The organism is Planococcus sp. RAB007_Raresut, from assembly GCF_057369535.1.
The window spans coordinates 346,029-403,471 of sequence record NZ_JBXYIF010000003.1; the positions used below are offsets into that span (position 1 = coordinate 346,029).

Here is a 57,443-nt window from a genome sequence, read left to right on the forward strand (position 1 = left end):
AACTCGCGGTGCCGAGCCGAACGGAACTGCTGGACAGGATGATAAACCAGCAGAGCGGCATGTACCGTGTCATTACGAATCTGCTCGAAAGGGAAAAGACAGCTTTAAGAAAGCTGACGACTTCGATGCCTTTCGCATATCCCGACCGCTTATATCGTCCATTCATCGAAAGAGTGGAACGCGCGACCGATTCACTACAACGGGAAGTTTTCCAGCACCTTAACCGTTCGCGGGAGAGGTATATGACCCTCGACCGTCAACTGGCCAATAGGATCCCGACACAGCGAATTCGGCAATCTAAAGCGGATATCAGCCAATTGCAAAAGCGGCTGGAGCAATCTGCAGTCCAATCCATTAATACAGATAAATTAAAATTAAGTTCGGTTATACGGACACTTGATGCTTTGAGTCCTTTAAAACTCATGGAGCGGGGCTACACCATCCCCTATAAAGACGGCGATGTAGTGAAAAGCATCCACCAGGTAGAAGCCGGAGACCAACTTAAAGTGACCATGCAGGACGGTACTGTTGAAACAACGGTCACAAAAACCATTCCAACTACAAAAGGGGAGCATACTGATGGCTGAAAAGAAAATCATGTTCAATGATGCAATGCAGCAATTGGAGGAAATCGTCCGCCAGCTCGAGCAGGGGGATGTGCCTCTTGAAGAAGCATTAACGTTATATCAAAAAGGCATGGAACTATCCAAAGTGTGCCATGATAAACTGCAGAATGCGGAAGAACAATTAGTGACGATGATGAAAGACGGCAAGGAAACACCTGTCGACATCGGAAAGGACGGAATTGAAAAATGAAGTTAAATGAATTTCGCAGCTATTACGAGCCGTTAATCCAGCAGGAGTTGCTGAATCAGATTTCTTCATTGTCAATACCTTCTTCACTAAAGGAATCCATGAATTATTCCTTGCAGGCAGGCGGCAAGCGCATTCGTCCGATACTTCTGCTTGCTGTCATGCATGAACTTGGCCATAACCATCCCGATGCTCTGAAGGTTGCGGCTGCAATTGAAATGATCCATACCTATTCATTGATCCATGACGATTTGCCAAGTATGGATGACGACGATTTGAGAAGAGGCATGCCGACAAACCATAAAGTTTATGGGGAGGCAGTCGCCATCCTGGCGGGTGACGCTCTACTTACTTACAGCTTTGGTTTAATCGCGCGCTTAGAAAATGTCACGAGCGCTGATAAAGTGCAATTGATCGATCTTATGAGTGTGTCAGCCGGTGCGGAAGGCATGGTCGGCGGCCAGATCCTTGATATTGAAGGCGAAGAAAAGAAATTGGAATTACAGGAACTTGAGCAAGTGCATCGCTTGAAAACAGGTGCGCTGCTGACTTTCAGTATACTTGCCGGTGCGATTCTTTCGCAGGCGAAACCGGAAAGCATCATGTCTTTAACCCGTTTTGGAGAACATTTGGGACTTGCTTTCCAAATTCAGGACGATATTCTGGATGTGACGGGAACTTCGGAAGAACTCGGCAAGACTGCAGGGAAAGACGAAAACAGTGAAAAAAGCACATATCCGGGTATTTTGACTTTGCCGAGAGCAAAAGAAAAATTGGATTATCATGCTTCGGAAGCATTGGCTTCAATCGACGGCCTGAATGGGGAAATGGCGTTATTGAAAGAATTGACCGAGATGATTGTCAAAAGAAAAAACTGACAATAGTTGCTCCCGTTTGTACATTCGCTGACAATTGATATAATGTAGAGAGAAATAAAGACGGAAAAATTTTTAAAAAGGTGTGTGATGGAATGGATCTTCATACGATTACTAGTCCATCTTTCTTAAAACAGCTGGACAATGATCAGCTCGTTGTATTAAAAGAAGATATCAGACGATTTTTAATAGAGAATTTATCGAAAACCGGTGGCCATATCGGTCCCAATCTGGGTGTTGTCGAATTGACAATAGCGCTTCACCGCGTTTTTGACAGCCCATCCGACAAATTGATCTGGGATGTTGGACACCAGTCCTACGTCCATAAGATCCTTACCGGAAGAGCTTCGCAATTTGATACTTTGCGCCAGTTCAAAGGACTATGCGGTTTCCCTAAACGCAATGAAAGCGACCATGATGTCTGGGAAACGGGCCATAGTTCAACTTCTTTATCCGCCGCGATGGGGATGGCTGCTGCCCGCGATATCAAAGGGGCAAAAAATCATGTCATTCCGATTATCGGCGATGGCGCACTTACAGGTGGTATGGCCTTAGAAGCACTGAACCATATCGGCCACGCCAACACGGATATGGTTGTTATCTTAAATGACAACGAAATGTCAATTGCACCGAACGTTGGGGCATTGCATTCTGTGCTTGGCCGGATGCGCACTGCCGGAAAATACAATAAAGTCAAAGATGATCTTGAGTATCTTCTTAAAAAAGTGCCTGCTGTCGGCGGCAAACTTGCCACTACTGCAGAACGTGTAAAAGACAGCCTTAAATATCTTCTGGTGTCTGGCATGTTCTTTGAGGAGCTTGGATTCACTTACCTTGGACCAATTGACGGCCATGATCTGGAAGAATTGGAAGACAATCTCCAATATGCGAAAAAAGTCGGCGGACCTGTACTATTGCATGTCGTTACGAAAAAAGGTAAAGGCTTCTTGCCTGCAGAACAGGATAAAATCGGTACATGGCACGGAACTGGCCCTTATAAGATCGATACAGGAGATCTCGTAAAATCATCATCGAAAGCACCGTCATGGAGCGGTTTGATCGCTGAGACTGTCCGCAAGCTGGCTCGCACAGATGAACGTATTGTGGCAATTACGCCTGCGATGCCTGTAGGTTCCAAGCTTGAGGGCTTTGCTTCCGAATTTCCGAATCGTTTCTACGATGTAGGAATTGCTGAACAGCATGCCACTACTATGTCCGCTGGACTTGCTACACAGGACATGAAACCTTTCCTTGCAATCTATTCGACATTCCTTCAACGTGCCTATGACCAGGTCGTACATGATATTTGCCGCCAGAATCTGAATGTGTTCATCGGCATCGACCGCTCCGGTTTGGTTGGGGCAGACGGTGAAACGCATCAGGGTGTATTTGATGTCGCATTCCTCCGTAACTTGCCGAATATGGTTGTCATGATGCCTAAAGATGAAAACGAAGGGCAGCATATGGTTAAAACCGCTATCGACTATAACGGAGGTCCGATTGCATTGCGTTATCCGCGGGGCAACGGGCTAGGTGTAGAGATGGATGAGGAGCTGCAGGCATTGCCGATCGGCAGCTGGGAAGTGTTGAAAAAAGGCACAGATGCCGTTATCCTGACTTTCGGCACGACGATACCGATGGCGATGGATGCTGCAGAAAAACTTGCTGAAAAAGGCGTCAATGCTGAAGTTGTCAATGCACGGTTCATTAAACCGATGGATGAAGAAATGCTTCACTCCATCTTCAAACGCAATATTCCAGTGATGACTATTGAAGAAGCAATCCTGCAGGGCGGTTTCGGCAGCGCAGTTCTAGAGTTTGCCCATGATAACAACTATCATGACGCCACAATCGACCGTATGGGAATTCCGGATCAATTCATCGAACACGGCGATGTTGCCGAATTGATGGATGAAATCCATATGAACAGCGATCAAGTCGTGAGCACTATTCAAAATCTGATTCCTGAAAAATCACAGGCAGGCTTTAAGGCCCTATGAATAAAATAAAAAAAGAGCGTGTGGATGTTCTCCTTGTAGAAAGGGGAATATGTGAAACACGTGAGAAAGCCAAACGGGCCATCATGGCCGGAATTATCTATTCCGGTTCTGAACGGCTGAATAAACCCGGAGAAAAGATCTTTTCGGATGCTCCTTTGCAAATGAAGGGCAACGATTTGAAGTATGTAAGCCGTGGCGGTCTGAAGCTTGAAAAAGCATTGGCTGAGTTCGATCTTTCTGTTGAAGGCAAACTGATGCTTGATATCGGTTCTTCGACCGGCGGGTTTACGGATTGCGCTTTGCAGAATGGCGCTGCTCATTGTTACGCGCTTGATGTCGGCTATAATCAGCTTGCCTGGAAAATCAGGCAGGACGACCGCGTGACAGTTATGGAACGCACGAATTTCCGCCATTCCAAAGCTGAAGATTTCACAGCAGGACTGCCTGAATTCACCAGTATTGACGTCTCGTTTATTTCGCTTAAAATCATCCTGCCGGTATTGAAAACGATACTGGTGCCGGGTGGCGATGTGATAGCTCTTGTCAAACCCCAATTCGAAGCCGGTAGGGAAAATGTCGGAAAAAAAGGCATTGTCCGCGATCCCAAAATCCATAAGGATGTGCTGATGAAAGTCGGCGGGTTCTCATCGGAAGCCGGATTTCACATTCGGAATATGTCATATTCGCCCATTACAGGGGGAGAGGGCAATATTGAATTCCTTTTTCATCTGCAATCCGCTTTTGAGGGGGAAGAAATCTCTTCCATTTCTGAAGAGCTGATTGATCAGACTGTCAAATCAGCCCATGATAATTTCTAACAGGCAAACACATTCCTTCGGGCATGTGTTTTCTTGTTTTTAGAAAGATTTAAGGTTACGATATAAAAGAATTAGAATAATTATTCATTCAGGGGGCACATTATGAATAAAGGACAACGCCATATTAAAATCCGTGATCTCATCTCGAACCGCGAGATTGAAACGCAGGATGAATTGGTGGATATATTGAAAGCTGGCGGATATGAAGTCACACAAGCTACAGTTTCCAGGGATATAAAAGAATTGCATCTTGTCAAAGTGCCGTTGCAGGACGGGCGCTATAAATACAGTTTGCCTGCGGATCAGCGCTTTAATCCGATGCAGAAATTGCATCGCGCACTAACTGATGCTTTTGTCAGCATTGACGGTGCAAGCCATTTTCTCGTCATGAAAACCTTGCCTGGCAATGCCCACGCTATAGGTTCATTGATCGACCATCTGGACTGGCCAGAGATACTCGGAACAATATGCGGCGATGACACCTGTTTGATAATATGCAGAGATACAGAACATCGGGATATATTAAAACAGCGCTTGATTGAAATGCTTTGATGAAGAGGTGAAAGCTGATGCTTCGTGAATTGGATATTAAGAATTTTGCAATCATAGATAATTTGACAGTCAGTTTTACCGAAGGGCTTACCGTGTTGACTGGCGAAACTGGAGCAGGAAAGTCGATCATCATCGATGCGGTCAATCTTTTGGCTGGCGGCAGAGGAAGCCAGGAGTTTATCAGGCATGGGGCCAGTAAAGCTGAAATAGAAGGGCTTTTTTCAATTGAAGACCCGAAGCACCCCGTTTTTCGTAAAATGGACGAGCTGGGAATAGATTCTGCTGAAGGGGATGTGTTACTGCGCCGCGAATTAAATGACAAAGGGAAAAACGTCTGCCGAATTAATGGTAAACTGGTGACGATTTCTATCTTGCGTGAAGTCGGCGGTGCATTGATCGACATCCATGGCCAGCATGAAACCCAGGAGCTGATGGATGAAAAGCGGCATCTTCATTTACTGGATCAGTATGCCGGAAAGAGTCTTTTGAAAGCAAAAGCGAGTTATTCCAATACTTATGAAAAATACACGAAACTGAAACGTGAATTTTCTTCCTATAATGAGAATGAACAGCAAATTGCACAGCGAATTGATTTGCTGACTTTCCAGCTTCGTGAAATTGAAGCTGCTGAACTTACCGCCGGTGAAGAGGAAGAGCTCGCGCTTGAACGAAAAAAACTGCAGAACTTCAATAAGATTTATGAATCGGTTTCTGCAGCGCATGAAGCGATTCAAGGAGAATCCAAAGGTTTGGACTGGGTCGGTTCTGCCATGTCTGAATTAGAACATGCCGCGTCTGTAGATGAGACATATCAAAGCCACTCGGAAATGGTAAGTGGCGCATTCTATCAATTGCAGGATACAGCAACAGAGATTAAACGCATGCTGGACGACATGGAATTCGACCCTGCCAGACTCAATGAAATTGAACAGCGCCTAGCAGCCATTCAGTCACTTAAAAGAAAGTATGGAGCTTCAGTCGAAGATATCCTCATCTATCAGGAAACCCAGACAGACGAATTGGATAAATTGCTGAACCGTGACCAGCGGCTTCAGCTGGATCAACAGAAGCTGAAGGAATTGAAAGAAGACCTGAAAGTTGATGCGGAAGAGCTGACTTTGTTAAGGAAAAAAGCGGCCAGCCGCCTGAGCAAAGATATTATGGAGCAGCTGCGTGAATTGCATATGGGCAAAGCTTCGTTTGAAGTGGTCTTTGAACCATTCGCACCTGGCAAATTCGATCGAAATGGCGGAGATTCCATTGCTTTCCATATATCTACTAATATGGGGGAGCCTCTGAAGCCTTTGACAAAAGTGGCTTCAGGCGGTGAATTGTCACGGATGATGCTTGCTTTAAAAACAATCTTTTCGAAGCATCAAGGAATCACTTCCATTATTTTCGATGAAGTTGATACGGGAGTCAGTGGCCGGGTAGCACAAGCAATCGCAGAAAAAATTGCAGCGATATCCGTGCATTCCCAGGTATTGTGCATATCCCATCTGCCACAAGTTGCGGCTATGGCTGATCAGCATCTTTTCATAGAAAAACGGATTGAAAAGAAACGTACCATTACTGCAGTCCATGAATTGGATGGCCGTGAACGAACGGAAGAAATGAGCAGGATGCTTTCGGGAGCGGAAATTACAGAATTGACATTGCAGCATGCAGACGAATTGCTTAAGCTCGCCAAAGACCGCAAACTTGCGATGAGATAAACTCCAAAGAGCAGGTACAGGAGGACGTGGAATTATGGAAAAGATAAACGTCGCGATTGCCGATGATAATCGCCAATTAGCGGATATGATGGTGGAATATCTGAATTTACAGCCGAATATGGAAGTGGTGGCAGTCGTCCATAACGGAAAAGAATGCATAGAAATGCTGAAGAAGCAGCAAGTTGATATATTATTACTGGATAATATCATGCCTTTTCTGGACGGGATTGGTGTACTGGATGCCATTAAAGGTGATGAAGAGCTTAAAGATGTCCGTGTAATCATGCTGTCTGCATTTGGTCAGGATACCTTGATGAGCCAGGCTGCTCAAAACGGTGCTTCCTATTTCATCATGAAGCCGTTTGAACTCGATCGTCTGGCTTTGCAGATTGAACATATAATGGAAGAAAAGAATGCGGAGCCAGAGGTAAAAGACGATCCCGTTACTGCAGTTATCAAAGAGATCGGGATTCCGGCACACATCAATGGTTATATTTATTTAAAAGAAGCTGTAAATCTTGTGCTGGAAGACCCGAACATTATTCATAAAGTGACGAAATCATTGTATCCGGGAATCGCTGGAAGATTTGATACCACTTCCACACGCGTAGAACGCTCAATACGCCATGCGATAGAGCTTGTGTGGAATCGCGGAGATATTAAAACGATAGCCCAGACATTCGGCTACAGCGAAGACTATTTGAGGAATCGCCCGGCTAACTCGGAATTCATTGCCATGTTGCACGAAACAGTCCACCGGAACATGGAAAATGAAAATAAGAACGCTGAATAACAGGCATTATTCACCTATGAGGGCATCGGAACAGCAGTTTCCGGTGTCCTCATTTCCATTCGGATAACTGTACATCCTACAGCATCATGGTAAAATGGACACCGAATGGAAAATAACATCCCGCACCAGAAAAATTCTCAAGCAGAAAGCGTGGTAATCATGCAAAATATAGAAATATACAGCCATCGGGGCGCCTCATCTTCTGCGCTCGAGAATACATGGCCGGCATTTCGCAAGGCCTGTGAATTGAACGTGGGCATCGAGTTGGATGTTCAGATAACGAAAGATGGAGTAGTGCTGGTATTTCATGATGACAATCTAAAAAGACTGAGCGGCAAAAACCTGATGATTGAAGAGACGGATTATGAAAAAATAAAAGATCTGAAAATAGGGAAGCGGGGACGGCGGAGATTTTCAGCCGATCGCATTCCTTTAGCATATGAAGTTTTCCACTGGGCAAAGGAAAAGTCGATTCCGCTGAATATCGAGATGAAAGAATCTTTTGCTGTTCATCCAGAAGGACCTGAAATCCTGGCGGCTATGCTTGAAGGATTAAAAGATATTCACCTCTCTTCTTTCAACGCTGATATTCTAAAGGAAATGAAAAAATGCAAACCCGAAATCGAAACAGCTCTTGTTATCAAAAAAAACCTCAAGCTTCAATTATTGGACAAGCTGACCTGGGTTGACAGTATCCATCTGCATAAACGCCTATACTCAGAAGATTTATTAGTTCGTTTAAAAAAGATGCAGAAGACGATAAGAGTATATGGAATTGTTGGCACTGAAAAGATGGTAAAACAACCTTCGCAATATCTATCTGGCATCATCACGGATTATCCGGGAAAAATCAAAGAAAAAATGCGTCTGCCTGAGTGAGGCAGACGCATTTTTTATGGAATGAGTTTTCGTAGTTGTCCAGACTGCAGCGCCCAGCTCTGGCTTATGCCTTTTAGTGCTGAGCGGCCGTTTCCGCTTTTCGTTATTGTCTAGACTCCAACGGCCAACTCCTCGAGTCGTAAGCCCCTCTGGCTAGACGGCTGAAAACATGCCGTTACGCCAGCGTGTCTTACGCTTGTCGGAGCTGAGCGGCCGTTTCCGCTTTTCGTTACTGTCTAGACTCCAGCGGCCCTGCTCTTCGGGTCATAAGCCAGATTAGCTGCGTGGCAAAGATCGCCACTTCGCTAATCCGTCTTATGCCTTTCAGAGCATAACGGGCACTGTCGCTTTTCGTTACTTCTGAAATCTCTTTGATACTGTCCCTTTTTTGCGGTCCCGATTCAGCAGGAAGCCTGCAAAAAATCCGATACCGAGGACGGTGAAAAGCAGTCCCAGTGAAAATTGAAGCCAAAGAACAGGGTAAGGTTCCAACAATTTATTGAATACAGAATCTCTCATTAGTTTTATGCCATAGGCGGCCATAATTCCAGGTATTAAAAGAATGATGAATGCTATTAAACGTCCCATGTTTCCACTCCTTCTCTACCTATTGTTCCGATTTCCGTTAAAGTTGTCAAGAAATCCTGCCTGATGTACCCTTAAATAAGATTGCAATCTATTGCATAGACAGCAAAGGAGTTTGAATTATCTTGCAAAAAGTATTGATAATAGGCGGCGGTGCAGGCGGCTCGGCTTTGCTCGAAATGCTGCGTGATTCCGAAAATCTGGAAATGGCCGGCATCGCAGACATTAATCCTGCTGCTCCGGCATTGAATCTGGCAAAAGAATTGGGAATTATCGTCAGGGAAAGCTATACGGATTTTCATAGAAACGATTTTGATATTGTGATCAATGTATCAGGGAGCAATGACGTACAGCAGCAGCTGGAAAACTACTTTCCCTCAGGCACAGTCATTATTCCAGGAAGTATTGCGAACTTCATCGTAAAGCTGATAATCGAAAAAGAACATTTTATCAAAAAGCTAAGCGGTGAAAGCCACAAACAGAATATCATTTTCAATTCAATTGAAGAAGGAATGATTGGCATTGACCAAACCAGCCATATCATTTTTATGAATCGCTCCGCTTCAAGGATGCTTGAAAAAGATTCCCGGGAAGTCATCGGAAAACACATCCATGAATTGATTTCAACCAGTGAACTTCCGAGGATTTATGAAACGGGAAGGATTGAATTGAACAGGGAATTACAATTAAAGAATGGTTTGAAAATTGTCACTTCCCGTTTCCCCATGATTGATGAAAATGGGGAAATCATCGGGGCGTTCGCGGTGTTTCAAGATATTACCGAAGTGGTTTCATTGGCGGAAGAAATTACGGATCTGAAAGAAATCCAGACGATGCTTCAAGCGATTATCCAATCGAGTGACGATGCCATTTCAGTTGTGGATGAAAACGGTTATGGGCTTCTTGTCAATCCGGCCTATACGCGGATCACCGGTCTACAGATGGAAGACGTCATCGGACAGCCTGCTTCTGCGGATATTTCTGAAGGGGAAAGTATGCATTTGCGTGCGCTTCAGACGCGGAAACCGGTGCGTGGAGTCAATCTCAAAGTAGGGCCTGCAAACCGGGAAGTAATTGTTAATGTGGCTCCCATCATCGTTGATAACATTCTTAAAGGAAGTGTCGGCGTCATTCACGATACTACGGAAATCAGATCGCTTATGAAAGAGCTGGACCGTGCAAGAAGCATCATCCGGACGTTGGAATCCAAATATACTTTTGATGACATCATCGGTCTATCTCCTGAAATGCAATTGTCACTTCAACAGGCGAAACTGGCTGCGCAAACACCCGTTACGGTATTGCTGCGAGGCGAATCAGGAACAGGCAAGGAATTATTTGCCCATGCCATCCACAGTGCCAGTGACCGCAAGTACAATAAATTTGTGCGCGTAAACTGCGCGGCATTATCTGAGGAATTGCTGGAAAGTGAGCTTTTCGGCTACGAAGAAGGTGCTTTGCCGGGAGTCAAAAGCGGTGAAAAGAAAGGATTATTTGAAGAAGCTAATAATGGGAGTATTTTCATTGATGAAATCGGAGAATTGTCTCCGGCTATACAAAGCAAATTATTGAGAGTGCTTCAAGAACATGAAACGTTGAGAATAGGAGGCGGCACTCCTATTCCTGTTAACGTCAGGGTGATCGCATCCACCAATGCCAACATGGAAAAAGCATTGTTGGATGGAACTTTCAGGGAAGATCTCTATTATCGACTCAACCGGATGCCGATTCTCATTCCGCCTCTCCGGAGCAGGAAACAGGATATCCCGCGAATCGTTGACCGCCTGCTGATGAAATTGAACCAGGAGTATGGCAGAAACGTGGAAAGCATCACCGATAAAGCGCTGCAGCTTTTGCGTTTATACGACTGGCCAGGAAATGTAAGGGAGCTTGAGAACGTCATAAGCAGAGCGATGATCTTCATGAATATCAATGAAAAAGTCCTGACAGAAAAAAATATACCATTGAATATGATTAAAGCTTCAGAAGCGAAAAACGAAGTGGCGATTGAAAGCGGCAGCCCGCTTCAGGAACAGCTTGATACTGTTGAACGGGGAATTCTTCAGCGTGCTCTTGAACAAAATAAAGGGAATAAATCCAAGACCGCAAAAGCGCTGGATGTGTCGTTAAGAACCCTCTATTACAAGTTGGAAAAGTTCGGGTTGGATTGAAATTGCAGCTTTTTGCACGATTTTGCAAGAATTTGCAAAGAGATACGCTGTTTTCACTTGATAAAACGCTTACATCCCTTATATTACAGGCTTTTTTCTGTTTTAATTAAGAAGAATGAGGTGATAATCAATGACCACATTAAATGAAATAGTTGAACAAATCTCTACAGAAGTGAAACAAAATGATGTGGCGGTTGCCGCTGCAGCCGATATGGAAGTATTGGAAGCAGTTAGCATGGCAATCTCACGCAATATAGCCAGCTTTAGTCTATTTGATGAAGAAGCCAAACTAAAAAACATGATCAAAGAACATTTTCCTCATTTATTGAATCATCCGAAAGTCAGGCTGGTTAATGTAAAAGGAGCTGCGCAAGCAGCGAATGCCGCAGTGAAATCTGTTTTCGTCAAAGATTCTAATGTCTTGATGAAAGGGCATATTCCCACGGCAGTGCTTTTGAAAGCTGTATTGAACGATGAATATGGACTGCGGACAGGTAATATTCTGTCCCATGTCGCGGCGTTCGAAATTACAGGTTTTGATCGGCTTATTTTCGTAACGGATGCAGGCATGAATATTACGCCCGATCTCATGCAAAAAGCCCAGATTATCCGGAATGCAGTGCAAGTCGCGCGTTCCGTGGGTGTGGACAATCCTGTTGTAGCACCGCTTGCAGCAGTTGAAGTCGTAAACCCGGCAATGCAGGCAACACTTGATTCGGCTGCTTTGACCGCAATGAACAAAAGAGGGCAAATCACTGATTGCACAGTGGATGGGCCATTGGCTTTGGATAATGCAATTTCAACCATAGCCGCTGAACATAAGGGCATCTCAGGAACCACCGCTGGAAAAGCGGACATCTTAGTGGTACCGAACATAGAATCCGGTAATATCCTTTATAAATCTTTGGTCTATTTCGCGAAAGCGAAAGTCGGAGGAGTCATTGCGGGTGCTAAGGCGCCGATTGTGCTGACTTCCCGGGCAGACAGTGCCGAGAGTAAATTGTTTTCACTAGCATTGGCGATAAAATCATCAGCCATTGAATAAATCATTAGGAGGAATTTGAAATGGAAATATTCAAGAAAATGGAAGAACATGATTATGAGCAATTGGTATTTTGCCAGGACAAAAATTCCGGACTTAAAGCGATCATCTGCATCCACGACACTACATTAGGGCCTGCTTTAGGCGGCACACGCATGTGGAATTACGAAACAGAAGAAGAAGCGATCGAAGACGCAATCCGTCTTGGACGCGGAATGACATATAAAAACGCTGCAGCCGGCTTAAACTTGGGCGGCGGTAAAACAGTTATCATCGGCGATCCGTTGAAAGACAAAAATGAAGAAATGTTCCGTGCATTCGGACGTTTCATCCAAGGATTGAACGGCCGTTATATTACTGCAGAAGATGTTGGCACAACTGTGGCTGATATGGATCTGATCCACGAAGAAACAGATTTCGTAACAGGAATTTCTCCTGCTTTCGGTTCTTCAGGAAATCCTTCACCGGTTACAGCTTACGGCTGCTATATCGGTATGAAAGCTGCTGCTCTTGAAGCATTCGGCGATGATTCACTTGAAGGCAAAACCGTTACTGTCCAAGGTGTCGGCAACGTAGCTTATACATTGTGCGAATACCTGCACAAAGAAGGCGCGAACCTGATCGTTACAGACATTAATAAAGATGCAGTTCAACGTGCTGTAGATAATTTCGGTGCTACAGCTGTTGAACCGAACGATATCTATTCACAGGAAGCGGATATTTTCGCTCCATGTGCGATGGGCGCAATCATCAATGACGATACAATCCCACAATTAAAAGTGAAAGTTGTTGCTGGTTCAGCAAACAACCAATTGAAAGAAGAACGCCACGGCGACGAGCTTGAAGCTCGCGGCATCGTCTATGCTCCTGACTTCGTAATCAACTCAGGCGGCGTAATCAACGTAGCTGACGAACTATACGGATACAATAACGAACGTGCAATGAAGCGTGTGGAAACAATTTACGACAGCATTTCCCGCATCTTCGCAATTTCAAAACGTGATGGAATTCCTAGCTACCAAGCAGCAGACCGTATGGCTGAAGAGCGCATCGAACGCGTCCGCAAGTCACGCAGCCAATTCCTGCGCAATGAACATAACATCATCAGCAGACGCTAAACTGAAATGGAGGGATCGCTTTGCAGGAACAGCTTTATCGCATACTGGTCATCAACCCCGGCTCTACATCGACAAAGATAGGTGTTTTTGACAACGATATTCTGATCATGGAAAAAACGATCCGCCATTCAACAGAAGCGATCAATGAATTTCCATCGATCATCGATCAATATGCATTTCGGAAACAAACCATTCTGGAAGCATTGGATGAAGAAGGAATGAATATCTCGAAGTTATCTGCTGTCTGTGGCCGTGGTGGATTGCTGCGGCCAATAGAGGGCGGCACCTACTCAGTCAATGAAGCGATGCTGGCGGATCTCCGCAAAGGCGTTTCCGGTCAGCATGCTTCCAATCTTGGCGGCATCATTGCCAATGAAATTGCTGAGGGACTGAATATACCGGCATTTATCGTAGATCCTGTAGTTGTCGACGAACTGGATCCCATTGCACGGATTTCCGGTTTTTCTCTGATAGAGCGAAAATCGATCTTCCATGCATTGAACCAGAAAGCCGTTGCCAGACGATACGCCAAAGAGAAAGGCCGGCGTTATGAGGATCTTAGGCTTATCGTCACTCATATGGGTGGAGGTATAACTGTGGGCGTCCACAAAGAGGGCCGGGTAGTCGAGGTCAATAACGGTTTGCATGGGGATGGGCCGTTCAGCCCCGAACGGGCAGGGACAGTTCCTGCCGGTGATTTGGTCGAGCTATGTTTCTCCGGCCAGTATTACCGCCATGAAATTATGAAGCGCCTTGTCGGCCAGGGTGGACTGGTCAGTTATCTGGGCACAAATGATGCCGTGACTGTTGAAAAACGTATTCAAAAAGGTGATCAACAGGCAGAGATGGTTTATGATGCCATGGCTTATCAAGTAGCTAAGGAAATTGGCTCAGCGAGTGCTGTATTGCACGGAAAAGTTGATGCCATCATTCTCACCGGCGGTCTTGCTTATGGAAAGGGTTTTGTGAAAGCGATATCTGATCGGATCAACTGGATTGCGGATGTAGCTGTACATCCAGGCGAAAACGAATTACAGGCTCTTGCTGAAGGTGCGGTAAGAGTTTTGAATAAAGAAGAATCAGCTAAAATATATCCGGCTTTATAATAGAAGGAGGACACTTACATGGCACAGAATTATGATGTAGTCATCCTTGGCGGCGGAACCGGCGGTTATGTTGCCGCAATCCGCTCTGCACAATTAGGCTTGAAAACGGCAATCGTTGAAAAAGGCGACCTTGGCGGAACTTGCCTTCACAAAGGATGCATCCCAAGCAAAGCTTTGCTTCGAAGCGCGGAAGTTTACTCCACTGCAAAAAACCATGCCGCTGATTTCGGAGTGAATACTGGAGAAGTCAGCCTTGATTTTTCTAGAGTGCAGCAGCGCAAACAAGGGATTGTCGATCAATTGCACAATGGTGTAAAAGGATTGATGAAAAAAGGGAAGATTGATGTTTATGAGGGAATCGGCCGTATTTTAGGGCCTTCCATCTTTTCTCCGAATCCTGGTACAATTTCTGTCGAAATGAACAATGGCGAAGAAAACGAAATGCTGATTCCTAATAACGTCATCATCGCAACTGGTTCACGGCCGCGCAGCCTGCCGGGTCTTGAAATTGACGGTGACTTTGTAATGAGTTCAGATGAAGCCCTCACTATGACTGAGTTGCCTAAGTCAATACTGATTGTCGGTGGCGGTGTCATCGGAATAGAATGGGCATCCATGCTAAACGATTTCGGTGTAGAAGTGACGGTCATCGAGTATGCTGACCGCATCATTCCGACTGAGGACAAAGATATCTCAAAAGAGATGCTTAAATTATTGAAGAAAAAAGGCATCAATTTTGCCACAAACGCAAAAGTAATGGCTGATACCCTTGAAAAAGGTGATAACGGAGTTACTATCCAAGCTGAAATCAATGGTGAAAACCAGAGCTTCTCTGCTGAAAAAATGCTTGTGTCCGTTGGGCGCCAGGCAAATGTTGAAAATATCGGTATCGAAAATACGGACATCATTGTCGATAAAGGGTTTATTCAAGTGAAAAACACTTTCCAGACAAAAGAGTCCCATATTTACGCAATCGGTGATGTAATCGGCGGCCTGCAATTGGCGCATGTTGCATCTCACGAAGGCATTACCGCAATTGAGCATATTAAAGGCAATAATCCGCATGCCATTGACTATGATAAAGTTTCCCGCTGCATCTACTCGAATCCCGAAGCAGCGAGCGTTGGCATTACTGAAGAGCAGGCAAAGGAAAAAGGCCATGACGTTAAAGTCGGTAAATTTTCTTTCAAAGCTATCGGAAAAGCGCTTGTCTACGGTGAAAGTGACGGTTTTGTCAAAATCATCGCTGATAAAGAAACAAATGACGTCCTTGGCGTTCATATGATCGGACCGCACGTAACGGATATGATTTCTGAAGCAGGTCTTGCAATGGTACTCGATGCAACTCCATGGGAGATTGCAGACACGATACACCCTCACCCGACATTATCCGAGGTCATGGGTGAAGCTGCTCTTGCCGTTGACGGCAAAGCAATCCACAGTTAAAGGAGGAAAATTGAATGTCAGCTAAACACGAAGAAATTGGTTTGTCGAATGACGATGTACTGAAAATGTATGAAACGATGTTAATGGCTCGCCGTGTCGATGAGCGTATGTGGCTTTTGAACCGCGCTGGTAAAATTCCGTTCGTAATTTCGTGCCAGGGGCAGGAAGCTGCACAAGTGGGCGCAGCTTTCGCACTCGATAACGAAAAAGATTATATCGCTCCTTACTACCGGGATATGGGGGTTGTCCTGCATTTCGGCATGACGCCAAAAGATTTGATGCTTTCCGCATTTGCTAAAGCAGAAGACCCGAACTCCGGCGGCCGCCAAATGCCTGGACATTTTGGCCAGAAGAAAAACCGTATCCTGACAGGCTCTTCGCCAGTTACGACTCAGCTTCCTCATGCTGTAGGAGTTGCATTAGCCGGGAAAATGAAAAAACAGGATTTCATCACTTTCACTACACTTGGTGAAGGTTCATCCAACCAAGGAGATTTCCATGAGGGCATGAACTTTGCCGGTGTCCACAAATTGCCGGTCATCATTATGGTGGAAAACAACAAATACGCGATTTCCGTTCCTTTCGAACGCCAAATAGCCAGTAAAAATGTTTCAGACCGCGCAATCGGCTATGGTATGCCAGGTGTTACCATCGATGGCAATGACCCGATTGAAGTGTACAAACACGTTAAAGAAGCAGCTGACCGCGCTCGCCGCGGCGAGGGGCCAAGTCTGATCGAAACTGTTTCAGAACGTATGACTGCGCACTCATCGGATGATGATCACAGACAATACCGTTCTGCGGATGAACTGGCAGCACAAAAAGAGAAGGATCCAATTCTTTTATTCGGTGCATACCTGAAGGAAAATAACATCCTGAATGACGAGCTTGAAAAAGAAATCAACGAGCGCATTATGGTAGTTGTAAACGAAGCAACTGACTATGCTGAAAATGCACCGTATGCGGCACCTGAAGATGCATTGAAATATGTCTATGCAGAAAAAGGAGGGAACGAATAATGGCAGTAATGAATTATATTGACGCCATAACGCTCGCCATGAAAGAAGAGATGGAACGTGACGATAACGTTTTCGTTCTCGGAGAAGATGTCGGTAAAAAAGGCGGCGTTTTCAAAGCGACGGCCGGCCTATACGATCAATTCGGCGAAGACCGTGTCCTTGATACGCCACTTGCTGAATCCGCCATTGCCGGTGTTGGAATCGGTGCAGCCATGTATGGCCTCCGTCCGATTGCTGAAATGCAATTTGCCGATTTCATCATGCCTGCGGTAAACCAGATTATTTCTGAAGCTTCACGCATTCGTTACCGTTCCAACAACGACTGGTCATGCCCGATCGTGTTCCGCGCTCCATTCGGCGGCGGCGTTCACGGCGCGCTTTACCATTCACAATCTGTGGAAGCGGTATTCGCTAACCAGCCTGGCTTGAAAATTGTCATCCCATCAACACCTTACGATGCAAAAGGACTTTTAAAAGCGGCTATCCGCGATGAAGATCCGGTTATGTTCTTTGAGCATAAACGTGCTTATCGTCTCATTAAAGGCGAAGTGCCTGAAGACGACTACACAATCGAAATCGGGAAAGCGGACGTAAAACGTGAAGGCGAAGATATCACAGTCATCACTTACGGTTTAGCTGTCCACTTCGCATTGCAGGCTGCTGAACGTCTTGCAGAAGATGGCTATTCTGCACACATCCTTGACCTTCGCACAATTTATCCATTGGATAAAGAAGCTATCATTGAAGCTGCTAAGAAAACAGGGAAAGTGCTTCTTGTAACTGAAGACAATAAAGAAGGAAGCATCATCGGTGAAGTTGCGGCAATCATTGCTGAAAACTGCCTGTTCGACCTGGATGCTCCGATCATGCGCCTTGCGGGACCTGATGTTCCGGCAATGCCATACGCGCCGACCATGGAGAAATTCTTCATGATCAACCCGGATAAAGTAGAAAAAGCGATGCGTGATCTGGCTGAATACTAAGAAAAATTTTTTAATATATAGATTGAAGTAAAGAACCAGTATAATTATGCTGCGGCGGCGCTGAGAACGATCTCTAAAGATATGGAGCAAAACAGCGAAGACTCCCAGGCGACCAAGCGAAGTGCTGAGATCCACTCGGGCGAAGTGTAACGAGCACGAGTTAGCTCAGAGCAAGCAGCCAAGTGCGGCCAAAGTATTTCGGCCAGCGCTTTGCGACGAAGCTAGCGCAGCGATGCAGGAGCACGGTTTTTGGAAAGCGGAGCTGTTTTGCGGAATATCGACTGTATAGAATCATTAATTCAACATAGTTAGAAGAAAAAGGAGGAATCCCTTTGGCTATTGAAAATATTAAGATGCCTCAACTTGGCGAAAGTGTCACTGAAGGAACGATTGAAAAATGGCTCGTTGCTCCTGGCGACCACGTCAACAAGTATGATGCACTTGCTGAAGTGAATACTGATAAAGTAACTGCGGAAGTGCCTTCTTCATTTACAGGAACGATCAAGGAATTGGTTGCTTCTGAAGGCGATACCTTGTCTGTCGGTGAAATTGTCTGCACAATCGAAACTGAAGGCGGAGATTCTGCACCGGTGGAAGAAGCGAAACCGGCTGCAGATGAAAAAGCCAATGAGATGCCAGCTGCCGGTGCAAAACCGACAGAAGGCCTGAAAGGCGAAAAAGGTTCTTCACAACCTATTAAAGCAAGTGGTTCAAAAGCACGTTATTCACCTGCAGTCATGCGCTTGGCTCAAGAAAATGACATCGATTTGACTCAGGTTGAAGGTTCAGGCAATGAAGGGCGTATTACGCGCAAAGATATTATGGCTTTGATCGAAAGCGGCAATATTCCAAAAGCTGGTGATGCGCCAGCGCCTTCTTCACAACAAGCTGAAGAAACAACTCAAGAGCAGCCTGCAGCTTCTGCACCTGCACAGAAAGCTCCATCAGCACCGATCCAAAGTGCTCCTGGAGATGTTGAAATTCCGGTTACCGGCGTTCGCCGTGCAATCGCTGCAAACATGCTTAAGAGCAAGCACGAAGCTCCGCATGCATGGATGATGATAGAAGTCGATGTTACGAACCTGGTTCAATACCGCGACTCGATCAAAGGTGATTTCAAGAAAAAAGAAGGATTCAATATCACTTATTTCGCTTTCTTCGTAAAAGCGATCTCCCAGGCACTGAAAGAATTCCCGATGATGAATTCAATGTGGGCTGGAGATAAGATCATCCAGAAGAAAGATATCAATATTTCAATTGCTGTTGCATCCGATAACGCATTGTTCGTCCCGGTCATCAAAGACGCGGATGAAAAATCTGTTAAAGGCATCGGCAAGGAAATCAACGAGCTGGCTTTGAAAGCACGTTCCGGAAAACTCGGTTCAGCTGAAATGCAGGGCGGCACATTTACAGTCAATAACACAGGATCGTTCGGTTCTGTCCAGTCGATGGGGATTATCAACCATCCACAGGCAGCGATAGTCCAGGTGGAATCGATTGTTAAGCGTCCGATGATCATGGATAACGGCATGATCGCTGCCCGCGACATGGTTAACCTTTGTCTTTCTCTTGACCACCGTGTTCTTGACGGACTTGTATGCGGCCAATTCCTTGGACGTGTCAAAGAAATCCTTGAGAACATGTCAAAAGAAAATACTTCTGTTTATTAAGAAAAGCGAAAGCGCCCGTTCAGCTCTGAAAGGCATAAGACGAATCAGCGTAGCGGTCCTGACCGCGCAGCTGAGTTGACTTATGACCCGAAGAGTTGGGCCGCTGGAGTCTGGACAATCAGAAAAAGCTTGAAGTCTCCGGACTTCAAGCTTTTTTGGCTTTAATAGACTGGCGTTCTCAGGTAAAATGGAGAAGAGATAGATGAGGGAGGGAATATTTTGACGATCGATTCGATGAAACAAACAGAATTTCCGAAACGTACATACGAAGATTGGCTGCAAGCTGCTGAAAAAGCTATTGGCGGCAAGCCGGTCGATCCAACACTAAAAACCCAGACAATTGAAGGCGTTGAATTAGAACCCTTATATACGAAAGAAATGCTGGAAGCATTGGGAGAACTTCCTGCTTTTCAGCAGGAAGCCGTAAAAAGCGGTAAAAAAGAAGCTGGCTGGTTGATTGCCCAAGAAGTTCTATCGGACTCTCCGGAAGATTTCCTGTTGAAAACAAAGGAAGATCTTCTGAAAGGCAACGATATGGTGGTTTACACCAGTTCACAGGAATTCAATTGGACCGACCAGGAACTTAAACAATTGGCGGAACTCCTGATCAAACACCCTTTCTATTTTAAATTGACAAGTGAAGACACGGATATTTTGCGGGTCTTTGATTTTATTGGAGAAACACAGCACAGCCAATTAAGAGGTGTGATCTTTTCGGAAGAAGAAACTGCAGCCCCGGGAAATGTCAGAACGCGTCTGGTTGATACCATTCCGGTACACCATGCTGGCGGAACAATCATCCATGAATTGGGCGTTGCTCTGAGTATACTGGCTGAAACAATTAAAGACGGCAATTATAAGGAAGCGTCCGCAAAGACGTGGATCCGATTTGCAGTGGATACTCAATTCTTCCAGGAAATCGCTAAACTTCGCGCGTTCCGTGGACTTTGGAAAGCATTTAGTGAGGCGTACGGGGAAGAGGCAGGTAGTATGCCTATTTATACCGAAACCTCTGTCCGTTCCTATTCAAAACTTGATCCTTACGTCAATTTGCTGCGTGCCGGCAATTCCAGTTTTGCTGCAGTGCTGGGCGGTACGGATGCCCATACGGTGCACCCGCATGATTTTCTGACGGTGTCGCAGCCATCAAGCCGAAGAATTGCCCGCAATGTGCAATTGGTCATTAAAGAAGAAAGCCATGCTTCACGTGTACTTGATGCTTCGGCTGGGTCCTATTTTATCGAGCATCTGACAAATGAATATATAGAAGCATCGTGGAATTATTTTCTTGAAATCGAAGAAGCCGGCGGCTATTCTGAAGTGATCAAATCAGGTTGGCTGGCTGACGATATTCAAGGGAAATGGCTCGAACGGAAAAAGCTCGCAGCCGAACGCAAACTCTCTTTGATCGGCACTAATATATATGCAAATCCGCAGGAAGCCGTAAAAGATCATTCTATTGATACTAGCCATTTGGAGTATATTACTGCCAAACGCTTAGCGACACCGTTTGAAAAGATTCGTGCAAGAAGCCGGGAAATAGAGCTGAAAACGGCAATTATACATTTAGGTCCGTTAAAAGACGTCAAGGCTAAATCTGATTTCGTTGAAGGCGTTTTGGCTGTCGGCGGCATCGAACCCGAGATTAGTCCAGAAATTAATGATGCCGAGGCACTTAACAGCTATTTGGCTGAACATCAATTTGATTATGCAGTGCTTTGTGGAGTTCAGGAAAAATTGGAGACAATTATTCCTGCAGTCAGCAGCACTGCGGTACTTGATGTAGCCGGTAAATATCCAGCGGAACAGATGGACTCCTGGAAATCAGCTTCTTTGTCGGATGCAGTCTATTCAGGACAAAATATCGTTGAAAAGCTGGAACAGATTCTGAACTTAGGAAAGAAGGCGCTTTAATATGACCAAACCCGATTTTTCCAAAGTCAATATGAAAAAATTCACACATAATACTGCTGAAACCATAGCCGGTGAAGATTTCCTGACAAATGAAGGGATAGCCATTAAACCGGCGTATTCTTCAGAGGATACGTCCGGAATTGAAGATTCTTTGCCGGGATACGCACCTTATATCCGAGGGCCGTATCCAACCATGTATGCTTCAAGACCTTGGACAGTCCGCCAGTATGCTGGATTTTCAACAGCTGAAGAAAGCAACGCTTTTTACCGCCGCAATCTGGCGATGGGCCAAAAAGGGTTGTCTGTCGCATTCGACTTAGCTACCCACCGCGGCTATGATTCAGATCATCCCCGTGTAGTCGGGGATGTCGGTAAAGCCGGCGTGGCAATAGACAGTGTTGAAGATATGAAGATACTGTTCGATGGCATTCCGCTTGATAAAATGTCCGTCTCTATGACAATGAACGGTGCAGTTCTTCCAATCATGGCATTTTTCATCGTAGCGGCTGAAGAACAGGGAGTGACGCCAGACCAATTGGCTGGAACGATTCAAAATGATATTTTGAAAGAGTATATGGTGCGCAATACGTATATCTATCCGCCAGCCATGTCGATGAAAATCATTGCGGATATTTTCGAATACACATCAAAAAGCATGCCGAAATTCAATTCGATATCCATCTCGGGCTACCACATCCAGGAAGCGGGAGCTACGGCTGATATTGAACTTGCCTATACACTTGCTGATGGACTTGAATATGTACGGACCGGCTTGAAAGCGGGCATCGGAATCGATTCATTTGCTCCCCGATTGTCGTTCTTCTGGGGAATCGGCATGAATTATTTCATGGAAGTGGCTAAAATGCGCGCTGCCCGCGAAATCTGGGCTAAAATGATGAAATCGTTCGATCCGCAAAATCCGAAATCTTTGGCGCTGCGCACGCATTCCCAAACTTCAGGCTGGAGTCTGACTGAACAGGATCCTTTCAATAATGTCACACGCACATTGCTTGAAGCGAATGCTGCCGCTATGGGGCATACGCAATCACTCCATACAAACGCACTGGATGAAGCAATAGCATTGCCGACAGATTTTTCTGCCCGTATTGCCCGCAATACACAGCTGTTCTTACAGGAAGAAACGGGAATGACCAATGTCATCGATCCATGGGGCGGTTCTTTCTATGTCGAGAGCCTGACAAAACAATTGACCGACAAAGCATGGGAATTGATCGAAGAAGTTGAAGAGCTCGGCGGTATGGCAAAAGCGATCGAAACAGGGTTGCCGAAAATGCGGATTGAAGAAGCGGCAGCGAAAAAGCAGGCGCAGATCGATTCGGGCGAAGAATCCATTATCGGCGTCAACCGCTATCGTCTTGACCAAGAAGATCCGATTGATATTCTGAATATCGATAATACGATGGTGCGCAAGAAACAGATTGAACGCATCGAGATGGCGAAAGCGAAACGAGACAGTGATAAAGTGAAGCATGCACTCGACGAACTTACAGCTGCAGCTAAAGAAGGAAATGAAAATATACTTGAATGTGCTGTAAATGCTGCCCGTGAAAGAGCTACACTCGGTGAAATTTCAGATGCAATCGAACTCGCATCCGGCAGACATAAGGCGGTGATCCGTTCAGTGAGCGGTGTATACAGTTCAAACTTCTCCAATCAGCAGGAAATCGAAGTCGTTAAGGAAATGACGGAAGACTTTATTGAAAATGAAGGCCGCAGACCGCGTATCCTGGTCGCTAAAATGGGGCAGGACGGCCATGACCGTGGCGCGAAGATTATTGCCACCGCTTTCGCTGACCTGGGCTTTGATGTGGATATCGGACCGCTTTTCCAGACTCCTGCGGAAACTGCCCAGCAAGCGGCTGAAAATGATGTCCATGTAATCGGTGTAAGTTCTCTTGCAGCGGGACATCGCACATTAGTGCCCGATCTTGCAGCCGAACTGAAAAAATTGGGGCGTGAAGATATTCTGATTGTAGTAGGCGGCGTAATACCTGCACAGGATTATGAATTCCTGCGCAACAACGGTGCAAGCGCCATCTTCGGACCAGGTACGGTGATTCCTGTCGCTGCCCAAAAAGTTATTGAGGAAATCTATGTACGTCTCGGATATGAGGAAGTGGCGGACTGATGGAGCGCGACAACGGCTCTAGACGTGTCATGGACGGTGTGAATGCTGCGCATGACGGCATGGCGCCGGCGCCGCGGAAAAAATTCAAAAAACCTGAAAAGAAGAATTTAAACATTGAAGAAATAGCTGAAGGCGTCAAAAGCGGTTCCCGTTTGCATCTCGGTAAAGCCATCACTTTGCTTGAAAGTTCGAATCCATCCGATAAAAAAGATGGACAGGCCCTGTTGAACAGTCTTTTGCCTTTCACCGGCAACAGCCTTCGCATCGGTATAACAGGAGTGCCAGGTGCTGGTAAAAGCACATTCATCGAAACCTTCGGTGAAATGCTCACTAACCTGGGTTTCCGAGTAGCGGTGCTGGCCATCGACCCGAGTTCATCCGTTACTGGCGGCAGCATCCTGGGTGACAAAACCAGGATGGAGCAGCTGGCCAAAAACCCGAAAGCCTTTATTCGTCCATCACCGACAGCCGGAACGCTTGGCGGCGTCCATAAAAAAACCCGAGAGACGATGCTGGTTTGTGAAGCCGCCGGCTATGACGTCATTCTAGTGGAAACAGTAGGTGTCGGTCAGAGTGAAACCTTGGTGCGTGGAATGGTTGATCTGTTCCTGCTTCTTGTTCTGACTGGAGCAGGTGATGAACTGCAGGGAATGAAAAAAGGGATACTGGAGTTGGCGGATGCCATTTTGGTCCATAAAGCTGACAGCGGGAATCTGCTTTTGGCGGAAAAAACGGTGCGTGAATATAAAGGGATGCTACACTTCCTGCAGCCGGCGACCGAAAACTGGAAAACACGCGCTCTCGCTGTTTCTTCTATTGAAAATAACGGAATCCAGGATGTCTGGGAAATGGCGAAGGAATTCGAGTCAACTGCCAAAGATAACGGCATTTTCAATAAGCGCAGACAAACCCAGACCAAGGATTGGTTCCGTTCGATGATTACAGATGAATTGTATGGCAGGTTTTTCGAAGACCCGGCCAAGCGGCGGATGGTCAAAGAATTGGAACAGAAAATTCTGGATGAGCAGCTGACAGTCGCTCAGGCAATCCATGAATTGTTCGAGTAAGCTTTTTTGCAGAACACGCCAACACCTGCTATGATTATTACAGATAATAGAAGGAGTGATAGCTTTGAGTATGGATTTTAATTTCCTAATGAATGATATAGCAACACAAGCCCGCAAAGAACTTACCGACGGTGGCTATAAAGAATTGACAACGCCTGAAGAAGTTAACGAAGCATTGACTCAACAGGGTACAAGCCTTGTCATGATCAACTCGGTTTGCGGATGCGCAGGCGGCATCGCAAGACCTGCAGCGCTTCACGCGGTCCATTATGATAAACGTCCGGATAACCTCTATACAGTGTTTGCCGGCCAGGACAAAGAAGCAACTGCTCAGGCACGCGCAATCTTCGGCGACGATCACTTGCCGTCATCTCCATCTTTCGCTATCGTCAAAGACGGAAAAATGGTGGATGAAATTGGACGCCACGAAATTGAAGGCCATGATCCAATGTCAGTCATTACACATATTCAGGCATTGTTTGAAGAGCATTGCAACGAAATCTAAAAAGAAAATGCCCCTCAAAAAGGGGCGTTTTTTTATGTCGGAACAAGAGGAGGCGAAGAATCTGAAACTTAAAAGACTATCGATCGGCTACCGTACGTTGAAAACTGCTGTCGGTGTCATCCTCGCGATTTCATTGGCGCAATTGCTGCAGCTCGAATTTTTTGTTTCCGCGGGAATTCTGACAATCCTTTGCATTCAGCCAACAAAGAAGCGTTCCATCCGCGCCGCTCTTTCCAGATTTATAGCCAGTCTGATCGCCATCGTCTATGCCTTTGTGTTTCTGGAAGGAATCGCTTATCATCCCGTCGTAGTCGGCTTGATGATTCTGCTGTTCATACCTGTGCTTGTAAGCCTTCGCTTTGCGGATGGTTTCGTATCAAGTTCCGTCATCATTTTTCATATCTACAGTGCAGGCAACTTGACTGGAAGTTTGGTTTTAAATGAAATTCTTCTCATGGTAGTCGGTTTCGGTACAGCGCTATTAGTCAATATGTACATGCCAAGCATTGAAAAGAAACTCGACGATTATCGTTACCAAACAGAAGTGCTATATGCGAAAATCTTGCATGAAATGGCAGTCTATCTGAAAGACGGCAAAAGTGACTGGGATGGCAAAGAGCTGATGCAGACGGAAGAATTATTGAGGAAAGCTAAAGCTCTGGCTTATCAGGATGTAGAAAATCACGTTACACGGCTTGAAAATAAATATTACCGGTATTTTGATATGCGCCAGGACCAATTTGAAATCATCGAACGAATTCTGCCGAAAATATCAACTTTGCCTGTGCTTGTCAAACATGCGCAATTGATCGCGGATTTTCTGAATGATCTTGCGGACCATGTGCATGCCGGCAATACCGCTTATCATTATCTCGATAAACTGGAAGTGGTAAAGAAAGAATTTTCCCAGCTGCCGCTGCCGAAAAGCCACGAAGAATTCCAATCGATGGCCGCCTTATACCAGGTGATCGAAGAATTGGATTCCTATCTGGAAATAAAACAATCCTATAGAGGATTTACAAACAAGAAAACGGCCGAGGAGTGATCTCCCCGGCCGTTTTTGTGTTCAAGATTTATTAAAGTACAAAGCTTAATCCCATCATTAAGCTGGACAGAAGCATTAAGGCAACCATAGCGTAGACGATGACTTTGCGGAATGTTTGATTTCTCATTAGCAGATAATCTCCTTTATGTGCATTTGAACTTGTAGGTAGAATAACATAATTCTCTGTATTTTTGAAGAGGCAAGTGCTTTGCGCCAAATATTCTTCAACAACTAGAGTTTTTCCCTGTGAATCGGTACAATAAGAAGGAAGCAAAAAGAAGGTGGGATAAAAGATGAAGAAAGTTGATCATATCGGCATTGCCGTACGAAACCTGGATGACGTTCTTCCATATTACACGGAAACGCTCGGCTGTCCACTGTTAAAAATCGAGGAAGTCGAATCTGAACGTGTGCGTGTAGCATTTATCGATGCGGGCAATATCAAACTGGAATTGCTTGAACCGATGGATGACAGCAGCGCGATCCATAAATTCCTTGAGAAAAAAGGCGAGGGCATCCATCATATAGCTTTTGGTGTCGAAAATATCGAACAGCGCATGGAGGAGTTGAAGGAAAAAGGCGTCCGCTTATTGAATGAACAGCCAAAAAACGGAGCAGGCGGAGCTTTAGTCGCTTTCATGCATCCGAAATCATCAAACGGCGTACTTTATGAATTGTGTCAGAAACAGTAGATAAGGGGTGTTAGTCTAGTATGGATATCTATGAAAGAATAAATGAATTGTACGACCGCAAACGCAAAATTGAACTTGGCGGCGGGGAAGCAAGGATCGATAAGCAACATGAAAAAGGCAAATTGACCGCTCGTGAACGGATTGAATTACTGGTGGACGAAGATTCATTTGTTGAATTGAACCCATTTGTTGAACACCGTACAGTGGATTTCGATATGGCTGAAGGTCCTGGGGAAGGTGTTGTTACAGGATACGGTAAAGTTGATGGCCGTCCAATCTATCTGTTTTCACAGGATTTCACTGTTTTTGGCGGAGCGTTGGGTGAAATGCACGCGATGAAAATCGCTAATGTCATGGACCTGGCCGCAAAAAATGGCGCTCCGTTTATCGGCTTGAATGATTCCGGCGGAGCGCGTATTCAGGAAGGCGTACTGTCACTTGATGGTTACGGCCAGATATTCTATCGCAATTCCATCTATTCCGGAGTCATTCCGCAAATTTCCGTGATTTTAGGCCCTTCTGCCGGCGGTGCGGTTTATTCGCCTGCCATTACCGATTTTGTATTTATGGTCGATAAAACAAGCCAGATGTTCATTACGGGACCAAAAGTGATTGAAACCGTAACCGGCGAAAAAATTTCATCTGAGGATCTTGGAGGATCACGTGTACATACTGCCATCAGCGGCAACGCCCATTTCCGGTCCGATTCGGAAGAAGAAGTATTGAAAATGGTGCGCCGCTTGATTGCTTATTTGCCTCAAAATAATCAGGAACTGCCGCCACGTCTTGAAACAGGTGAAGATGACGATTACCGTCCGGATCTTGCTGACGTCGTTCCTTACGAAGCCATCCGTCCATATGACGTGCGCAAAGTAGTGGAACAAGTGGTTGATAAAGACAGCTTCATGGAAGTTCAGCCGGAATTTGCCCGCAATATCGTTATAGGCCTAGCGCGTATTAAAGGAGAAACAGTCGGGCTTGTCTGTAACCAGCCGAAAGTCATGGCCGGCGGGTTGGATATCGATTCTTCAGATAAAGCGGCTCGGTTTATCCGTTTCTGTGATTCATTCAATATACCGTTGATTACTTTTGAAGACGTTACCGGTTTTTTCCCGGGCATTAAGCAGGAACATGGCGGCATTATCCGTCATGGCGCTAAAATTCTGTATGCTTATTCAGAAGCGACAGTGCCAAAAATGACTGTTATTTTACGCAAAGCGTACGGCGGAGCCTATGTGGCGCTCAACTCCAAATCAATTGGCGCCGATTTGGTTTATTCATGGCCGAATGCTGAAATAGCGGTTATGGGGCCACAAGGAGCTGCAAATATCATCTTCGCCCGCGAAATCGCGGCAAGTGATGATCCGGAAGCAACGCGCGCTGCCAAAATCGAAGAATATCGTGTGAAGTTTGCTAATCCCTATGTAGCCGCTGCCCGCGGTATGGTGGACGATGTCATTGATCCGCGTGAAACGCGCATCAAGCTGATTCAGGCTTTGGAAATGATGCGCCATAAGAAAGATTCGCGTCCGGCGAAGAAACATGGCAATATGCCGCTTTAAGGAAAGGATGAGGACCAAATGCAAAAAGAAAGATTATTGAACGAATTTCTGGAATTGGTTCAAATCGATTCCGAAACGAAAAATGAAGGCCATATTGCTGAGGTATTGAAAGTGAAACTGGAAGCAATGGGATTCCATATTGCAGAAGATGACTCTTCACAGCGCAATGGCCACGGGGCAAATAACTTGGTCGCAACTCTTCGGGGGGCGGCATCAAATGTGCCTGCCATCTATTTCACAGTGCATATGGATACAGTAGTGCCGGGCAATGGCGTAAAACCGCAAATTCGTGACGGCTATGTTTATTCCGACGGCACCACAATTCTTGGCGCAGATGACAAAGCTGGGATTGCTGCATTATTTGAAATGATCCGTTCCATCCAGGAAGAGCAAATTGAACATGGCGATATCCAACTGGTCATCACAGCGGGAGAAGAAAGCGGTCTGGCGGGTGCCAAGGAATTCGACTCTTCTCTTCTGTTCGCAAAATTCGGCTACGCAGTCGACAGCGACGGCAAAGTCGGAGGCATCGTGACTTCAGCTCCGAACCAGGCGAAACTGTGGACTACAATCTATGGTAAAACGGCACATGCCGGTGTAGCGCCTGAAAAAGGCGTTTCAGCCATCAATATCGCGGCTAAAGCTATCTCTTCAATGAAGCTGGGCCGCATCGATTCTGAAACGACAGCCAATATCGGCCGTTTCGAAGGCGGTAAAGCAACTAACATCGTTTGTGAAGAAGTGAATATCCTGTCGGAAGCACGCTCGATCCGGGAAGATAAGCTCGCTGCACAAACTGCTCATATGGAAAGTGTCTTTGAAGACACAGCGGAAAGCTTCGGCTGCACGGCTAAAACTGAAGTGAAATTGATGTATCCGGGTTTCCATTTTGAAGAAGATGAACCAGTAGTAGAAATTGCGAAACGGGCAGCTGAGAAAATTGGACGCCCATCACCGGTTTTGACAAGCGGTGGCGGAAGTGACGCCAATATTTTCAATGGCTTCGGAATTCCGACGGTCAATCTTTGTGTCGGATACGAAGAAATTCATACTAAAAATGAACGGATGCCGATTGAAGAACTGGAAAAACTGGCAGAACTGCTGGTCGAAATCATCAAGGAAACTGCAAGGGTTTAATTGTATATAGATAGAAGGAAGAGAGAACAGGATGTATGTTCTCTCTTTTTTTGTTAAAATAAAAGAAAATCAATTGGAGCGATTGCAATGGCTGGCCGAGTTATATTTCATATCGATATGAATAGTTTCTATGCCTCTGTCGAGCAGTCGCATGATCCTACATTAAAAGGAAAAGCCCTCGCCATAGCGGGAAATCCGAAGGAAAGGCGCGGCATCATCGTCACATGTTCGTACGAGGCAAGGGCACACGGCATTTATACGACGATGCAGGTGCATGAAGCCAAACGCAAATTTCCGGAATTGATTCTATTGCCGCCTAATTTCGAACGTTACCGTACTGCTTCAAAAGCGATGTTTGATATCCTTCGTTCCTATACTCTTCAGGTTGAACCAGTTTCGATAGATGAAGCTTATCTTGATGTAACGGATTTGCTTGATGAACGCAGCGCGCCGGGGTTGGCGGAAGAACTGCAGCAGCGCATCAAAGCGGAACTTGATCTGCCCTGCTCAATTGGCATCGCCCCAAATAAATTCTTGGCAAAAACAGCCTCGGATATGAAAAAACCGATGGGCGTCACGATTCTGCGCAAAAGAGATATTCAAAAAATGCTTTGGCCGCTGCCTGTAATTGAAATGCATGGAATCGGGGACAGTACGGCCGAAAAATTGAAGCGGCTCAGAATTTTGACAATAGGGGATCTGGCCACGGCAAATCCAGGTCTGATCAAAGAAAAAATGGGGAAAAACGGCATCAGGCTGCAGGCTCGCGCCAATGGCATCGACAGCCGCGAAGTGGATCCGGATTCGATATATGACACGAAAAGTGTCGGAACTTCCACGACTTTGCCCATCGACGAAACAGATGAAGAAAACTTGAAAAAGATCTTTCGGCAGTTAAGTGATAAAGTGGCCAAACGGCTTGAAGCGAAAGAATTGGCGGGTCCGACCGTTAGTATCCAGACCCGCAGTTCCGAATGGCAAAACCGCACACGCAGTGTTACTTTAAAAAATACTGTCTGGAAAGCGGATGATATTTACCGTAATGCCTGGGTTCTGTTTACGAAACATTGGAACGGGGAGCCGTTGCGCCTTGTCGGCGTTACGGTGTCGAATGTAGTGGATAAAGGTGAGATGACCGAACAGTTATCGTTGTTCAACTTTCAGGAACATGTAAAAGATGAACCGATTCTTGATCTGATGTCTAAGCTGGAAAAGAAATTCGGGAAATCCGTTTTATCGAAAGGCACCAAACTGAAAAAAACCAACTACGATTCAAAAACCAGTTTCAGTAAAGATTTCCTTGACGATCACGATAGAAAGTAGGTTATGTATGCAATTATTATTTTTGGGAACTGGAGCAGGCATGCCGTCGAAACAACGCAATACTTCAGCATTGGCGCTGAAGCTCTTGGAGGAAAGAGGCGCTGTCTGGCTGTTCGATTGCGGGGAAGCGACGCAGCATCAAATTCTTCACACCACATTAAAACCCCGTAAGATAGAAAAGATTTTTATCACGCATCTTCATGGTGATCATATTTATGGATTGCCAGGTCTTCTTGGGTCCCGCTCGTTCCAAGGCGGCGATGAACCAGTGGAAATATATGGTCCCCCGGGGATAAAAGAGTTTGTGGAAAGTGTTCTCCGCATCAGCAGAACGCATCTCAATTACACGATTCTTTTCATCGAAAAATTGGAAGGGGTTATTTTCGAAGATGAATTAGTGAAGGTCACAACTGCAAAACTTGATCATGTGATACCTTCCTACGGATTCAGAATCGAACAAAAACCGCTGCCGCCGAAATTGGTGATTGACCGTGCCCGTGAAATGGGGGTGCCTAAAGGTCCGTTGCTGGCAAAACTGAAAAGTGGGGAAGATGTTACTTTGGATGACGGTTCCATCATAAAAAGTGTGGATGTCACAGAACCTGGGCAACAAGGCTTTATCATTACCATTCTTGGCGATACCCGTTTTTGCCAGTCTGCAATCGAACTCGGTCAAAATGCGGATGTGCTGGTCCATGAAGGGACTTTTGACTCCAGCACAGAAAAATTGGCTGGTGAGTATGGGCACTCAACGATCAAAGAAGCGGCAGAGACAGCGAAACAGGCAAGGGCTGCCACCTTGATCGTCAATCATATGAGCTCCCGATTCCTTCCGGAAGACGAAAAGCAGCTGGTGAAAGAAATGCGCAATGTACATGAACAATCCTATATTGCACATGATTTCGATGAATTTGAATGGAAGATCCATGAGCGGCGTTTGAAAAAACTATAAACGAAAAGTTTGAAGTCTTCTATGATTAGAGGACTTCTTTTTTTTTAAGGGAAGAGAAAAACACGAGAATAAATGTAAATACATAATAAACAATAAAGATTTGTAGGAATTATTACCAGTTCAAATAAAAATTAATTCATTATTTTGGATAATATGAATTATTTTCAGCTAAATAATAGAACAAACGTTCGCTTTGTGATAAAATAACCTTACAGCTGTATGAGGGCGGTTTGGCCATTCCCCAGGAAAGGGGGTGGTGATATGACGGTTTACGAATCATTCGGATTGGTCTTTACGAGCATCGGGCTGACGATCAGCGGCTTGAGCCTGATCATTTCAATGATTTTAGTCACAAATAAAAAAAAATAACCGTCCCATGTGGCGTGGAATGACGGTTATTTAATGCCTTGAATTCCAGCCAACCGCTCTAAAATCGCGGCATACAGCTGGCCGAATGCGAAAGCATTCGGTTTTTTGCGTTATATTAATTATACTAAATCTACTCTATTTTGCAACTGACTTACACCCATCCCCGTTTATAAGGCACAGGAGCTTCTATTTCAGCCCCAAGCTCCTTCGATGCGCGGTAAGGCCAATAAGGATCGCGGAGCAGTTCGCGGGCAAGGAATACCATATCCGCCCGGTCATTCTGAAGAATTTCTTCAGCTTGCAACGGACTGGTGATCAAACCGACTGCCCCAGTTGAAATAGCTGCCCCTTGCCTGATAGTCTCAGCAAATTTCACCTGATACCCAGGATAGACTGGAATTTGGGCCGGCACTAGAGCGCCGGAACTGACATCGATCAGATCGACACCTTGCTGTTTCATCCAGCTCGCCATTTCAAGATACAGTTCAGGGGTCATGCCGCCGTCTGTATAATCGTGGGCTGAAATTCGGACAAACAGTGGTTTGTGCCATACCTCATTGACGGCATCGATAATTTCCCTGAGAATCCGGTACCGGTTTTCCGCACTGCCTCCATATTCATCCCTCCGCTTATTAGTCAGTGGTGATAGAAACTCGTTAATCAGATAACCGTGGGCTGCGTGCAGTTCTATACAATCGAAACCGGCTTGATCTGAACGGATGGCTCCCAGTTTAAAAGCTTCAACGGTTTCTGCAATTTCCTGTTTTGTCATTTCGGCAGGAGTTTTGTAATTTTCATTAAAGGGAAGGGCAGAGGGGGCTTGAATTTCACCTTCGACTGTCGCTTTTCTCCCGGCATGCGCCAATTGGATGCCAGTCTTGGCGCCGGAAATTTTTATCAGGCGGACTAGTTCTGATAGTCCGTCAATATGTTCGTCATCCCATATACCGAGGTCGCGGGCAGAAATGCGGCCTTGCGGCTGTACTGCGGTTGCTTCAAGAATAATGAGCCCGGAGCCGCCGATAGCGCGTGTCGGGTAATGGATGCGATGCCAGTCCGTGACGCGGCCATCCTCTTTGTCGCTTTCATACATGCACATGGGTGCCATTACGATTCTGTTTTTAAAAGTCACATTTTTTATAGTCAATGGTTCAAAAAGTTTTGCCATGAATAATCCTCCTTCATACATAAACTTAGTATACCCGAAGAATTATTTGAATTCTTTTCCAAGCTCCCGGGAACGGGCAGCCGCAGCGCTGACACATTGTTCCACGATGTCCTTGAAATTGTTTTCGGCCAGCGAGTCAAGCCCTGCCGCCGTCGTGCCGTTCGGGCTGGTCACTTTCCGTCGCAATTCCGCAAAATCTTCCTGCTGCATCATCTCTGCAGCACCCAGGAAAGTCTGTCGAACCAATTTCTTTGAATCTGCTGCTGACAGTCCGTTTGCGACGCCAGCTTCACGCATGGCTTCCGCAAAATAATAAAGATATGCAGGTCCGCTTCCCGCTACGCCAGTCAGCGCGTGCAATTGCTCTTCTTCAACAACGGTGACGCTGCCGATTGATGATAGCAAATTACGAAGTTCATGCTGCTGTTCTTTCGTCACATATTTACTCCAAGCGACTCCGGTGGCGGACTTCCCGACCTGTGCAGAGGTATTTGGCATAGCACGTGCCACAGGGAAGTTGCCGACATGTCGCTGGATCGTGTCAATGGAGACCCCAGCAGCTACAGAAACAATCACGGTATTGCCTGTCAATTTCTTCTTGATGCCGCCAAGCGCAGCTGCAACATCTTTCGGCTTCATCGCCAAAAGAATAAAATTCGCATCTTTTAATTCTGTTTTATCTTCATCAACAATATTAACGCCGTATTCGTCATGAAGAAATTCCAGCCGCTCATAATCTGATCGGTTCATTACCGAAATTTCCTCGGGTTTCATTATCCGTTTATTGATCCACCCATGAATCATGGATTCAGCCATTGATCCGGCTCCTACACATACAATTTTCATCTTGCTCCACTTCCTTTTCTCAAAATAAAAAGCGCAATCATCCCTGTTCATCAAGGACGAAAACGCTGTGTTTCCGCGGTACCACCTAGCTTTGTCAATTAAGACACCACTCGATATCCTTAACGCGGATCTACGGCCGTGTTTCCACGGCAGCTCAAAAGCAGGTTCAAAAAGGGAGCGGGAGGTGCGCATTTCAGCTTCAGCGGCACTCTCTTTACACCATCACCTTTTTTACTGATCTTTATCATCGCTCACATATGTATATCAATTATACGGACACCTATTTTGAATGTCAAATAGCGATCCAGGGTGACGGAAAACACAATTAACGGTATGATAGGTGAATACTCATTCATTTTTAAGGGGAGATCTATTGTGAATATAAATGACCATCTACATAAAATTATTATACCGACGCCGTTTGCTGTCGGTGACGTAAATTCCTATCTATTGAAAGGAGATGCGTTGACTCTGGTCGATGCGGGCCCTAAAACGCCTGAAGCATGGGAAGCGCTTAAATTCGGTTTGAATGAAGCAGGCTTCCGTCCGGAAGATGTGGAACAAGTGGTTCTGACACATCACCACCCAGACCATGCAGGCTGGATCGATGGATTTGAAAATGCGAAATTGTTTGGTCATCCTTATAATGACCTTTGGCTTAGAAGAGATCAGGCATTTTTTGATTTTCACGATGCTTTCTATCTTGAACGACTAAAAGAAGAGGGCGTACCGGAAGATCAGCTTTTCTGGATCAAACGCATGAAGCGCCCGCTCAGCCTGATGGGCAGCCGGCCTCTTGATATGACAATCAACGAAGGCGACGTTTTGCCGGGCCATCCTGGCTGGGAAGTCATGGAAACATTAGGCCACGCGCAGAGCCATCTATCTTTCTGGAATAAAGAAAGTGGTGAAATGATTGGCGGAGACCATGTAATCGCAAAAGTTTCATCAAACCCTTTGATCGAACCGCCGCTTGATCCTTCGATGGGCAGACCTAAATCGCTGCTGCAATATAACGCTTCGTTGGCACGTCTATTAAAAATGCCTGTAGATGTGATATACAGCGGCCACGGGGAAGAAGTGCGAAACAGCCATGAATTGATCTCTGAACGTCTCGCGAAACAACATGAGCGGGCGATGAAAGTTTTGGGTATGATCGGTGACAGTGAAAAAACGGTTTACGATTTGACTGTAGAATTATTTCCGCGGGCATACGAGAAAGAGTTGGGGCTGACCCTGTCAGAAACAATCGGTCAAATCGATTATCTGCTGGAAGATGGACTGATTACAGAACGGATGGATGAGAAAGGAATCTTCCATTATAAAGAAACCTAAATTTACTGCTAATTGTTTTTATTGCAACTATTTGTTTCAGGGTGTAAAATAAACGCGTCAGTAACTAAGTTTTTGCCATCACGATTAACAGGAAAAGGAATGAATCAATTTGAAAAAATGGGGTTTATTATTAGCGGGAATGTTGTTCTTGTCAGCGTGTTCAGAAGAAGAAGCGAAACCTGCTGAAACTGAAGAAAAAGAAGAAGCGGCAGCAGAGCAGGAACAAGTTGAAATGACGGAAAGCGGGTTTATCACCCAGATCCGTAATGATAAAGTACTGGTCAATAATATTTATTTCGCTGTGGATGAAGAAGTGACAGTAGAGTCTGCAGATAGTTCTGAGAGCACTGAAGCTGTTTTGAGTGACATCCGTACTGGCATGAAAGTGGATATCGTTTATAACGGACCGCTTGAACAAGCCTTTCCGTTACAAGCTGAAGCTGCCAGCATCACAATTTTGAACGATGCTGAATCGGTTAAACAATCCGAGGCATTACAGGCCTACATCAATAAAGAGCAAGTTGCCAGCCTCCTTATTCTTGGACAGCCGATTGTAAGGGACAACGAAATCGGGTTCCTGTTCAACAATATGGATACAGGTAAAATGCAGGAAGTCCGCATCGACTTGGATACACATGAATATACAGAAGGCAACAAAGAAGAAGCGGAAACAGAAGACGCAAGCTAAAAGCAGTACGGTGGAACCGGATTCCACCGTACTTTTTTTGTGTACATTTTTAGACGTTACCACTTGCATGAAATTTTCATGCGTGTTATTGTATGTATATTAATTTTAATTAATGTATAAAAATACAAAGGTGGTTTTTCTATTGAATAAGAAAATTGTTCTTGCCTATTCAGGCGGACTTGATACATCGGTGGCCATTCCGTGGCTTAAATCAGAAGGCTACGATGTAGTGGCAGTATGCCTGGACATCGGAGAAGGCAAAGATCTTGAATTTATTAAACAAAAAGCGCTTCAGGTGGGAGCGGTTGAAAGTTATATGGTGGATGCGAGAGATGAATTCGCGGATAATTATGCATTAATATCCATGCAGGCTCATACGCTGTATGAAGGGAAATATCCGCTTGTATCGGCATTGTCTCGTCCATTGATATCGAAGAAGCTGGTTGAAATCGCTGAACAATGCGGCGCGACAGCAGTTGCACACGGCTGCACAGGAAAAGGAAATGACCAGGTGCGTTTCGAAGTATCAATCAAGTCCCTGAACCCGGCGCTTGAAGTTGTGGCTCCTGTCAGACAATGGGGCTGGTCGCGTGATGAAGAAATCGCTTATGCAAAGCAGCATGATGTGCCGATACCGGTGAATCTGGACAGCCCGTTTTCAATCGATATGAATCTATGGGGCCGTGCCAATGAATGCGGCATCCTTGAAGATCCCTGGGCGACACCGCCGGCAGATGCCTATGAATTGACGAACGCATTGGAAGACACGCCGGATACACCGGACATCGTCGAAATTGAATTCGTGAAAGGTGTACCGGTTAAACTCGACGGCATTGCCTATTCATTCAAGGAATTGATATTCGAATTAAATCATTTGGCAGGGAAGCATGGCGTCGGACGCATCGACCATGTGGAGAACCGTCTTGTCGGCATCAAATCCCGTGAAATTTATGAAGCACCAGCAGCCATGACATTGATTGCCGCGCATAAAGAGCTGGAAGATATCACTCTTGTAAAAGAAATGGCGCATTTCAAACCGGTCATCGAGAAGAAAATGACGGAACTAATTTATGAAGGCTTATGGTTCTCGCCGCTGCGCACAGCGCTTGAAGCATTCTTGAAAGAAACACAGGAATTCGTCAACGGCACAGTACGTGTCAAATTATTCAAAGGGCATTCAATTGTTGAAGGGCGCAAGTCTCCGAATTCATTGTACAGCGAGCAATTGGCGACATATTCTACCGACGACACATTCAATCACCAGTCAGCAGTCGGCTTTATTGAATTATGGGGCCTTCCGACAGTCGTCAATGCAATGGTCAATAAAAAACCAGTGCCTGTAACGGAACAGGTAAAAGAAGAGGTGAAATCATGACCAAGCTCTGGGGCGGCCGTTTTCAAAAATCGGCCGAACAATGGGTTGATGAGTTCGGCGCTTCGATCGGATTTGACCAAAAGCTGGTGATGGAAGATATCGAAGGGAGCAAGGCGCATGTCAAAATGCTTGGCACCTGCGGAATTCTGACGGATGATGAAACGTCATTGATCCTTTCCGGACTTGAAACGCTAAAACAAAAAGCGGATGCCGGCGAACTTGAATACAGTTCAGCCAATGAAGATATCCATTTGAACCTTGAAAAATTCCTGATTGATGAAATCGGGCCAGTCGGCGGCAAACTCCATACCGGAAGAAGCCGCAATGATCAAGTAGCGACCGATATGCATCTATACCTGAAGAATCGTGTAGGTGAAATAATCAGAGCAGTCGATAATTTCCAGCAGGCCATTTTGGAGCAGGCGGAAAGCCATGTTGAAACGATAGTCCCTGGCTACACACATTTACAGCGTGCGCAGCCGATATCGTTCGGCCATCATCTGATGACTTATTTCTGGATGCTGCAGCGCGACAAAGAGCGGTTGAAGGAATCCTTGAAACGAATTGATGTGTCGCCGCTTGGAGCGGGGGCAATGTCGGGCACGACCTTTCCGATTGATCGGGAACTGGCTGCGGAACATCTGGGTTTTGCGGACGTTTATGCAAACAGCATCGACGCGGTCAGTGATCGGGATTTCATCGTCGAGTTCCTGTCGAACGCTTCAATGATGATGATGCACATGTCCCGTTTCGCGGAAGAAATAATTCTTTGGTCAAGTGAGGAATTCCGATTTATCGAGCTGGATGATGCGTTCTCGACAGGTTCGAGCATTATGCCGCAGAAGAAAAATCCGGATATGGCTGAGTTGATCCGCGGCAAGACTGGACGCGTTTACGGCAATCTATTCGGTTTATTGACTACATTAAAAGGGCTGCCGCTGGCCTATAATAAAGATATGCAGGAAGATAAGGAAGGAATGTTTGATACAGTTCATACGCTTATGGGATCATTGCCGATATTTGAAGGAATGGTCCGCACCATGACCGTGCGTACGGATTCCATGGAAAAGGCAGTATCAGCAGATTTTTCCAATGCCACTGAACTGGCCGATTATCTTGCTGCGAAAGGAATGCCTTTCAGGGAAGCGCATGACGTCACGGGCAAATTGGTGTTTACATGCATTCAGCGCGGATATTATTTGAAAGATCTGCCGTTGGAAGACATGAAAGCAGCGAGCCCGTTGATCGGTGAAGACATTTATGAAACGCTCAAACCGCGCACGGCTGTTGAACGCCGAGATTCGTTGGGCGGAACTGGGTTTGGCCAGGTGCGCCGCCAATTGGAACTGGCAAAGACGCTGGTTAAGGTATAAAACAGACAGGAAACTCATAAGGAGCCAATGCAGAAAAATTTTGCATTGGCTTTTTTCTATTTGATCTCCACCGGAAGGCTGATTTATTTCATTTTACGAAATACTTCTCCTATTTTATCGAAACATTTGATAAACTTAAAAAGTTCGATACATACAATAAATTACAGCAAGGGGAAGACTGGAATGCGCGTATTTTTGGAGTTGAGCTGGTTTTTTAAAGAAAGGAAGAAACAATACGCCATCGGCATTTTTCTGTTGATGATTGTGGCGCTGCTCGGTGTACTGCCGCCGCGCATCATAGGGTTTGTGGTGGATGAAATCAGCAAAGGCACTTTGACACCCGCTTATCTGATGAAATGGCTGGGTATTCTTGCCGCATCTGCACTGATTATGTACGTGCTGCGCTATGCATGGCGCTTGATGATCTTCGGTTCATCGATTATTTTAGCGCGCAATCTGCGGCGGCAGCTGTTTCACCATTTCACACAAATGTCACCGTCTTTCTATCAGAAAAGACGTGTGGGCGACTTGATGGCACATGCCACCAATGATTTACAGGCTGTGCAGATGACGGCCGGCGCAGGAGTTTTGACGCTTTTTGACTCACTGGCAACTGGCGGATTCGTCATTGCGGCGATGGCCATCACCATTGATTGGAAGCTGACATTGATTGTCTTAATTCCTCTGCCATTGATGGCTTACCTGACAAATTATTACGGCAGGCTGATGCATCTTCGTTTCCACGATGCACAGGCGGCATTTTCGGGGTTGAATGACAAGACCCAGGAAAGTATCTCCGGAATGAAAGTGATCAAAACTTTTGGACAGGAAAAAGAGGACGTTGAAGATTTCCGCGCCCTTTCGAAACGGGTAGTGGATGAAAACATCCGTGTCGCCCGGGTCGATTCTTTATTCGATCCGACTATATCAGCTATTATTGGCATCTGTTATTTTCTAGCCATCGGATTTGGTTCTTATTTCGTGACGAATGGTGATATGACAATAGGAGATCTAATTGCTTTTACTGCATATCTGGGATTATTGGTATGGCCGATGCTTGCATTCGGATGGCTTTTCAATATTGTGGAGCGGGGCCGTGCTTCTTATGACCGGATTCGGAATCTGCTTGCGGAACCGGTGGACATAGATGACCGGAAAGGCGCACTCGATATCCATCCGGAAGGGGATATCGTTTTCGACCTCGAAGAATTCAAATTTACAGATGATGACCGGGCGGCGCTTCGGGATGTCCGCTTTAAGTTGAAGCGTGGAGAAACGCTGGGCATTGTCGGCAAAACCGGATCCGGCAAATCGGCTATTCTGCGGCTGTTGCTGAGGGAATTTGAAAATTACAGCGGCGAAATTCTTTTCGGCGGACGCTCCATCAACGATTATAAGAAGAAAAAGCTGAGAGAGGCGATCGGTTATGTTCCTCAGGATCATTTCCTGTTCTCGACAACGGTCGCTGGCAATATCGCATTCGCGAGACCTGAAGCGACTGAAGAGGAAATCCATCAGGCGGCACAGCTGGCTCATATCCATCAAGACATTTTAAACTTTACAGAAGGCTATAATACTGTAGTCGGCGAACGGGGTGTGTCGTTATCGGGCGGACAGAAACAGCGGATTTCGATTGCGCGTGCTTTGATGATGGGGCCGGAATTACTCATTCTGGATGATTCATTGTCAGCGGTAGACGCTAAAACGGAAGAAGCGATTCTGGAATCACTGAAACGGACGCGTACTGGCGAAACGACAATCATTACCTCCCACCGGCTAAGTGCCATTCAGCACGCTCATCAAATAGTAGTCATGGAAGCCGGCACAGTGGCGGAAATCGGTTCCCATGATGAATTGATGGAGAAAAAAGGGATTTATTTTGAAATGTATGAGCTGCAGCAACTTGAGGCACTCGTCGAGCAGGGAGGCGAGACGCAATGAATGAAAAACAAAAAGAATTGACCGGCAGAGATCAATGGGTGGTATTCAAACGCCTGCTCGTTTATTTGATTCCCCATAAAAAAATGCTGTCCGTTGCCATGTTGCTGCTGGTATTGACAGTACTTGGCGATGTGCTTGGACCGTTGATCATCAAAACCTTCATCGATGGCTATTTGACTCCGGGCAATTTCCCGACAGGTCCGGTAACCGGCTTGGCGCTTGGTTATTTATTCATCCAGGTTTCAAATGTCATCATCAGTTATTTTCAATTGCTGAAATTCCAGGAGGCGGCGCTTAAAATCATTCAGCAAATGCGCATCGACGTCTTTACAAAAGTGCAGAGCCTCGGGATGCGTTATTTCGATAAGACACCAGCGGGGGGCATTGTTTCCCGGGTCACGAATGATACAGAAGCGATAAAAGAAATGTTCGTTACCGTACTCATTGGCTTTATTCAGAGCATATTCCTGATTATCGGTGTATACATTGCCATGTTCTTCCTGAATGTGCGACTGGCATTGATCACGTTGATCCTGTTGCCGATCCTATTTTGGATCATGTACATCTACCGGAAATACAGCTCGATTTTCTACCAGGATCTGCGTGAGCGGCTCGGTCAGCTGAACGCTAAAATTTCCGAGTCGGTGCAGGGAATGGGCATGATCCAGGCTTTCAGCCAGGAACGCCGGATGCAGGATGAATTCAATGAAATCAATGAAAAACACTGGAATGCCGGAAAACGAAATATTAAAATTGACGGCTTGTTGCTGCGGCCAGCGATTGACCTGGTTTATACACTGGCGTTGATTATGCTGCTCAGTTATTTCGGCATCACATCATTCAATTCAACCATTGAAGTCGGGGTCATTTATGCATTTGTCACCTATATAGACCGATTCTTTGAACCGATCAATCAAGTCATGCAGCGTTTGTCGATTTTCCAGCAGGCGATTGTAGCTGCGTCTCGTGTCTTCGATTTATTAGATGAAAAGGACGAAGCACCAGCTCAAAAAGAGGCGGCAGCTGAGATTACAGAAGGCCGCATCGAATTCAGGAATGTCAGCTTTTCCTATGACGGCCAGGCGGAAGTTTTGAAGAATATCTCGTTTACAGCCGAACCCGGGAAGACTGTCGCTCTTGTGGGGCATACGGGAAGCGGAAAAAGTTCAATCATCAATTTATTGATGCGATTTTATGAATATGAAAAAGGGGACATCCTGATAGACGGCGTCAACGTGAAGAATTACCGTTCAAGCGAACTGCGCAGAAAAATGGGACTCGTCCTGCAAGATCCGTTTTTATTTTATGGAACGATTGAAAGCAATATACGGCTCTATAATCCGGATATGCCGTTTTCTGAAATCCGTGCAGCTACTGAATTTGTGCAAGCCGATAAATTCATTGCACAATTGCCGGATGGCTATGACCATAAAGTGACGGAGAGAGGTTCCACATTCTCGAGCGGCCAGCGCCAGCTGCTGGCTTTTGCCAGAACAATGGCAGCTGATCCGAAGATTCTTGTGCTGGATGAAGCAACAGCCAATATTGATACGGAAACGGAAGTCGCCATTCAGACGAGCCTTGAAAGGATGCGGAAGGGCAGGACCACTATTGCAATCGCTCATAGACTAAGCACAATTCAGGATGCGGAACTGATTCTCGTTATGCATCAGGGGGAAATTGTCGAACGCGGAACCCACCAGCAGCTGTTGGCAGCGCGGGGACTCTATCATAAAATGTACCTGCTTCAAAACGGCATTGTGGAAAACGTCAGTAAGTAAAAAGCGAATACGATCATTGGAGGATCCCATGAAGAAAATCATTCCGGTTGTATTGCTGATTGTCTTTATATTTTGCGGAACGGCTCAGGCTTTGTCCTGGGCATATCCTTTTGTGGTTTGGGACGGAAGACTTTATGAAGTATTAGAAGCAGAGCAGGTGCCTGCAAGTGATATTGCTGAACCAATAGGCAGAGTGGCGACAATGGCGGATGATATGTCAGGCGCATACAACGGCAACGCTTCGAATTATTACCCAAGCGGCACTGTCTATTATGCTATTAACGGAAAAGATCTTGCGAAAACAATCGCAGTGGAAGTGGAAAATGAATATTTAGAAGCCGTCTACCGGCAAAAACCGGAGTTTCACTTTATGAATCTTTTATTGGATTATCGTATTTTAATGATTCTTGTCCTCGTGATTATGGCATGCGTTATCTATATTGCCAGGCATAAAACAAGAGGAAATTAAAGAAACTGGAGTTACGGACAGGAGAGAAAGAATTTCATCTTTCTCTCCTGTTTTTTCTATATAATAGAAGAAACTTTTAATAAATAATTGATTCTGTTGTATAACCGTTGTTCCGCTAAGCTCATTCACAAAGAGTTCACAGGCAAAAGGGCAGTTTTCTGTGGACAAATTTGATAAGATGGGAAGAGCATAATGAAGGAGTGGAAACAGTGGCAAGTGACATTAACCTTTTCCTGGCCTTTGGGGCAGGATTCCTCAGCTTCATTTCACCATGCACATTGCCTTTATATCCGGCATTTTTATCCTATATTACCGGCATGTCGCTTGATGAAATCAAAAACGACAAGAAAGTCATGCAGCGCAGGGGCATGTTCCATACGCTTTTCTTCCTGCTTGGATTTTCAACGATTTTTATCGCACTCGGCTTCAGCACATCGTTCTTCTATGAATGGTTTATCCGCTATGATGAATTGATCCGCCAAGTTGGCGCCATTTTCATCGTTATATTCGGTCTAATGATCGTCGGCGTATTCCAGCCGAAATTCCTGATGGCAGATAAGAAGTTTTCATTTAAGAACCGTCCATCCGGTTTTCTCGGAACTTTTATCATCGGTTTGGCGTTTGCCGCTGGCTGGACACCTTGTACGGGACCGATAACGGCAGCCATTTACACGTTGGCCGCAGCAAATCCAGGTTCAGGTGTCTGGTATATGCTTGCATATGTTCTCGGTTTTGCGATTCCGTTCTTCGTTCTTTCGTTCTTCGTAACCCGCCTCGGCTGGCTGCGCAAGCACAATAACACGATTATGAAAGTCGGCGGATTCATCATGATTGCAGTCGGAATTTTGCTGTTCTTTGATGGAATGACTTACCTAATCCGTATTTTGAGCCCAATTTTCGGGGATTTCCAGGGCTTCTAATTGATCTTAAAGCAGGTGAAAACAATGAAAACCATCAATTACATGAATGAATACCGGCAATTAGTCAGCAGTAAAGAATCTTTTTTGTTGTTTGTCAAAACCGATAATTGTTCTGTCTGTGAAGGGCTGCGTCCGAAAATTAATGAGTTTAAGGAGGGATTGAATGTTTGAACAGATCCCTCCGGTAGTTTACTTGGCGATTACAACCGTTGGAGCGGTCTTTATGGGGATTTTTGCAATCTTTGTAAGGTCTCGCTCAGCCAAGAAACCGGCTTCCGTGAAAAAAATTCTATTGCCGCCGTTATTTATGTCTACAGGTGCATTGATGTTCATCTTTCCTTTCTTCCGGGTAGCGCCACCGCAAATTGCTGAAGCGCTGGCCGCCGGCATCCTTTTTTCGGTGGTTTTAATTTGGACATCGAAATTTGAAGAAAGAGAAGGAGAAATCTATTTAAAGCAATCGAAAGCATTTATCTTCATTTTAATCGGATTATTGCTGGTCCGTTTGCTTGCTAAAGTGATTCTCAGCTCCACCATTGATATCGGTGAATTGGCCGGCATGTTCTGGATCCTGGCATTCGGGATGATTATTCCTTGGCGTGTGGCTATGTATCTGCAATTTAAAAAACTGGCAGAAAAAAATAAAAGCGCAGTACCCGGTTGATGGGTACTGCGTTTTTGTTTATCACTTTTCCTTATTGCTCAAAATAATGTTCATACGGTGCGACATCGATATTGAGCTCGTCCAACTTTTTACGCAAAAATTTATGGTCGCGTTTTGGCGTCGCCTGGATATAGCCTCTGATAATATGTTCATGCTCCATTTTTGAAACTTTTTCTTCCAACAGGATCTGTCCGATTCTGCCTGCTATTTTTTGTTTGGCAACTGGCCGAAACAAGTCGGGTACAGGCTGTACCAATTCATTCAATAATTCTTTTTCACGGTCTCCCCATAAATGGATGGTTTTGCCGACATAATATTCTTCCCAATTCAAATCCGACAGTCCGTCTTTTTTTGGAATGGATTTCAGGAACTTCCTGAACATAAAATACCCGCCAATCGCGAATAAACCGACAAGGACCACTACCCAAAACAGGATGAACCATAAAAACCAACCTTCTAATGCCACGATATTCACCTCATACCTTCCGATATCTCCATTATAAGAGCTAAATAAAAAAAATTCATTAAAAATGTATCCCTTTTTATCCTAACTGTCTATATAGCGGGTGAGAGGAGGTGAGACAAAATGGCAAACAGCGACTTCAAAAAGGCGAGCATCCGCCTGACATTCGATAATGGTTTTGATGCACTCGGCAAACCGAGGAAGAAAGTGAAAGCGTACCACAATGTATCAGATACGGCATCAGCAACCGGAATTTTCGAATCAGCCCGTGTACTGACGGAATTCGGAAGCAAACCGCTGATGGATTTGGAAAAGCAGTCTAACCTTTCGATCTACGCATAATTACACTAGGGGGGAATAGGAAATGGCAAAAACATTGGAATTGATTTTTGAAACAGGCGCCGGCAAAGATGTGGTGCTTTCTGTTGAAGAACCGAGAGAAGACCTGACGGCTCTGGAACTCGCGGCTGGCATGCAGACGATCATCACGCAAAACATCTTTGAGGTTGAAGGCTCGCCATTTGCAATCGCCAAAGGTGCACGGGTAGTTGAACGAAACATCGTCGACTACGAAGTATAAGAACTGGAGCCCTCCTGAAATGGAGGGCTTTTTAACTTATAGCTGAAAGAGAGGAGGAGAAAGAATGGAAGATTGGATGCGATTGATCCAGGAAGTGGGCTTTCCGATTTTTGTATCGTTTTATCTGATGCACCGGGTGGAAACCAAACTTGTGGCGATACATGAAGCATTGATCGCCATCAGGCTATGATTTCACAAATTCGTGACAAAGGCTGCTTGATGTGAGTTGTCTAGACCGCGTTCTTCATTTAAGATGAAGGCAGTATGTATTGTGGAGGCGGCACGATGAAGAAAATAATGGCATTTGCGGTAATCAGTTTTGTGTTGCTGCTGGCAGCTTGCGGCAATTCCGCAATCGAAGATTTTGAGCACACCGACCAGCGAGGAGAACAAGTCACACTTGAGAGCCTTAAAGGAACCCCTTGGCTGTCCACTTTTGTTTTTACAAATTGTACGACGGTATGTCCGCCTATGACTTTCAATATGGCAAGCATCCAGGAAGAATTGGCGGCACAGGGAATAGATGAATATAAAATTATTGCTTTTTCAGTAGATCCTGCCATAGATAAACCTGATGTGCTGGCAGATTATCTCAATAAATTCAATGTGCCGGATGAATCGAAATGGCATCTTTTGACCGGTTATTCGCAAGACTATATCGCTGAATATGCCAAAGATAACTTTCAGTCTTTTGTAAAAAATGACCCTTCAAGTGATCAGGTTGTGCATGGCACCAGTTTTTATTTAATGGACAAAAACGGCGAGGTGGCGCATAACTACGACGGTTATGGAGATGTTCCTGTCGAAGAAATTGTTGGGGATTTAAAAGAGTTATTGGATGAAAGCGAATAAAATAAAAGGCTCATTCCTACTATGGAATGAGTCTTTTATGCGTATTAAAGCTGTTGTTTCTTTAATAGATCCCGAATTTCGACAAGCAATTCTTCTTTTTTGTCCAGTTCAGGTACAACTTCCTCATCCGGCATTTCTTCCTTGCGACGGAATTTCATGAACAGGCGGATGACCATAAAAATAGAAAAAGAAATAATTAAGAAATCCAGCACCGACTGTAAAAAAGCACCGTATTTCAGCGTTGCATCGCCGACTTGATATACAGCTTCCGCAATGCTGAACCCACCCAGCAGCAATCCCACTGCAGGCATGATCAAATCCTCCACCAGCGATGTCACGATCTTACCGAATGCAGCGCCGATCACAACAGCGATCGCTAAATCCAATACATTGCCTTTTAAAGCAAATGCTTTAAAATCATTCCACATTTGATTCACCTCCGTATATTACTTTACATTTAGAAATCGGGAAAAGATAGTACTTGTGGCGACAGAACTAAGGAGCTTTTTATGCTAAACTAGAGAAAATAAGCAGTTGGGCGTGAAGAAATGAAAAAGAAAAAAAGAAAACTGAAAAAAGGCGGCATGCTGAAGATTCTCTTTCTGATCACTTTATTGCCGGCACTTTTGGTCAGTTTTACATTATTCGTCATCGTGTATTATTTTTTTAATCCTGATACGGTAATGACAGCCCTTAAGGAGACTCCAAATATATTCAGGGAAATGCAAGTTCCAGAAGAATATATCCCATTGTATAAAGAAACAGCTGAAGAATACGGAATTCCTTGGACCTTGCTGGCAGCGCATCATCGTGTTGAAACAAGATTTTCCACTATGGATCCTTTATTGTCGCCGGTTGGTGCCGAAGGGCATATGCAGTTCATGCCATGCACTTTCGTGGGATGGAGCCATCCAACCTGTTCAGGACTGGGGCAGGGGGAAATACCAGAGGATGAGAAAACGGATCCTGAGGTTATAAAATCATTTGGAGGTTATGGGATTGACGGCAACGAAGACGGAGTGGCAGATCCTTATGACCTGACGGATGCCCTTTATAGCGCAGCGAATTATTTGTCTAAAAACGGGGCAGCAGACGGTGAATTGGAAAAAGCGATTTTCCAATATAACCACAGCGATGAATATGTAGAAGAGATTTTGTATTATTACAATTTGTATAATGAAGAATTTGCTGAATAGAAAAAGAGCGGACAAGTTGTCCGCTCTTTTTTTTCTTATTTAATTATGCGCGATTGCGTCTGTTTTTGCCCATTGAACCAAGAATCAGGCTCAATACGAATACTAGAACCAAAGCACCGATCAATGCAGGAATGATGTAAACATCCCAGATTTCAGGTCCCCAGTCTCCAAGCAACAGGCTGCCTAGCCATGCGCCGATAATACCTGCGATAATGTTGCCGATGATACCACCTGGAATATCTTTACCTAAAATAAGTCCTGCTAGCCAACCGATGATACCGCCCATGATTAGAAATAAAATGAATCCCATCGTGTTCCAACTCCTTTTTTAGTAGTTATGATTGCTACACTACTGATATAACCTCATTCGGGAATTTTAAAACATCGACTAGGAAAATTTTATAAAACCTGTGCGCCTAAGGTATTGGCAAAATGCCGCAAAGCCCAGTTATGGCCCTCTTGGTCAAAGCTTGCTACCGCGTCTTGATAGATTGAAATCGCAAAGCCTTTATTATATGCATCGACTGCCGTGTGGAGGACGCAAATATCAGTACACACGCCGACAATGTGAATTTCTTCAATTTTTCTTTCACGCAGCAGGATCTCAAGATTGGTTCCCGCAAAGGCACTGTAACGAGTTTTATCCATCCAAAGTATTTTATCTTTGTTCGCTTCATACAGCGAGCTCAATTGCCCATAAAGATTTCTGCCTTCTGTTCCTCTTATATTATGGGGAGGGAATAGTTTATGCTCGGGATGCAGTGTATCGTCTTCTTCATGCAAGTCCACTGGAAAAACGATAAAATCATCGTTCTCCAAAAATTTTTCGGTTAACGCGCATATAGCGTTTTCAATTAACTGACCAGGCTTGCCGCAAGTCAATTTTCCGTCATCAGCCACAAAGTCGACTGTGTAATCCACAACCAGCAACGCTTTTTTCATCCTGATTCCTCCAGTCTCTATTTTCTTCTATCTAACCATAATGAAATGAAATTAGAAAGAGCAAGGCTATTGATAATAGACAGAATATTCGATATAATAAAGAGAAAAGAAAGGGTGAAACCGCATGCAATATGAAAACGTCGAACGTTTGAATAGGCAAGGGATGTGGTTTGTTGTCATCCACACGATCATCGTCTTCAACTTGGCGCTGAATTTCGGGTTCTTTTCTTAAGCAGACAGGCAGGTTAAGCAAAAGTGTCATTCACAAGTGAAGAAGCCGGCGAAGGAATATCCTTTGCCGGCTTCTTCATTTTTGCTGTGTAATATTATTTCTTTAATCGTTGCAGGGAATCTTTTAGAATACGGGACGCTGAATCGAGAGATACTCCCAAAATTCCCTGGATTTCTTCCAGGTTTTTTTGTTCTGCCGAGTAAAGATAATGGACATAGGCAAACCGGATATCCCCCGAACGCATTGGCATGCCGATAAAGGAGGACAGGGCTTCTGTGTAATCGGAAAGTGAACCCATCTGGAACATTGTGTATTCATTATTTACCTTGGATGAAAGAAGGTAAGGAGTTCCTCGGAAAATCGCGCGCTCAATTCCCTCGAGAAGAACAGCAATTTCTTTTCCGGTAAAGTCGATTCGGCTCATATAACCATCTTTCTTTTCGAAGGCAAGAGTCAGTTTATGGCCTTTGTCTTCAAAATGGCTGATGTCTATCCCAGCCATATCTCGAAGCCGAAGCCCTCGAAGGTAGAGGATGTAAAGAATTTTTGCGTTCAACGAAAGTTGTTCGGTATCGAGCACTGCATCTTTTTTCGCCAGCAGCTGCGCATAATCGAGGTGAATATCCGGCGGAGTCAGATCGAGTTTCTCCGAGTATTTGAATTTTGGCATAAAATCAACCGGAATCCGGCCGATTCGCCACATATAATCGAACCATTGGCGGATAAAAATGATTTTTCTATTTAATGTACTGTCCTTGATGCCGGTTTTTCGCTGTTCATGGAGAAAATTTTGTATGTCAACCGGCCGTATTTCATGTGGTTCCACCGATTTTTTATAAGATCTGGCAAGGAAAGCGAGAAGGGAATGGATCAATTGGACTTCGTGGACTACCGTATTCGGGCTGATGCCGTTTTCCAAACGATATTTTTCATAACCATAAGGCATGCTGCTCACCTCTGCATCTTTTATTTACTGAAAATTATACCATATTTAGAAGCGAAGGGAACGTGCTTTCCCGTAGGGGCAAAGGAAGGGGAGATTTGAGATTAGAGTAGATATTAGTGCAGGAACTTATTTAAATAATATTTTCCCTTGAATACTTTGATACATAAGGGTTTATCATAAAATTCAAAAGAAGTCGACAAGAAAATTAAATTCGCTCATAATTAACATTGAAAAGATGTAAGAAAAGATTGAGTTGACCGTCAATTAATAGGGTATGCAATGAGTAGGGCTGGCTATAAAAGCTGAAAGGGGAGAAAAAATGTATAAAGAGGAGAATGAGGCAATTCGCAGACGCATTTTTAATGTGATGGAAGGCCTTTCTGACGAGAAATTGAATGAGAAGCCGGCTGAAGGCAAATGGTCTCCTATGCAGATACTGGATCATCTTCAATTAATGGAAAATGTCATTGCTAAAAATATATCAAAAGAGCTGGAACGGGACGCCAGCAAAAAAGCTGTTAAAAAGCCCATTCAACTGACAGTCAGCAGGGCGATAAAAGTAGATGCACCGTCCTTTACAGTCCCATCGGAAGATTATATCAGACTTGATGAAATGAAAGAGAAATTAAGGGCATCACGGGAACGATTAAATAATGTGTATGACAATGCTTCTAAAGATTCATTAAAATCGAAGTCTTTGCCACATCCAGTGTTTGGAAACGTTCCGCTTGAACAATGGTTTCCATTTGTTGGCCTGCATGAGAAAAGACATTTTAAACAGCTTGAAAACACCTTAAGAGAAATTGATGAGAAACAAAAACAGTAATTAGAAAAACTTATCACATTCCATAATTTTAATGTAATTTACTTATGCATCGGTTTTCGTTATGATGGAAGAGGAGAAAAGAAGCTATTTAAAGCCTTTTCAGAGAATCAAAGGAGGAACACGACATGGCAAAAAGCAGTTTGCACAACAGCCGCACTTCTTTTGAGCTAAACGGCAAAACGTATAATTATTACCGTCTGGCTGCACTTGAAGAAGCAGGAATCGCGAAAGTATCACGCCTTCCTTACTCAGTAAAAGTTCTATTGGAATCCGTATTGCGTCAGCATGACGGATATGTGATCAAAGATGAGCACGTTGAAGAATTGGCGAAATGGGGCAAGAATGCCAATAAAGAAGCGGAAGTTCCATTCAAACCTTCCCGCGTAATTTTGCAGGATTTCACGGGTGTGCCGGTAGTAGTCGACTTGGCAGCATTGCGCTCAGCAATGTCTAAACTTGGTGGAGATCCAGATAAGATCAACCCTGAAATTCCGGTTGACCTTGTAATTGACCACTCTGTACAAGTAGATAACTACGGTTCCCAAGATGCGCTTCGCATCAACATGGAATTGGAATTCGACCGCAACGCGGAGCGTTACCAATTCCTTAACTGGGCTCAAAAAGCTTATGACAACTATCGTGCGGTTCCACCTGCTACAGGTATCGTTCACCAAGTTAACCTTGAGTACTTGGCGAATGTTGTCCATGCAGTTGAAAACGCTGATGGAACATTCGAAGCTTTCCCTGATACATTGGTGGGAACTGATTCCCACACGACAATGATCAACGGAATCGGCGTTCTTGGATGGGGAGTTGGCGGCATCGAGGCGGAAGCCGGTATGCTTGGACAACCATCTTATTTCCCAATTCCTGAAGTTATCGGTGTGAAAATGACTGGAGAATTGCCAAACGGTGCAACTGCTACTGACTTGGCGCTTAAAGTCACTGAAACATTGCGTAAAAAAGGTGTTGTAGGTAAATTCGTCGAGTTCTTCGGCACAGGTGTAACAACATTGCCGCTTGCTGACCGTGCGACAATTGCTAACATGGCTCCTGAATACGGCGCAACTTGCGGTTTCTTCCCAGTTGATGAAGAAGCATTGAACTATATGCGTCTGACTGCCCGTACAGAAGAGCAAATTGCAATCACTAAAGAATACTTAAAAGCGAACGACATGTTCTTCACTGTTGAAAACGAAGATCCGATCTACACGGACCTTGTTGAAATCAACCTTTCTGAAATCGAACCAAACCTTGCAGGACCAAAACGTCCACAAGATTTGATTCCGTTGTCTGCTATGAAAACTGAATTCAATAAAGCTGTAACAGCGCCTGAAGGGCCGCATGGCTTTGCGCTTGATGAAGCTGAAATCGCTAAAACAGCAACTGTAAACTTCAAAGACGGACGCTCCGTTGAAATGAAGACTGGTTCTTTGGCAATTGCAGCAATTACATCTTGTACAAATACATCAAACCCATACGTAATGCTTGGCGCGGGACTTGTAGCGAAAAAAGCCGTTGAAAGAGGCTTGACTCCTCCTGCTTACGTTAAAACTTCCCTTGCACCAGGTTCAAAAGTAGTTACTGGGTACTTGCAGGATTCTGGTTTATTGGATTACATGAACCAAATCGGCTTCAACCTTGTAGGTTACGGCTGTACAACATGTATCGGTAACTCAGGCCCGTTGCTTCCTGAAATCGAAGATGCGATTTTGGACAATGACTTGCTTGTTTCTTCAGTACTTTCCGGTAACCGTAACTTTGAAGGGCGCATCCACCCATTGGTAAAAGCGAACTACCTTGCATCACCAATGCTGGTAGTAGCTTATGCTCTTGCTGGAACAGTGGATATCGATTTCGAAGTTGATCCAATCGGACAGGACCAAGATGGAAATGATGTCTTCTTTAAAGATATCTGGCCATCAACAAGTGAAATCAAGGAAGCTGTTCACAACACAGTTACACCTGAATTGTTCCGTAAAGAATATGAGCATGTATTCAGCGAGAACGAAGCATGGAACGCAATCGAAACAAACGACGATGCACTTTATGATTTCGATGACAATTCAACTTATATCCAAAACCCGCCGTTCTTTGAAAACATGTCAACAGAACCGGCGCCAATCCAGCCATTGGCTGACTTGCGCGTAGTTGCAAAATTTGCTGACTCGATTACAACTGACCACATCTCACCAGCCGGTGCGATCGGTAAAGATACTCCTGCGGGCAAATACTTGCGTGAAAACGGCGTGGAACCACGCAACTTCAACTCTTATGGTTCTCGACGCGGCAACCATGAAGTTATGATGCGCGGAACATTCGCCAACATCCGTATCCGTAACCAGGTAGCTCCAGGAACAACTGGCGGTTACACTACTTACTGGCCAACGGGTGAAACGATGGCTATCTATGATGCAGCCATGAAATACCAGGAACAAGGCACTGGCCTTGCTATCTTGACAGGCAAAGACTACGGCATGGGCTCTTCTCGTGACTGGGCAGCAAAAGGTACCTTCCTATTGGGCATCAAAACTGTCATCGCGGAAAGCTACGAGCGTATTCACCGTTCGAACCTTGTCATGATGGGCGTTCTGCCGCTTCAATTCTTGAACGGCCAAAACGCAGAATCACTGGGTCTTACTGGCCGCGAGTCAATCTCAGTAAACTTGACGGATGATGTTAAACCACGCGACATCCTTAAAGTTACTGCAACTGCTGAAGACGGCAAAGTGACAGAGTTCGATGTCCTTGCACGCTTCGATTCTGAAGTTGAAGTTGATTACTACCGTCACGGCGGTATCCTGCAAATGGTGCTTCGCAACAAATTGTTGGAAGTATAGAAAAGCGGAAACGGCCGTTGGAGTCTTGACATCAACAAAACAGAATAATATCTAAAGGCTGCCCTCGGGCAGCCTTTTCTCTTAGAATTTTAAAAGCAGTTTCTGTATACTGACATAGAGGTGAAAGTGAAATGCATATCAGTGAAAAAGAAATAGAAATCCGCTATGCGGAAACAGACCAGATGGGTGTCGTTTATCATGCGAACTATATTATCTGGCTCGAGATTGGCCGCACAAAGCTGATTGAAGATGTAGGTTTTACATACGCGGAAATGGAAAAACAGGGCTATCTGTCACCAGTGACCGACATTTCAATCCAGTATAAGGCAGCGATGCGCTACGGCCAGAAAGCGACTGTCCGAACATGGGTTGAAGAACACGGCCGCCTGCGAACCACATATGGCTACGAAATCCTGCACGAAGACGGCACACTTGCAGCTAAAGCAACATCTGAACATGTAGTCGTAAAGAAAGATACTTTCCGTCCCGTTTCTTTGCAGAAAATCTATCCTGAATGGCATGAAAAATACGAAGAAATAAAAAAGAGGGAAGAACATGGCGTTCGGAATTAAGAGAGCTGAACTAGAACGCTGGAAACGGGAAGTGGAAACGGGAGATATTGCTTTTTTGACCCATTACTGGGTTGATGAACGATTTCCCGGCTGCAGCACAGTGACAAAAGTCGGCTGCAGCGATCTGGAAAAGTTGGAATTATGGGGAAAAAAATATGGACTGCAGCCGGAATGGCTGGATCTTCGCGGAAATTATCCGCATTTCGATCTTTTTGGAGACCGTCAAAAATCAATTTTGAAAGCGGAAAATCTTCTGGAGCAAGTGGAACGCTTGGAGAAAAAATAGAAAAGCCGGAAAGGAAGAATGAATCTTCCTTTCCGGCTTTCTGTATTTTATTCGTATGAGTAATCCAATTCCTGAAGTTCGTCATTGACGCTTACAGTTAAATCGTGGCCATCGAAATACCAGAGATCGTTCTGTTCGATAAAATAAGTCACACCGTCTTTTTCAATTTCAGCAGCAGTCTCATTGGGCTGATCTTTTGTTACGCCTAGTGAAAAGCCTGGCTGAAGTCCGGAGCCTCCGTATCTTACAAAAAATCGAACGCTCTCTCCGGATGCGACTTCCATTTCAACGTGGAACCATTTAAAAGCATCTTCACTTATTTTAATTTCCATGAAGCTCACGTCCTTTCAGGTTTCGGGTTACATAAACTTAATCTTAGGTTCTGTACCCGAACGAATGCGCGCGATGTTGGCGCGGTGGCGATAGAAGATGAACGCCGCCAATACCAAAATCACGGCGAGGAAAGGATAATCTCCTGTGTTAACAGCATAAATGATGGCGTAAATTACAGCAACTACAGCGAGTATCATGGATGACAATGAAACCATTTTCGTGATTTTCAGTGCAATCAACAGAACGGCTACAGCAACTAAGAACAACGGCCATTGGTAGCCAAGCAGAATGCCGCCGGAAGTTGCCACTGCTTTTCCGCCTTTGAATTTAGCGAATACAGGGTACATATGTCCCACAACCGCAATCAGACCGAACACCAGAGGATGGATATTCGTATCGATATACATCGGAATAAGCGTTGCCGCAGTCCCTTTCAAAATATCAAGAATGGTGACAATCAGACCCGCCGTAGTTCCGAGAACCCTGAAGGTATTGGTAGCGCCGAGGTTGCCGCTGCCTTTTGTACGGACATCAGTATTGTAGAAAATTTTGCCGATCCACAAAGCGGAAGGGATCGAACCAAGTAAATAGGCCAATAAAACGGGTAGCAATATTTCCATTGTAGACTCCTTTTAATCTCTCTATTTAGTATTATCAGTTTAACACGCTAAAAGATCTTATAACAATAATTGCAGGATTTTTATGAAACAGCGAGAATATCATGTATGATAGAATAAAAAGGATAGGTGATTCTCTTGAATAATCCAAGCAGAGAAGAAATCAAAGAAGTACTGGATAATGCCAAAACCATCGCTGTAGTCGGATTAAGTCCAAATCCGAACAGAACTTCCTATATGGTTTCAGAAGCGATGCAAAAAGCTGGATATCGGATTATTCCGGTCAACCCGGTTGCCGATGAAGTGCTGGGTGAGAAAAGTTACGCGTCCATTAAAGACATACCGGAACCGGTGGACATCGTCAATGTTTTCAGACGCAGTGAGTTTCTTACAGATCTGGCAGAGGAATTTGTCGAGATTGATTGCCCTGTTTTTTGGACGCAGTTGAACGTAGTTGATGACGATGTATTCAAACGGTTAACAGAAGAAGGCTACACGGTCATCATGGACCGCTGCATCAAAGTCGAACACGCCATCCTTAAATAAGCGATTAGAGGAAAAGGGCGCCTGGCGCTCTTTTTCTATGGTTATTGACAGATGCCGAACTTATCGATACGATTAAAAGATAGAGATATGCGAACAGATGTTTGTTGGAGGGAATTAGATGGCTAAAACGAAGAATACGGCATATAACGAAGAAGCGATCCAGGTACTCGAAGGCTTGGATGCCGTCAGAAAACGGCCTGGTATGTATATCGGTTCGACGGATACACGAGGCCTTCACCATTTGGTCTATGAAATAGTCGATAACTCGGTCGATGAAGCTTTGGCTGGTTTTGGTGACAAAATCAGCGTCACTATACACGAAGATAACAGTATCAGCGTCCGCGATTATGGCCGCGGTATGCCCACTGGCATGCACCGCAGCGGGAAACCGACGCCTGAAGTCATTTTGACTGTTCTTCATGCTGGGGGTAAATTCGGACAAGGCGGTTATAAAACAAGCGGCGGTCTGCATGGTGTAGGTGCTTCAGTTGTGAACGCCTTATCCGAATACCTGGAAGTCACCATTTACAGAGACGGCAAGAAATACCGTCAGCGCTTTGAAAACGGTGGAAAGCCTGCAACGACACTTGAAGAGATTGGATCCACAAAAGAAAGCGGCACGAATATTCATTTCCGTCCTGATCCCTCGATTTTTTCAGCCACTAAATATAATTATGAAACCTTGAGTGAACGCTTGCGTGAATCCGCGTTTCTGTTAAAAGGCCTGAGAATCGAATTGACCGATAAACGGAGCGAAGAAGAACAGCGCGAAGAGTTTTTCTTTGAAACGGGCATCGAGGCATTCGTGGAATATTTAAATGAAGAAAAAGATACGTTGCATAAAGTTGCCTATATCGAAGGCAAACAGGAAGAGCTGGAAGTCGAGTTTTCATTCCAGTTCAATGATGGATATTCGGAGACGATCCTGTCCTTCGTCAATAACGTCCGCACCCGTGACGGCGGTACACATGAAACCGGCGCAAAAGCGGCGATGACCCGTGTATTCAATGACTATGCCCGGAAAATCAACCTGTTGAAAGATAAGGATAAAAATCTTGAAGGTTCCGATATCCGAGAAGGGATAGCGGCGATTGTTTCTGTTCGGATTCCTGAAGCCTTATTGCAATTTGAGGGACAGACAAAGAGCAAGCTGGGTACCAGTGAAGCACGAAGTATCGTGGATGCTGTCGTATCCCAGAAGTTGATGTACTTCCTGGAAGAGAATGCGGACCTCAGTGCATCGCTGGTTCGTAAAGCGATCCGCGCGTCACAGGCCCGTTTAGCTGCACGTAAAGCGCGTGAAGATGCGCGAAACGGCAAAAAGCGCAAGAAATCGGATATGCTGCTGTCCG

At 45.0% G+C, this 57,443-nt stretch carries 59 protein-coding genes and 1 other annotated feature (2 of these 60 cut by a window edge); of the genes, 48 read left to right on the forward strand and 11 right to left on the reverse strand.

Going from position 1 to position 57,443, the window contains the following annotated elements; genetic code table 11:
- From xseA to AC2Q9J_RS08355, 9 genes are all read left to right on the forward strand, one after another.
- Window positions 1-587: the final stretch of an exodeoxyribonuclease VII large subunit gene (xseA, locus tag AC2Q9J_RS08315; RefSeq protein WP_499038898.1), read on the forward strand. It extends 775 nt beyond the left edge of the window; 587 of the gene's 1,362 nt are visible here — the last part of the coding sequence; its start codon lies off the left edge, out of view; its stop codon occupies window positions 585-587.
- A complete protein-coding gene (locus AC2Q9J_RS08320) occupies window positions 580-816 on the forward strand; it encodes an exodeoxyribonuclease VII small subunit (RefSeq protein ID WP_499038900.1) in 237 nt (78 codons plus the stop codon). Before xseA ends, AC2Q9J_RS08320 begins: the two co-directional genes overlap by 8 nt.
- Window positions 813-1,691, forward strand: coding sequence for a polyprenyl synthetase family protein (locus tag AC2Q9J_RS08325; protein ID WP_499038902.1), 879 nt, complete (start codon window positions 813-815; stop codon window positions 1,689-1,691). The genes AC2Q9J_RS08320 and AC2Q9J_RS08325 overlap by 4 nt, the downstream gene beginning before the upstream one ends.
- A gap of 92 nt (window positions 1,692-1,783) precedes the next feature.
- A complete protein-coding gene (gene dxs / locus AC2Q9J_RS08330; protein WP_499038903.1) occupies window positions 1,784-3,688 on the forward strand; it encodes a 1-deoxy-D-xylulose-5-phosphate synthase in 1,905 nt (634 codons plus the stop codon).
- Window positions 3,685-4,506, forward strand: coding sequence for a TlyA family RNA methyltransferase (locus AC2Q9J_RS08335; protein ID WP_499038905.1), 822 nt, complete (start codon window positions 3,685-3,687; stop codon window positions 4,504-4,506). The genes dxs and AC2Q9J_RS08335 overlap by 4 nt, the downstream gene beginning before the upstream one ends.
- A 102-nt stretch (window positions 4,507-4,608) precedes the next feature.
- Complete coding sequence (ahrC, locus tag AC2Q9J_RS08340; RefSeq protein WP_084246040.1) at window positions 4,609-5,058, forward strand: transcriptional regulator AhrC/ArgR; 450 nt, start codon at window positions 4,609-4,611, stop codon at window positions 5,056-5,058.
- Window positions 5,059-5,075: 17 nt separating this feature from the next.
- Window positions 5,076-6,773: a DNA repair protein RecN gene (gene recN / locus AC2Q9J_RS08345; protein WP_499038908.1), complete on the forward strand. Its 1,698-nt coding sequence runs from the start codon at window positions 5,076-5,078 to the stop codon at window positions 6,771-6,773.
- A 34-nt stretch (window positions 6,774-6,807) separates the two neighbouring features.
- Window positions 6,808-7,566 (forward strand): sporulation transcription factor Spo0A, encoded by a 759-nt coding sequence (gene spo0A, locus AC2Q9J_RS08350; RefSeq protein WP_499038910.1) that lies wholly within the window; start codon window positions 6,808-6,810, stop codon window positions 7,564-7,566.
- A gap of 159 nt (window positions 7,567-7,725) precedes the next feature.
- Entirely contained in the window at window positions 7,726-8,445 is a 720-nt protein-coding gene (locus AC2Q9J_RS08355; protein WP_499038912.1) for a glycerophosphodiester phosphodiesterase, read from the forward strand.
- Window positions 8,446-8,799: 354 nt separating this feature from the next.
- On the opposite strand, the gene AC2Q9J_RS08360 is transcribed toward AC2Q9J_RS08355, so the two are convergent.
- Complete coding sequence (locus tag AC2Q9J_RS08360) at window positions 8,800-9,033, reverse strand: DUF2627 domain-containing protein (RefSeq protein WP_210018927.1); 234 nt, start codon at window positions 9,031-9,033, stop codon at window positions 8,800-8,802.
- A 122-nt stretch (window positions 9,034-9,155) separates the two neighbouring features.
- On the opposite strand from AC2Q9J_RS08360, the gene AC2Q9J_RS08365 reads away from it, so the two are divergent.
- The 13 genes from AC2Q9J_RS08365 to AC2Q9J_RS08425 all read left to right on the forward strand — a co-directional run bounded on the left by AC2Q9J_RS08365 (window position 9,156) and on the right by AC2Q9J_RS08425 (window position 26,265).
- A complete protein-coding gene (locus AC2Q9J_RS08365) occupies window positions 9,156-11,201 on the forward strand; it encodes a sigma-54 interaction domain-containing protein (RefSeq protein ID WP_499038913.1) in 2,046 nt (681 codons plus the stop codon).
- 130 nt (window positions 11,202-11,331) lie between these two features.
- Window positions 11,332-12,246, forward strand: coding sequence for a phosphate butyryltransferase (gene yqiS / locus AC2Q9J_RS08370; RefSeq protein WP_499038915.1), 915 nt, complete (start codon window positions 11,332-11,334; stop codon window positions 12,244-12,246).
- Window positions 12,247-12,266: 20 nt separating this feature from the next.
- On the forward strand, window positions 12,267-13,361 hold the full coding sequence (locus AC2Q9J_RS08375) for a Leu/Phe/Val dehydrogenase (RefSeq protein ID WP_112223874.1): 1,095 nt from the start codon (window positions 12,267-12,269) through the stop codon (window positions 13,359-13,361).
- Between the two features lie 20 nt (window positions 13,362-13,381).
- Window positions 13,382-14,467: a butyrate kinase gene (buk, locus tag AC2Q9J_RS08380; RefSeq protein WP_499038918.1), complete on the forward strand. Its 1,086-nt coding sequence runs from the start codon at window positions 13,382-13,384 to the stop codon at window positions 14,465-14,467.
- An 18-nt stretch (window positions 14,468-14,485) separates the two neighbouring features.
- Window positions 14,486-15,913 carry a dihydrolipoyl dehydrogenase gene (lpdA, locus tag AC2Q9J_RS08385; RefSeq protein ID WP_499038919.1) on the forward strand — a complete coding sequence of 476 codons (1,428 nt, stop codon included), beginning with the start codon at window positions 14,486-14,488 and terminating at the stop codon, window positions 15,911-15,913.
- Window positions 15,914-15,927: 14 nt separating this feature from the next.
- Entirely contained in the window at window positions 15,928-16,932 is a 1,005-nt protein-coding gene (locus AC2Q9J_RS08390) for a thiamine pyrophosphate-dependent dehydrogenase E1 component subunit alpha (protein ID WP_499038921.1), read from the forward strand.
- Entirely contained in the window at window positions 16,932-17,915 is a 984-nt protein-coding gene (locus tag AC2Q9J_RS08395) for an alpha-ketoacid dehydrogenase subunit beta (protein WP_499038923.1), read from the forward strand. The genes AC2Q9J_RS08390 and AC2Q9J_RS08395 overlap by 1 nt, the downstream gene beginning before the upstream one ends.
- A gap of 332 nt (window positions 17,916-18,247) precedes the next feature.
- A complete protein-coding gene (locus AC2Q9J_RS08400; protein WP_499038924.1) occupies window positions 18,248-19,585 on the forward strand; it encodes a dihydrolipoamide acetyltransferase family protein in 1,338 nt (445 codons plus the stop codon).
- 219 nt (window positions 19,586-19,804) lie between these two features.
- Window positions 19,805-21,499: a methylmalonyl-CoA mutase family protein gene (locus tag AC2Q9J_RS08405; protein ID WP_499038926.1), complete on the forward strand. Its 1,695-nt coding sequence runs from the start codon at window positions 19,805-19,807 to the stop codon at window positions 21,497-21,499.
- Window position 21,500: 1 nt separating this feature from the next.
- Entirely contained in the window at window positions 21,501-23,648 is a 2,148-nt protein-coding gene (gene scpA, locus AC2Q9J_RS08410) for a methylmalonyl-CoA mutase (RefSeq protein WP_499038928.1), read from the forward strand.
- Entirely contained in the window at window positions 23,648-24,715 is a 1,068-nt protein-coding gene (gene meaB, locus AC2Q9J_RS08415) for a methylmalonyl Co-A mutase-associated GTPase MeaB (RefSeq protein ID WP_499038930.1), read from the forward strand. Before scpA ends, meaB begins: the two co-directional genes overlap by 1 nt.
- Window positions 24,716-24,779: 64 nt before the next feature.
- Window positions 24,780-25,220 (forward strand): BrxA/BrxB family bacilliredoxin, encoded by a 441-nt coding sequence (locus AC2Q9J_RS08420; protein ID WP_499038931.1) that lies wholly within the window; start codon window positions 24,780-24,782, stop codon window positions 25,218-25,220.
- 34 nt (window positions 25,221-25,254) lie between these two features.
- Window positions 25,255-26,265, forward strand: a complete 1,011-nt coding sequence (locus tag AC2Q9J_RS08425) for an aromatic acid exporter family protein (RefSeq protein WP_499038933.1) — start codon at window positions 25,255-25,257, stop codon at window positions 26,263-26,265.
- 31 nt (window positions 26,266-26,296) lie between these two features.
- On the opposite strand, the gene prli42 is transcribed toward AC2Q9J_RS08425, so the two are convergent.
- Complete coding sequence (gene prli42 / locus AC2Q9J_RS08430) at window positions 26,297-26,392, reverse strand: stressosome-associated protein Prli42 (RefSeq protein ID WP_158241215.1); 96 nt, start codon at window positions 26,390-26,392, stop codon at window positions 26,297-26,299.
- A gap of 166 nt (window positions 26,393-26,558) precedes the next feature.
- On the opposite strand from prli42, the gene mce reads away from it, so the two are divergent.
- The 5 genes from mce to rnz all read left to right on the forward strand — a co-directional run bounded on the left by mce (window position 26,559) and on the right by rnz (window position 31,931).
- On the forward strand, window positions 26,559-26,957 hold the full coding sequence (gene mce / locus AC2Q9J_RS08435) for a methylmalonyl-CoA epimerase (RefSeq protein WP_499038935.1): 399 nt from the start codon (window positions 26,559-26,561) through the stop codon (window positions 26,955-26,957).
- A 20-nt stretch (window positions 26,958-26,977) separates the two neighbouring features.
- Window positions 26,978-28,519, forward strand: coding sequence for an acyl-CoA carboxylase subunit beta (locus tag AC2Q9J_RS08440; protein ID WP_499038937.1), 1,542 nt, complete (start codon window positions 26,978-26,980; stop codon window positions 28,517-28,519).
- An 18-nt stretch (window positions 28,520-28,537) separates the two neighbouring features.
- Window positions 28,538-29,656 carry a M20/M25/M40 family metallo-hydrolase gene (locus AC2Q9J_RS08445; RefSeq protein ID WP_499038939.1) on the forward strand — a complete coding sequence of 373 codons (1,119 nt, stop codon included), beginning with the start codon at window positions 28,538-28,540 and terminating at the stop codon, window positions 29,654-29,656.
- A gap of 87 nt (window positions 29,657-29,743) precedes the next feature.
- A complete protein-coding gene (locus AC2Q9J_RS08450; protein ID WP_499038941.1) occupies window positions 29,744-30,979 on the forward strand; it encodes a DNA polymerase IV in 1,236 nt (411 codons plus the stop codon).
- 7 nt (window positions 30,980-30,986) lie between these two features.
- Complete coding sequence (gene rnz, locus AC2Q9J_RS08455) at window positions 30,987-31,931, forward strand: ribonuclease Z (protein WP_499038942.1); 945 nt, start codon at window positions 30,987-30,989, stop codon at window positions 31,929-31,931.
- 520 nt (window positions 31,932-32,451) lie between these two features.
- Here rnz and namA read toward each other — a convergent pair.
- Together namA and proC are read right to left on the reverse strand one after the other, a co-directional pair.
- Complete coding sequence (namA, locus tag AC2Q9J_RS08460) at window positions 32,452-33,468, reverse strand: NADPH dehydrogenase NamA (RefSeq protein WP_499038944.1); 1,017 nt, start codon at window positions 33,466-33,468, stop codon at window positions 32,452-32,454.
- Between the two features lie 42 nt (window positions 33,469-33,510).
- Window positions 33,511-34,314, reverse strand: a complete 804-nt coding sequence (gene proC, locus AC2Q9J_RS08465) for a pyrroline-5-carboxylate reductase (protein WP_499038946.1) — start codon at window positions 34,312-34,314, stop codon at window positions 33,511-33,513.
- 49 nt (window positions 34,315-34,363) lie between these two features.
- Window positions 34,364-34,571, reverse strand: a binding site (T-box leader).
- 76 nt (window positions 34,572-34,647) lie between these two features.
- Between proC and AC2Q9J_RS08470 the strand changes: the two genes are divergently transcribed.
- The 10 genes from AC2Q9J_RS08470 to AC2Q9J_RS08515 all read left to right on the forward strand — a co-directional run bounded on the left by AC2Q9J_RS08470 (window position 34,648) and on the right by AC2Q9J_RS08515 (window position 44,860).
- Window positions 34,648-35,649 carry an MBL fold metallo-hydrolase gene (locus tag AC2Q9J_RS08470; RefSeq protein WP_499039134.1) on the forward strand — a complete coding sequence of 334 codons (1,002 nt, stop codon included), beginning with the start codon at window positions 34,648-34,650 and terminating at the stop codon, window positions 35,647-35,649.
- Between the two features lie 109 nt (window positions 35,650-35,758).
- Window positions 35,759-36,337 carry a DUF3221 domain-containing protein gene (locus AC2Q9J_RS08475; RefSeq protein WP_499038947.1) on the forward strand — a complete coding sequence of 193 codons (579 nt, stop codon included), beginning with the start codon at window positions 35,759-35,761 and terminating at the stop codon, window positions 36,335-36,337.
- Between the two features lie 112 nt (window positions 36,338-36,449).
- Complete coding sequence (locus AC2Q9J_RS08480; protein ID WP_499038949.1) at window positions 36,450-37,712, forward strand: argininosuccinate synthase; 1,263 nt, start codon at window positions 36,450-36,452, stop codon at window positions 37,710-37,712.
- Entirely contained in the window at window positions 37,709-39,085 is a 1,377-nt protein-coding gene (argH, locus tag AC2Q9J_RS08485) for an argininosuccinate lyase (RefSeq protein WP_499038950.1), read from the forward strand. The genes AC2Q9J_RS08480 and argH overlap by 4 nt, the downstream gene beginning before the upstream one ends.
- Before the next feature lie 183 nt (window positions 39,086-39,268).
- Complete coding sequence (locus tag AC2Q9J_RS08490) at window positions 39,269-41,026, forward strand: ABC transporter transmembrane domain-containing protein (protein WP_499038951.1); 1,758 nt, start codon at window positions 39,269-39,271, stop codon at window positions 41,024-41,026.
- Complete coding sequence (locus tag AC2Q9J_RS08495) at window positions 41,023-42,807, forward strand: ABC transporter ATP-binding protein (protein ID WP_499038953.1); 1,785 nt, start codon at window positions 41,023-41,025, stop codon at window positions 42,805-42,807. Before AC2Q9J_RS08490 ends, AC2Q9J_RS08495 begins: the two co-directional genes overlap by 4 nt.
- A 28-nt stretch (window positions 42,808-42,835) precedes the next feature.
- Window positions 42,836-43,276 carry a hypothetical protein gene (locus AC2Q9J_RS08500; RefSeq protein WP_499038954.1) on the forward strand — a complete coding sequence of 147 codons (441 nt, stop codon included), beginning with the start codon at window positions 42,836-42,838 and terminating at the stop codon, window positions 43,274-43,276.
- A gap of 209 nt (window positions 43,277-43,485) precedes the next feature.
- Complete coding sequence (locus AC2Q9J_RS08505) at window positions 43,486-44,196, forward strand: cytochrome c biogenesis CcdA family protein (RefSeq protein WP_499038956.1); 711 nt, start codon at window positions 43,486-43,488, stop codon at window positions 44,194-44,196.
- A 24-nt stretch (window positions 44,197-44,220) separates the two neighbouring features.
- Window positions 44,221-44,367 (forward strand): hypothetical protein, encoded by a 147-nt coding sequence (locus AC2Q9J_RS08510; protein ID WP_499038957.1) that lies wholly within the window; start codon window positions 44,221-44,223, stop codon window positions 44,365-44,367.
- Complete coding sequence (locus AC2Q9J_RS08515; RefSeq protein WP_499038959.1) at window positions 44,360-44,860, forward strand: CcdC family protein; 501 nt, start codon at window positions 44,360-44,362, stop codon at window positions 44,858-44,860. Before AC2Q9J_RS08510 ends, AC2Q9J_RS08515 begins: the two co-directional genes overlap by 8 nt.
- A 31-nt stretch (window positions 44,861-44,891) precedes the next feature.
- On the opposite strand, the gene AC2Q9J_RS08520 is transcribed toward AC2Q9J_RS08515, so the two are convergent.
- Complete coding sequence (locus AC2Q9J_RS08520; RefSeq protein WP_499038961.1) at window positions 44,892-45,326, reverse strand: DUF2621 family protein; 435 nt, start codon at window positions 45,324-45,326, stop codon at window positions 44,892-44,894.
- 120 nt (window positions 45,327-45,446) lie between these two features.
- On the opposite strand from AC2Q9J_RS08520, the gene AC2Q9J_RS08525 reads away from it, so the two are divergent.
- The 4 genes from AC2Q9J_RS08525 to AC2Q9J_RS08540 all read left to right on the forward strand — a co-directional run bounded on the left by AC2Q9J_RS08525 (window position 45,447) and on the right by AC2Q9J_RS08540 (window position 46,755).
- Complete coding sequence (locus tag AC2Q9J_RS08525; protein ID WP_499038962.1) at window positions 45,447-45,665, forward strand: DUF1659 domain-containing protein; 219 nt, start codon at window positions 45,447-45,449, stop codon at window positions 45,663-45,665.
- Window positions 45,666-45,687: 22 nt separating this feature from the next.
- On the forward strand, window positions 45,688-45,903 hold the full coding sequence (locus tag AC2Q9J_RS08530) for a DUF2922 domain-containing protein (protein ID WP_499038964.1): 216 nt from the start codon (window positions 45,688-45,690) through the stop codon (window positions 45,901-45,903).
- 64 nt (window positions 45,904-45,967) lie between these two features.
- On the forward strand, window positions 45,968-46,093 hold the full coding sequence (locus tag AC2Q9J_RS08535; protein ID WP_084245964.1) for a YvrJ family protein: 126 nt from the start codon (window positions 45,968-45,970) through the stop codon (window positions 46,091-46,093).
- 95 nt (window positions 46,094-46,188) lie between these two features.
- A complete protein-coding gene (locus tag AC2Q9J_RS08540) occupies window positions 46,189-46,755 on the forward strand; it encodes an SCO family protein (protein ID WP_499038965.1) in 567 nt (188 codons plus the stop codon).
- Window positions 46,756-46,799: 44 nt separating this feature from the next.
- On the opposite strand, the gene mscL is transcribed toward AC2Q9J_RS08540, so the two are convergent.
- Window positions 46,800-47,183, reverse strand: coding sequence for a large conductance mechanosensitive channel protein MscL (gene mscL / locus AC2Q9J_RS08545; RefSeq protein ID WP_499038967.1), 384 nt, complete (start codon window positions 47,181-47,183; stop codon window positions 46,800-46,802).
- 120 nt (window positions 47,184-47,303) lie between these two features.
- Between mscL and AC2Q9J_RS08550 the strand changes: the two genes are divergently transcribed.
- Window positions 47,304-47,951, forward strand: a complete 648-nt coding sequence (locus tag AC2Q9J_RS08550; protein WP_499038969.1) for a lytic transglycosylase domain-containing protein — start codon at window positions 47,304-47,306, stop codon at window positions 47,949-47,951.
- A 43-nt stretch (window positions 47,952-47,994) separates the two neighbouring features.
- Here AC2Q9J_RS08550 and AC2Q9J_RS08555 read toward each other — a convergent pair whose 3' ends face one another.
- From AC2Q9J_RS08555 to AC2Q9J_RS08565, 3 genes are all read right to left on the reverse strand, one after another.
- Window positions 47,995-48,261, reverse strand: a complete 267-nt coding sequence (locus tag AC2Q9J_RS08555) for a GlsB/YeaQ/YmgE family stress response membrane protein (RefSeq protein ID WP_499038970.1) — start codon at window positions 48,259-48,261, stop codon at window positions 47,995-47,997.
- Between the two features lie 89 nt (window positions 48,262-48,350).
- Window positions 48,351-48,893, reverse strand: coding sequence for a cysteine hydrolase family protein (locus AC2Q9J_RS08560; protein WP_499038972.1), 543 nt, complete (start codon window positions 48,891-48,893; stop codon window positions 48,351-48,353).
- 326 nt (window positions 48,894-49,219) lie between these two features.
- A complete protein-coding gene (locus AC2Q9J_RS08565) occupies window positions 49,220-50,071 on the reverse strand; it encodes a site-specific integrase (RefSeq protein ID WP_499038974.1) in 852 nt (283 codons plus the stop codon).
- A 319-nt stretch (window positions 50,072-50,390) separates the two neighbouring features.
- Between AC2Q9J_RS08565 and AC2Q9J_RS08570 the strand changes: the two genes are divergently transcribed.
- The 4 genes from AC2Q9J_RS08570 (at window position 50,391) to AC2Q9J_RS08585 (ending at window position 54,595) form a co-directional block, all read left to right on the forward strand.
- Window positions 50,391-50,897, forward strand: coding sequence for a DinB family protein (locus tag AC2Q9J_RS08570; RefSeq protein WP_499038976.1), 507 nt, complete (start codon window positions 50,391-50,393; stop codon window positions 50,895-50,897).
- Window positions 50,898-51,022: 125 nt separating this feature from the next.
- On the forward strand, window positions 51,023-53,737 hold the full coding sequence (gene acnA / locus AC2Q9J_RS08575; protein WP_499038978.1) for an aconitate hydratase AcnA: 2,715 nt from the start codon (window positions 51,023-51,025) through the stop codon (window positions 53,735-53,737).
- Between the two features lie 131 nt (window positions 53,738-53,868).
- A complete protein-coding gene (locus AC2Q9J_RS08580; RefSeq protein WP_499038979.1) occupies window positions 53,869-54,309 on the forward strand; it encodes an acyl-CoA thioesterase in 441 nt (146 codons plus the stop codon).
- Window positions 54,293-54,595, forward strand: a complete 303-nt coding sequence (locus AC2Q9J_RS08585) for a hypothetical protein (protein ID WP_499038981.1) — start codon at window positions 54,293-54,295, stop codon at window positions 54,593-54,595. Before AC2Q9J_RS08580 ends, AC2Q9J_RS08585 begins: the two co-directional genes overlap by 17 nt.
- Before the next feature lie 47 nt (window positions 54,596-54,642).
- On the opposite strand, the gene AC2Q9J_RS08590 is transcribed toward AC2Q9J_RS08585, so the two are convergent.
- Window positions 54,643-54,927, reverse strand: a complete 285-nt coding sequence (locus AC2Q9J_RS08590; RefSeq protein WP_499038983.1) for a HesB/YadR/YfhF family protein — start codon at window positions 54,925-54,927, stop codon at window positions 54,643-54,645.
- A 27-nt stretch (window positions 54,928-54,954) separates the two neighbouring features.
- Window positions 54,955-55,548 carry a glycerol-3-phosphate 1-O-acyltransferase PlsY gene (plsY, locus tag AC2Q9J_RS08595; RefSeq protein ID WP_499038985.1) on the reverse strand — a complete coding sequence of 198 codons (594 nt, stop codon included), beginning with the start codon at window positions 55,546-55,548 and terminating at the stop codon, window positions 54,955-54,957.
- Window positions 55,549-55,683: 135 nt separating this feature from the next.
- Here plsY and AC2Q9J_RS08600 point away from each other — a divergent pair, with 135 nt between their 5' ends.
- Together AC2Q9J_RS08600 and parE are read left to right on the forward strand one after the other, a co-directional pair.
- On the forward strand, window positions 55,684-56,091 hold the full coding sequence (locus AC2Q9J_RS08600) for a CoA-binding protein (RefSeq protein WP_499038987.1): 408 nt from the start codon (window positions 55,684-55,686) through the stop codon (window positions 56,089-56,091).
- Between the two features lie 118 nt (window positions 56,092-56,209).
- Window positions 56,210-57,443: the 5' portion of a DNA topoisomerase IV subunit B gene (parE, locus tag AC2Q9J_RS08605; protein WP_499038989.1), read on the forward strand. 743 nt of this gene lie beyond the right edge of the window; only the first 1,234 of its 1,977 coding nucleotides appear in the window; it begins with the start codon at window positions 56,210-56,212; the stop codon falls past the right edge of the window.

What these genes read in the sequence shown, in the direction of transcription:
- AC2Q9J_RS08320 (WP_499038900.1), top strand. Translation starts at nt 580, where the DNA reads ATGGCTGAAAAGAAAATCATGTTCAATGATGCAATGCAGCAATTGGAG.
- AC2Q9J_RS08325 (WP_499038902.1), top strand. Translation starts at nt 813, where the DNA reads ATGAAGTTAAATGAATTTCGCAGCTATTACGAGCCGTTAATCCAGCAG.
- dxs (WP_499038903.1), top strand. Translation starts at nt 1,784, where the DNA reads ATGGATCTTCATACGATTACTAGTCCATCTTTCTTAAAACAGCTGGAC.
- AC2Q9J_RS08335 (WP_499038905.1), top strand. Translation starts at nt 3,685, where the DNA reads ATGAATAAAATAAAAAAAGAGCGTGTGGATGTTCTCCTTGTAGAAAGG.
- ahrC (WP_084246040.1), top strand. Translation starts at nt 4,609, where the DNA reads ATGAATAAAGGACAACGCCATATTAAAATCCGTGATCTCATCTCGAAC.
- recN (WP_499038908.1), top strand. Translation starts at nt 5,076, where the DNA reads ATGCTTCGTGAATTGGATATTAAGAATTTTGCAATCATAGATAATTTG.
- spo0A (WP_499038910.1), top strand. Translation starts at nt 6,808, where the DNA reads ATGGAAAAGATAAACGTCGCGATTGCCGATGATAATCGCCAATTAGCG.
- AC2Q9J_RS08355 (WP_499038912.1), top strand. Translation starts at nt 7,726, where the DNA reads ATGCAAAATATAGAAATATACAGCCATCGGGGCGCCTCATCTTCTGCG.
- AC2Q9J_RS08360 (WP_210018927.1), bottom strand. Translation starts at nt 9,033, where the DNA reads ATGGGACGTTTAATAGCATTCATCATTCTTTTAATACCTGGAATTATG.
- yqiS (WP_499038915.1), top strand. Translation starts at nt 11,332, where the DNA reads ATGACCACATTAAATGAAATAGTTGAACAAATCTCTACAGAAGTGAAA.
- AC2Q9J_RS08375 (WP_112223874.1), top strand. Translation starts at nt 12,267, where the DNA reads ATGGAAATATTCAAGAAAATGGAAGAACATGATTATGAGCAATTGGTA.
- lpdA (WP_499038919.1), top strand. Translation starts at nt 14,486, where the DNA reads ATGGCACAGAATTATGATGTAGTCATCCTTGGCGGCGGAACCGGCGGT.
- AC2Q9J_RS08390 (WP_499038921.1), top strand. Translation starts at nt 15,928, where the DNA reads ATGTCAGCTAAACACGAAGAAATTGGTTTGTCGAATGACGATGTACTG.
- AC2Q9J_RS08395 (WP_499038923.1), top strand. Translation starts at nt 16,932, where the DNA reads ATGGCAGTAATGAATTATATTGACGCCATAACGCTCGCCATGAAAGAA.
- scpA (WP_499038928.1), top strand. Translation starts at nt 21,501, where the DNA reads ATGACCAAACCCGATTTTTCCAAAGTCAATATGAAAAAATTCACACAT.
- meaB (WP_499038930.1), top strand. Translation starts at nt 23,648, where the DNA reads ATGGAGCGCGACAACGGCTCTAGACGTGTCATGGACGGTGTGAATGCT.
- AC2Q9J_RS08425 (WP_499038933.1), top strand. Translation starts at nt 25,255, where the DNA reads ATGTCGGAACAAGAGGAGGCGAAGAATCTGAAACTTAAAAGACTATCG.
- prli42 (WP_158241215.1), bottom strand. Translation starts at nt 26,392, where the DNA reads ATGAGAAATCAAACATTCCGCAAAGTCATCGTCTACGCTATGGTTGCC.
- mce (WP_499038935.1), top strand. Translation starts at nt 26,559, where the DNA reads ATGAAGAAAGTTGATCATATCGGCATTGCCGTACGAAACCTGGATGAC.
- AC2Q9J_RS08440 (WP_499038937.1), top strand. Translation starts at nt 26,978, where the DNA reads ATGGATATCTATGAAAGAATAAATGAATTGTACGACCGCAAACGCAAA.
- AC2Q9J_RS08445 (WP_499038939.1), top strand. Translation starts at nt 28,538, where the DNA reads ATGCAAAAAGAAAGATTATTGAACGAATTTCTGGAATTGGTTCAAATC.
- AC2Q9J_RS08450 (WP_499038941.1), top strand. Translation starts at nt 29,744, where the DNA reads ATGGCTGGCCGAGTTATATTTCATATCGATATGAATAGTTTCTATGCC.
- rnz (WP_499038942.1), top strand. Translation starts at nt 30,987, where the DNA reads ATGCAATTATTATTTTTGGGAACTGGAGCAGGCATGCCGTCGAAACAA.
- namA (WP_499038944.1), bottom strand. Translation starts at nt 33,468, where the DNA reads ATGGCAAAACTTTTTGAACCATTGACTATAAAAAATGTGACTTTTAAA.
- proC (WP_499038946.1), bottom strand. Translation starts at nt 34,314, where the DNA reads ATGAAAATTGTATGTGTAGGAGCCGGATCAATGGCTGAATCCATGATT.
- AC2Q9J_RS08470 (WP_499039134.1), top strand. Translation starts at nt 34,648, where the DNA reads ATGATAGGTGAATACTCATTCATTTTTAAGGGGAGATCTATTGTGAAT.
- AC2Q9J_RS08480 (WP_499038949.1), top strand. Translation starts at nt 36,450, where the DNA reads ATGTATAAAAATACAAAGGTGGTTTTTCTATTGAATAAGAAAATTGTT.
- argH (WP_499038950.1), top strand. Translation starts at nt 37,709, where the DNA reads ATGACCAAGCTCTGGGGCGGCCGTTTTCAAAAATCGGCCGAACAATGG.
- AC2Q9J_RS08490 (WP_499038951.1), top strand. Translation starts at nt 39,269, where the DNA reads ATGCGCGTATTTTTGGAGTTGAGCTGGTTTTTTAAAGAAAGGAAGAAA.
- AC2Q9J_RS08495 (WP_499038953.1), top strand. Translation starts at nt 41,023, where the DNA reads ATGAATGAAAAACAAAAAGAATTGACCGGCAGAGATCAATGGGTGGTA.
- AC2Q9J_RS08500 (WP_499038954.1), top strand. Translation starts at nt 42,836, where the DNA reads ATGAAGAAAATCATTCCGGTTGTATTGCTGATTGTCTTTATATTTTGC.
- AC2Q9J_RS08510 (WP_499038957.1), top strand. Translation starts at nt 44,221, where the DNA reads ATGAAAACCATCAATTACATGAATGAATACCGGCAATTAGTCAGCAGT.
- AC2Q9J_RS08515 (WP_499038959.1), top strand. Translation starts at nt 44,360, where the DNA reads ATGTTTGAACAGATCCCTCCGGTAGTTTACTTGGCGATTACAACCGTT.
- AC2Q9J_RS08525 (WP_499038962.1), top strand. Translation starts at nt 45,447, where the DNA reads ATGGCAAACAGCGACTTCAAAAAGGCGAGCATCCGCCTGACATTCGAT.
- AC2Q9J_RS08530 (WP_499038964.1), top strand. Translation starts at nt 45,688, where the DNA reads ATGGCAAAAACATTGGAATTGATTTTTGAAACAGGCGCCGGCAAAGAT.
- AC2Q9J_RS08535 (WP_084245964.1), top strand. Translation starts at nt 45,968, where the DNA reads ATGGAAGATTGGATGCGATTGATCCAGGAAGTGGGCTTTCCGATTTTT.
- AC2Q9J_RS08540 (WP_499038965.1), top strand. Translation starts at nt 46,189, where the DNA reads ATGAAGAAAATAATGGCATTTGCGGTAATCAGTTTTGTGTTGCTGCTG.
- mscL (WP_499038967.1), bottom strand. Translation starts at nt 47,183, where the DNA reads ATGTGGAATGATTTTAAAGCATTTGCTTTAAAAGGCAATGTATTGGAT.
- AC2Q9J_RS08550 (WP_499038969.1), top strand. Translation starts at nt 47,304, where the DNA reads ATGAAAAAGAAAAAAAGAAAACTGAAAAAAGGCGGCATGCTGAAGATT.
- AC2Q9J_RS08555 (WP_499038970.1), bottom strand. Translation starts at nt 48,261, where the DNA reads ATGGGATTCATTTTATTTCTAATCATGGGCGGTATCATCGGTTGGCTA.
- AC2Q9J_RS08560 (WP_499038972.1), bottom strand. Translation starts at nt 48,893, where the DNA reads ATGAAAAAAGCGTTGCTGGTTGTGGATTACACAGTCGACTTTGTGGCT.
- AC2Q9J_RS08565 (WP_499038974.1), bottom strand. Translation starts at nt 50,071, where the DNA reads ATGCCTTATGGTTATGAAAAATATCGTTTGGAAAACGGCATCAGCCCG.
- AC2Q9J_RS08570 (WP_499038976.1), top strand. Translation starts at nt 50,391, where the DNA reads ATGTATAAAGAGGAGAATGAGGCAATTCGCAGACGCATTTTTAATGTG.
- acnA (WP_499038978.1), top strand. Translation starts at nt 51,023, where the DNA reads ATGGCAAAAAGCAGTTTGCACAACAGCCGCACTTCTTTTGAGCTAAAC.
- AC2Q9J_RS08580 (WP_499038979.1), top strand. Translation starts at nt 53,869, where the DNA reads ATGCATATCAGTGAAAAAGAAATAGAAATCCGCTATGCGGAAACAGAC.
- AC2Q9J_RS08585 (WP_499038981.1), top strand. Translation starts at nt 54,293, where the DNA reads ATGGCGTTCGGAATTAAGAGAGCTGAACTAGAACGCTGGAAACGGGAA.
- AC2Q9J_RS08590 (WP_499038983.1), bottom strand. Translation starts at nt 54,927, where the DNA reads ATGGAAATTAAAATAAGTGAAGATGCTTTTAAATGGTTCCACGTTGAA.
- plsY (WP_499038985.1), bottom strand. Translation starts at nt 55,548, where the DNA reads ATGGAAATATTGCTACCCGTTTTATTGGCCTATTTACTTGGTTCGATC.